This is a genomic window from Mesorhizobium sp. WSM1343 (assembly GCF_055901535.1).
Window position 1 is genome coordinate 6215149 of the sequence record NZ_CM148370.1, and the last position, 57671, is coordinate 6272819.

The window sequence follows — 57671 nt, forward strand, 5'->3', positions numbered from 1 at the left end:
ACACCGCCTGTTCCTCCAGGGCATCGCCACGCCCGAACGCCTGTGCGACAAGGCCGGTGGTGCCCGAGCGCAGGAAATTGAAAGAGGTGAAGACGACGTCGAAGATCAGTGCGCCGGCAGCCAGGCCGCCGAGCAAGGCGGCATCGCCGAACTGGCCGACGACAGCCGTGTCGACCAGGCCGAGCATCGGCGTCGTCAGATAGGCTAGCGTCATCGGCACCGCGATGGCGAGCACGGAGCGGTTGGTGACGACAAATGATCCGGAGTGAAGCGGCGATCCCGAGAGGATCGGGGATCCGGCGTCGGCTGGGGTTGCACCTTTGTCCAAGGATTGCTGCCTTGCTGATTGCGGCTTGATGGAACCGTCGATGTGCCCCATTTTCCGGCCACCGCGCAATCACCTATCCCATGACGGCCAACCGAAATCCCGGTCTGGCGTGAGCCAGCCGGATACGAGTTCATGCCTCTGCAGATCGTCCATCATCCCGACTACGACGCCGGCTTCGCCGTCAACCATCGCTTTCCGATGAGCAAATATCCCCTGCTGATGGAGGCGCTGCGGACACGCGGCCTCGCCGGCCCCGAGGCGCTCAGCACCGCCGAACCGGCGCCGGCTTCATGGCTGGAGCTTGCCCATGCGGCGGACTATGTCGACCAGGTCGTCAACTGCCGCGTGCCCGAAAAGATCGAACGCGAGATCGGTTTTCCGATCGGCCCCCGCGTCTCGCTGCGCGCGCAGCTTGCCACCGGCGGCACGGTGCTGGCGGCGCGGCTGGCCTTGCGCCACGGTATCGCCTGCAACACCGCCGGCGGCAGCCACCATGCGCGGCGCGCGCAAGGCGCGGGCTTCTGCACCTTCAACGATGTCGCCGTCGCCGCGTTGGTGCTGCTGGCCGAAGGCGCGGCACGAAACATCCTGGTCGTCGATCTCGACGTGCACCAGGGCGACGGCACGGCGGATATTCTCGCCGATGACCCGCGCGTGTTCACCTTTTCCATGCATGGCGACCGCAACTACCCAGTGCGCAAGATCGCCTCCGACCTCGATGTCGCGCTGCCCGACGGCACGGGTGACGCTGCCTATCTCGAGAGGCTCGCCGCCATCCTGCCGGAGCTGTCCGCCCAGGCGCATTGGGACATCGTGTTCTACAATGCCGGCGTCGACGTCCATGCAGATGACCGGCTTGGCAGGCTGTCGCTGTCGGATGACGGCCTGCGCGCCCGTGACGACATGGTCATCAGCCATTTTCGCGCGCAGGGCGTTCCGGTCTGCGGCGTCATCGGCGGTGGCTATTCCACCGATGTGCCCGCTCTTGCCGCGCGCCACGCCATCCTGTTCGAGGTCGCCGCGGGCCACGCCCGGTAGTTCTTCAAGCATGATCTCGGGACAAACGGTTTCCGTTTGTCCGAGAAAACCGGTTCCCAAGTTTCGCTGACGCGGACCTGCGGTTCGGGATCATGCTCTACTTCCGGTAGTTGGCAAGCCTGAGCAGGATGAACGCCGGCACGACGATAGCCGCGCCCAGCAGGATATAACCGAGGAAACGGTCGATGGCATGAAAGCCGAGATTCCACAGGTCCATGAAGAACTTCCGGATGCCGTAGAGCACATCCATCGGCGACCAGCCGAAGGCATTCATGACCAGGCCGACGAGGAAAGACACCACCAGCAGTTTCAGGATCACCTTGAGCGGCGAGTCGCCAAGAAAGCGCGTCAGTGCGGACAAGGCTCGTCTCCCGATTGAGGCACCCAGGCTCGAGGGCGTCGGCCAGACATACGCACTTGGCTTGTCCGCTTCAAGCCGGGAGTTTTGCGGGATGCCAACGGCCTGCACCGCGCGATTGCATGGCAGGCTTGTGCTGCCAAACGGACTAAACCCGCGCCAGACTGTTAAATTTGCGTAAACAACATCGCTTTAATTTATTGAAAACAAAGCGAAAAACCTTCATTTTTCGATTTCCCGCAATGTGCGTGCAATTTTCGCCTGCGAGACGGTCGGCGTCTTTCAGGCGATTGGCCGCGCGGGCGCTCTGACCCCCTACCACAACTGGCGAAAGCCAGTCCCAGGACCGCGCAACCATCCCTGAAAGACACCAAATCGGAGCCCGACCGCCTCAACGGTCGAGTTCTTCGGGAAACCTGCGCATCGATTGCCGGATGCGCGCGCGTGTTGGAGTAATGCAGTGTTCTCTCAAGCAAAGATCATCCTGACGGCAAGTGCCCTTGCCATGTGCCTCCTGGGGCCGGCGATGGCCGCCGACCTTTCGCCCGCCTACAATGATCCCCCCGCGTTCCAGTGGAGCGGCGCCTATGTCGGCGTGCATGGCGGCACGGCGTTCACCGGGATGCCGAACCCGTTTGCCGGCAGGAATGGTCTCAGCGGCGGCTTTCAGGCCGGCTACAACCAGCAGATGGGTCCAGCGGTTCTCGGTGCCGAGATCGAGGGCTCCTATCTGGGCGGCGCCGAGCACGACGTCCGGGGCGGCAAGATCAAGGAAAAATGGCGCGGTGCCGCCAAGGCCAAGGCCGGCTTGAGCTTCGACCAGACGCTGCTGTTTGGAACCGGCGGCGTCGCCATGACCAAATTCGACAAGGGCGACAAGGTGAATAATATCGACGGATGGAAACTCGGCTATCTGGTCGGTGGCGGCATCGAGCAGGGTTTTGCCGGCGGCCTCTCGGCCAAGGTCGAATATGACTATGTGCGCACCCCAGGCGTCGAAACGACGTCCGTCCTGGGCAAATCCAAGGCGACGATCGGCAGCCATGAACTGAAGGCCGGCATCAACTACCGGTTCTAGGGCAGGCCATGGGTTCCGTTGAACCTGTTCTGTATTCTGCTTGAACGACCTTGCGCGGCGCCCGGATGCAACGGGGCCGCGCAATTGCTTTGCCTCCATCCGCACCGTCATCGACGCGTGTCGGCAGACCGCATTTGTGTGCCAGGTCCTGCGTAATGCCGATGCAATCTTCACGTCCTAAAGCGCGTCGCATCGAAACGGATCATGCGGCCCGCTTCAGGTTTTGTTTTGTGCATGTCGTTGTCCCAAAACCGAGACCGCTTTTGGGCGACATGCATTCGGTGCCGCGGATGACCTTGATGACGGGAATCGGATATGTCCAAACGCAGCGCAAACCATCTGGTGTGGATCTCCAAGGCGTTCTTCATCGCGATCGTGCTGGTGCTGACGGGATGCGCCTCCGACATCATGAAGAACTACATCGGGCAACCGGTCGAATCGGTCATTCTGGACTACGGGCCGCCGACCGCCGTCGTTGATCTCGGCCGGGGCGAGCGGGCCTATCAATGGCGGAAAATATCCACCAATGCGGTTTCCGGAAGCTCCAGCGGCGAAGTTCGCCATACAAAACACGGAACCGTCTACGAAGAAACCGAAACGCCTGGCTATATCGAGCGCCAGGAATGCTTCTATACGTTCTATGCCCGCGCCTCGGGCGGCCGATGGTTCATCACCAATTTTCGTCAACCGAAGCTGGAATGCGAATGAATTGCCACAGCGTGCCGGCTGCCTGTGACGGAGAGTGCGCATGCGCATCCTGCTGATCGAGGACGAGCCGGAAATGGCCTCGGTGCTGAAGACCGCGCTCGAGCGCCAGGACATCATCGTCGACCATGCCGCGACACTGGCGGATGCCGAAGCCGTGGCGCGGCTCGGCCACCATGACGCGGTGGTGCTGGACCGCCGGCTGCCGGATGGCGATGGCCTCAGCCTGATCCCGCGCCTGCGGGCCTTGCATCTGGACGTGCCGGTGATCGCGTTGACGGCGCTCAGCGGGCTCGACGATCGCGTGGCGGGGCTCGACGCCGGCGCCGACGACTACATGGTCAAGCCGTTCGCCACGGTGGAACTGGTCGCCAGGCTCAATGCCTTGCACCGGCGTTCGTTCACCACGCGTGCCAATCAGGTGATGGTCGGCCGCCTCACCTATGACTTCCGCCATCGCGAGGCGCTTGTCGAGGATCAGGCGCTGGAACTGCCGCGGCGCGAGCGGCTGGTGCTCGAAACGCTCATCCGCAGGCCGGGGCGGACGATCATGCGCGGGGCGCTGGAAGAAGCCGTCTATGCTCTCGACGACGAGATCGGCTCCAACGCATTGGATGCGCACATTTCGCGGCTGCGTCGCAAGCTCGACGACGTCGCTGCCGGCATCGAGATCAGGGCGATCCGCAACCTCGGTTATCTCTTGCGGGCCGCCTCGTGAAGAAGCCGCGCACGCGATCGCTGCAATGGGTGCTGGTGCGCCGGATGATCCTGTTGCAGGCGGCGACGCTTCTTGTCTTCATCGTGCTGTGCGCGGCCGCGCTGTGGATCGCCGATCCACGGCTTCTTGTCGACAACGAGGCTGCCGTCGCCACCCTCAAGGATGCCGTCGATCGTGACGGCAACGGCAAATTGATCGTCCATGAGACCGATGGATTGCGTTCGTTTCGTAAGGGGTTCCCCAATGTCTGGTACATCATCCGCGACAACAACGGCCAGAGCATCCGCTTCGGCAGCGTACCTGACGTCTACACCAGGAATTTTGGCGATCTGCTGGGCCAGGTCGATCACGCCACCGTCGGTTTTTCCGAAGATGATTTGAGGCCGGAGGCCTATCTCGAAAGGGTTTCGACCAAGGCTGGCACGGTTCAGATCATTGCCGCGACGCGATCGTCGCGGGAAGAGACCGACGGCCTCGAAGTCACCATTTCGGCCACCATCGACGTCGCCAAGAACCCGGACGGCAGCAGGAACTGGGAGAAGGCGCTTCCCACTCTCGCGGCCATCATCGTCATCCTGCTGCTGCCGATCGTCCTCGTCATGGGAGCCACGACCCTGGTGACGACGCCAGCCGTCGTGCGCCGGTCGTTTGCCGGCCTCGTCGACACCGTCCAGCAGGCCGCGCGCATCGACATCGGCACCCGTGCGATGCAGCTGCCGGTCAAGAATGTGCCGCAGGAGATCGCGCCGCTGGTGCATGCCTTCAACCAGACGCTGGCCCGCCTCGCCCAGGGCTATGACCGGCACAACCGCTTCCTCACCGACGCCGCGCACGAACTGCGCACGCCGATCGCCATCCTGCGCACGCGCGCCGAATTGCTGAAGCAGGAACCGCAAAGCGCGCGCCTGCTGCATGACATCGAGCGCCTGTCGCATCTTGCGCAACAGCTGCTCGACCACCAGCTGCTCGACCGCCCGGCGGACCAGCGCCAGATCATAGACCTCTGCGATCTTGTCAGCCGGGTCGCCGCCGACTTCGCCCCGCTCGCCATCGAAGCAGGCTACGATCTTGCCTTCGAGCCGCCAGCCAACAAGGTCCATGTCGAGATCAACGTGCTGCAGATCGAGCGGGCGCTGGCAAATCTCGTGCGCAATGCCATCGATCATGGCGGCGGTTCCGGCACGATCACCATAGCGATCGATGAAAACGGCGGCGTCGAAATCCGTGACGAAGGCCCAGGCATTCCAGCCGATGAGCACGAGAACGTTTTCGAGCCCTTCTACCGACTGCGGCCGCAATCGCGCGGCGCGGGCCTGGGATTGAACCTTGCCCGGCAGATCGCACTGCTGCACGATGGCTCCATCCGGATATTGGCCGGCTCCTGGCAAGGCGCCCGCATCCGCATGGAGTTGCCGGTTCGGGCGGTGGCCGCGTGCGGCAGAAATGATGGCCGGCCCACGGTTGCGGCCGATCCCGCTGGCTTATCTGTTTTCTAACCAATTGCCGCTATTCCCAATCGGATAGCGGGAGCAAGGCTTTGGTGGAGACGGAGAGAAACACCGCGCGACGCGGCGTCATGCTGTCGGTGGTCATCCCATGCTACAATGAGCTGGATGGCGTGGCCGAACTGCATCGGCGGGTAACGGCCGCATGCCTTGGGCAAGGCCCTTCCTACGAGATCGTCCTTGTCGTCGATGGCGCGACCGACGGTACGCGCGAGGCCATTCTGCAGCTGGCTGAAAAGGACGACCATATCGTCGCCATCGACCTTGCCCGCAATTACGGCCACCAGATCGCGTTGAGCGCCGGGCTCGAATTCTGTCGCGGCCAGCGCATTCTCATTCTCGATGCCGACCTGCAGGATCCGCCTGAACTGCTCGGCGCGATGATGACGAAGATGAACGAAGGCTTCGATGTGGTCTACGGCCAGAGGCTGACGCGCGATGGCGAAAGCTGGTTCAAGCTCGCCTCCGCATCCATGTTCTATCGCTTGCTGCGCCGGATGGTCGACGTCGACATAGCCCCGAATACCGGTGATTTCCGACTGATGAACCGGCGCGCGCTCGACCATCTGAACGCGATGCCAGAACGTTACAGGTTCATTCGCGGCATGGTGAGCTGGATCGGGCTGAGACAGGTGGCTTTCCCCTATGAGCGGCACCGCCGCTTTGCCGGCACCACCCACTATCCGCTGAAGAAAATGCTTCTTCTGGCGGTCGACGCCATGACCAGCTTCTCCATCGTGCCCTTGCGGTTCGCCTCGCTGCTCGGAATGATGTTCGGGCTTCTGGGGCTGGTCGTGCTCGGCTACACGCTGCTCGAATGGTCGGTCGGAAACGTGTTGCCCGGCTGGACCAGCCTCGCCGCGATCGTGCTGATCCTCGGCAGCGTCCAGCTTATGGTGCTTGGAATCTTCGGCGAGTATCTCGGGCGCATGTACATGGAGACAAAGCGGCGGCCGCTCTACTTCGTCAACGAGATCGTTTCGCGCAGCCAGGCGGTGGAGGACGGCGAATTGCCGGTCCATCGCCTGCAGGAGATGGCAAAGAGGGCCGCACGTGCTTGAGGCGGAATTCGACCAGTTTGCGCGGGAATATCAGGAGCAGCATGCCGCAAGCATAAGGCTGAGCGGCGAAAACCCGGATTTCTTCGCCAGGTACAAGATCGACGACGTCGCCGCGACGCTGCGGCGGGCCGGTGTCAAACCGCGACGAATACTGGATTTCGGCGCCGGCGTCGGCAATTCGCTCGGCCATATGCGCAACGCGTTTCCCGACGCGGAGATCACCTTGCTCGATCCTTCGCGGGAATCGCTCGACATCGCCAGCAAGCGCTTTCCCGGCCAGGCCGCCTTCACGCATTTCGACGGCAAGACAATTCCCTTTGCCGACGGCAGCTTCGACCTGGCCTTCGCGGCCTGCGTCTTCCACCATATCCCCGAGAACCTGCAGATCGGACTGTTCGCCGAGATCGGCAGGGTGCTGGCCTATGGCGGCAGCTTCTTCGTCTTCGAACACAATCCTTGGAACCCGCTGACCACGCACGCGGTGAGGAACTGTGCCTTCGACGAAAACGCGGTTTTGATAAATTCGCGCGAGATGCGCGGGCGCATGGCCGAGGCGGGCCTTGCCAATACGAGGATCGTCTACCGGATTTTCTTTCCTCGGATGCTTGCGAGACTGAGGCCGTTCGAGCGCTTCCTCACCAAGGTACCTGTCGGAGCCCAATATTTTGCGCATGTGGTCAAGCCTGCCGTTTGACTTCCCGAGGATGCTGCGATTTGGCGCCGTCGGTCTGTTGAACACGGCGCTGGGATACGCGGTCATTCTGGCCGGGCTTGCGCTGGGTCTGGGCGACATCCTTGCCAACGCCACGGGCTATGCCGCCGGCCTTGTCCTCGGCTTCTTCCTCAACCGCCAATGGACCTTCAGCAGAGCCGATGGCTTCAAGCCCGGGACCGCGCTGCGCTATGGGGGTGTCTTTCTGGTCGCCTACAGCATCAATCTGGCCGTCGTAATCGCCGCCCGTTCAGCAGGCATCGTCGAAAACCCGCTGGTCCACCTCGCGGGAATCTGCGTCTATTCGGTTGTTTTCTATCTTGGCTCGGCTCGCTTCGTGTTTGTGGGGCGTGGGGACGACAGCACCGACCGCACAGTTCGGGTGGCCGACAAGCCTCGGCGGCAGCCCGCCAATCCAACACCTTGAACACCCAACTGTCACCGGAACCGATTAGAGGCGGCGCAGCATGAACGACGCTCAGGCCAGTGCGGCGGCCGCGACATACAACGAGCGGAGCAGGCTGATCTTCTGCCTGCTCGCGGCCTTGGCGATGGCGGGTGCGTTGGGTGCCCAGGCAGGCGCCACCCTGCAGGATCCCGACAGCTGGTGGCAAGTGAAGGTCGGTCTGGATTTCCTGACTAACCGGACATTTCCGGCCGTCGATCCCTATTCCTACACGTTTGCAGGCCAGCCCTGGATTGCCAAGGAATGGCTGGGGCAGGTCCTGCTGGCTCTTGCCTACCGGGCGGGCGGCTGGAACGGGGTCGTCACCGCGATCATCGCCTCGATCTCCCTGACGGTTTTCCTGATGGGGTGGTTTCTCAGCGCATGGCTGAAACCGATCCTGGCGATTACACTGGCGTTCGCGGCGGTGTTCCTGATCAACCCGATCTTCACGGCGCGTCCGCATGTCTTCACCTTCCCGATCATCGTCATCTGGACAGCGGTCCTCTTCGGTGCGGCAAGGGAAGAACGGGCGCCGCCCTGGTGGCTGCTTGTGCTGGTCGTATTATGGGCGAACCTGCACGCCACCTTCACCTTGAGCTTCGTCATCGCGGCTTTCGCCGGTCTCGATCTGCTGGCGCGCACGGGCCTGTCGAAACCGTCCCTGCTGGCGAAGTGGATCGCGTTCGGCCTGCTTTGCCCGCTGGTAAGCCTGATCCACCCCTACGGCGTCCAGGCCATCCTCGCGACGCTCGCCGTGGCCTACGGCAATGAGGCGGTGTCGCTGATCATGGAATGGAAACCGTTCAGTCAGCCGGACAGTCCTGTCCAGGAAGCGGCGATGCTGCTCGGACTTTTCGGGCTTCTGGTGTCCCGGTTGCGAATTGGCTGGGCCAAGGCGTTGTTCGTCGTCTTCACCTTGCATGTCTATCTCGCCCATGTGCGCTTCATGTATCTGTTCTTCCTGCTGATTCCGCTGGTGATGGCGGCCGAGGTCGCACAGCAATATCCCTCGCTTTCAGCCACCGCATGGCTGGCCGAAAAGCGCGACGGGCTGGAGAGATTCTTCGCCAGGCGGTTCTACGCCATCTGCGGCACGGCAGCCGTTCTGCTGATCGGCGGGGTCGCCGTGCTCGGCAGCGCCTATCAGGTCGCGCCGAGCCCGAAGACATCGGCCAGCGGGGCGCTGGCCTTCGCGCAAAGCCATCATCTGTCCGGCAATGTGTTGAATTCCTACAATTTCGGCGGCACGCTGATTTTCCATGGGTTCAAGACCTATATCGACGGACGGACGGACCAGCTGTTCCTGGGCGGCTTCACAAAGAGCGACAACGACACCGGACGCGGAGACGGCAAGCCGCTCCTCGAAGCCCGCCTGAAGAAATACGCAATAGATTGGGCGCTGCTGTCGGCCGACGACAGCCGGATTCCCTTCTTCGACCAGTTGGGCTGGAAACGGGCCTACTCGGACGATTACGCGGTAATCTATCTGCCCAGCGCCTGATCCTGTGCGTTCCTGGCGGATTTCGCGACAGCCAATATATGCCTTGACACCCATGTTGCAGCGCAGCAAAATTGCTGCCTGAGGGTAAGCCTGTGAGACCGACGAGCCGGGATTTTCAGCACGACCGAAGGCATCGCCGCATGAGCGTGTCGGGTGCGGCCGCACGGATCATGGTGGTCGCGCGCGAGCCGGCCGGATGAACTACCGGCGCGACATCGACGGCCTGCGGGCCGTTGCGGTGCTGCCCGTCGTGCTCTTCCATTTCGGCGTGTCCGCCATTCCTGGCGGCTTCACCGGTGTCGACATCTTCTTCGTCATATCGGGCTATCTGATCAGCGGCAGCCTGCTCGATGATCTTGAGCGGGGCCAGTTCTCGATCGGCCGCTTCTACTGGCGCCGCGCCCGGCGCATCCTGCCGGCGCTGACCTTCGTCATCCTGCTCGCGAGCATTGCCGCCTGGTTCATCCTTCTGCCTTCGGATCTCCACGAATTCAGCCTTAGCGTGATCGCCGCCGCGACCTTCTGGTCGAATATCTATTTCTGGAGAACGATGAACTATTTCTCCATCGACGCAGAACTGCGGCCGCTCCTGCACACATGGTCGCTTTCGGTGGAAGAGCAGTATTATATCTTCGCGCCGATCCTGCTTTATCTGATCCACCGATACGTCTCGAAGCGCTGGCTGACGGTACTTCTGCCGATGGCCGTCGGCAGCTTTGCCCTGGCAGTCATAGCAACCTCGCTGGCACCGACGGCAGGCTTCTATCTCTTGCCGACGCGCATATGGGAGCTGGCGCTGGGCGCCATGCTGATGTTGCGGAAGCCTCCGGTCCCAGCCGGTCGGCTGGCGGTGGAACTGATCGGCCTCGCCGGCTTTGCCCTGATTGCGTTTGGCTTTGTGATGATTTCGGACAGCGATCCGTTTCCCGGCTACAATGCCCTATTCCCCTGCATCGGAACAGCACTGCTGATCTATGCTGGCCAGGATAACGCCGACAGGCCGGCACCTGTCGCCACTCGCGTGCTTCGGTTGGCGCCGCTGGTCTGGGTCGGCCTCATTTCCTATTCGCTTTACCTCGTCCACTGGCCGATCAACTCGTTCGTCCATTATCTCTCGCTGAAGACCGTCGGTGTGCCAACGATTGTCGCGATGACGGTGGCCAGTTTCGCCTTGGCGGCATTCTCCTGGAAATATGTCGAGCAGCCCTTCCGCCAGAAACGAGCCTATACCGCACCGCTGCCTATCTTCGCTTTTTCGGCGACGGCCATCGCGCTGCTGTGCGCCGGTGGTTTGGCCGGTGCACTGGGCAACGGTTTCCCGCAACGGTTCCCGGACTTCTCGACCGAACATATCCGGGTCGGCGACTGGCGCAACGGCATCTGCTTCAACGAAAACGGGACCCGCATCGAAGACTGGAATCTCGCCGACTGCACCCGTACAACGGGCTTTGCCACCGATGTGCTGCTGTGGGGCGATTCTTTCGCTGCCCATTATGTATCGGGACTTGAGCCCAACGCCCAGAAAATCCAGGCCAATGTCATCCAATACACCTATGCCGGCTGTCCGCCCGACCTGACCTATTTTTCCTATGCTCGGCCCGCCTGCACCCGCTTCAACGAACGGGCCTTGTCGATCATTCGCGACGCAAACATCCAGGCGGTGATCCTGAGCGGCCGATGGACCGACTACCAGGCCAGGGGCTTCGACGGCCTGCAGAAGACGATCGACCGGCTTCGCGAGATGGGGGTCAAGGTCTATACCGTCGGCCAGTCTCCGTGAAGCGGGAGCATGCCGGAACCACATCCTGGCCTATGGCTATGGATCCGGGCATCAACGCACGGGTTCTGCCGTTCACCAAAGGGGCCGATTTCATAGATCCGCTGACGTATCTGTGCGACTCGGCCGGTTGTTCATACGCCGACGCCAAGACCAATGAATTTCTCTACTTCGACTATGGCCACTTCTCTTCCGCCGGCGCGACGCTGGCCATCTCGAAATACTGGCCAAGTTTCGCCACCAGCGACAAGGCCGCGAAGGCAAACCGGCAATTCACGGCCGCAGGCGCGCCGTGATCCGCAGCACGACGGCGTCGTGCCGAAACGGACCGCTTTGCGATTGCCCGAAGGCCAACCCTCATGCTAACGAGGGCGCACGCGGGTATGATGTAATGGTAGCTTGTCAGCTTCCCAAGCTGAACGCGCGGGTTCGATTCCCGCTACCCGCTCCAGCCTAAGGCGTCAGAACCATTTCAGCGCCTGCCTGTTCGTCGAACACAACCGAGCAGCCTCTCGCCAGCGCCACCGTTGCGAGGGCGTTTGCCGCCGCGTCATCCGATGAAACGAAATCGCCGGTCAACACCCGCAATTCTTCCACGCCTTCAGCCATGGACACGAAATTGCCGACCGATCGATCGTGCTTGCAGGCCTCGATCACGCAAAGCAGGTCGATGATTTCGAAGCTGCGCATGTTCAGCCTCCAGAAGAAATCGTCCCTTGCAAGATCATGAACGCATCGGCGGGAAATAATGTTCCCAGTTCGCTTTCGCTGGCCTCGGCCTGGCGGCGCTTTCGCCGGAGAAGCTTACCTGATCCAGCCATCATCCCACTTCCCTCAGAATGAAGTCGTGCAGCATCTTGGCGGCCGGCGACAGCGCGCGATTCCTCACCGTGATCAGGCTGTAGGGCCTGACCTCGATGTCGAATTCGGTCTGGACGACGTCGATGGCGCCGGCCAGCCCGTCAGGGTTCTGGATGAATTTCGCCACCTGGACAGAGACCGGTGCGATGGCATCGGATTGCGCGACCATGACCAGGGTCAGGAGCAGCGAACTGGTGTTCAGGATACGGTCCGGCAAAGCGATGTTGCGGTTGAGGAAGTTGCTCTCCATCGCCTGGCGCAAGGGCGAGCCGCCAGACTGGAAGACCCAGTCATAGGCGGCGGTGTCTTCCAGCCGCACCACGCTGCCCCTGGTGAGCGGGTGGCCACGGCGCACGATCAGGCAGGCCTTCTCGACGCCGATGACGCGCGACTCGAACAGCCGCGGATTAAGGTCGTCGGGGATGCGCGCGATGATGAAGTCATGGCGCGTGGCGATCAGCTCGCGTGCCAGCACATTGGAGGTCTCGACCTGCATGGTGATCTCGATGCGCGGATAGATGCGGCGGATTTCACGAATTGCCGGCACCGCCAGCTCGATTGCCGGCGCGGTCACGGCACCCAGGAAAACCGAACCACCCTTGCCCGCCTTGAGCTCGGAAATCTCGCGGTCGACCTCGCGCATCTCCAGCAGGATCGAGCGCGCCCGCCTGGCCAAAGCCTTGCCGTATGGCGTCAAGGTGATGCCGCGCGGCAGCCTCTCGCACAGCTTGACCTCCAGCACCGCCTCCATCTCCGCGATCATGCGCGAGGCCGCCGGCTGCGAAATGTTCAGAACCTGGGCTGCCGCGCTGACCCGGCCATGGTCGTCGAGCGCGACGATCATGCGCATATGACGCAGACTGAGACCGCTGCGCAGCAGGGTTTCGCCATCGCCCGGTGCTTCTCTGTAACCATTTGAAGCTGTTGTCGGATTTCCTGGCCGCGCCATCGATTTCCCTGCCTTCTGCTTGTGTACGACCGACATCGGGGTCAACCCGTCACGTCGCAATACCTATACCAACGATGATATAGCAACCATCAAAGATCGCATTTGACAGTTATGGCAAAGACCCACACCCTCCGCGCGTTCCAAGACGTGACGGTCGCCGACGAGAAAAATCGTATCGATTGAATCAGCGTCTCGGGGCCATGGGAGGATACCGGAGATCGATATGACGGCAGCGGTGCCTTGGCGCTTCTGCACGATTGCGCGGCCCGCGACCCCCGGGGTGCCGCGTCCATCAAACAGGGAGAGTTAAAGTGAAAATCATCAAGACACTGGCCGCCGTCGCGGCCCTTGGCATCGCTGCCATGACCTACTCGGCGCACGCAGCCGACAAGGGTCTCGTCGGCGTGCTGATGCCGACCAAGACCTCGCAGCGCTGGATCAATGACGGCGATGCCGTCAAGTCCCAGCTCGAGGCTCTCGGCTACACCGTCGACCTGCAATACGCGCAGGACGACATCCCCAACCAGCTCAGCCAGCTGGAAAACGAAATCACCAAAGGCCCGAAGGCGCTGATCATCGCTTCGATCGACGGCACCACCCTGTCGGATGCTCTGCAGAAGGCCGCTGACGCGGGCGTCGTCGTCGTCGCCTATGACCGCCTGATCAAGAAGACCGCCAATGTCGACTACTACACCACCTTCGACAATTTCGGCGTCGGCGTGATCCAGGCGAATTCGCTGGTCAAGGGCCTCAAGGAACGCTTCCCGAACACCAAGCCGTGGAACGTCGAACTGTTCGGCGGCTCGCCCGACGACAACAACGCCTTCTTCTTCTACAATGGCGCCATCTCCGTCCTGCAGCCGCTGATCGACGACGGCTCGATCAAGATCAAGTCCGGCCAGACCGGCATGGACAAGGTCGGCACGCTGCGTTGGCTCGCCGCCACCGCCCAGGCGCGCATGGACAATCTGCTGTCGGCCAACTATTCGGACGGCAGCCGCGTCGATGGCGTTCTGTCGCCCTATGACGGCCTGTCGCGCGGCATCACCGCCTCGCTGCGCGCCGTCGGCTACGGCACCGAAGCTCAGCCTTGGCCAATCGTGACCGGTCAGGACGCCGAGACCGCTTCGGTCAAGCTGATCATCTCGGGCGAGCAGTACTCGACCGTGTTCAAGGACACCCGCGAACTGGCCAAGGCCACCGTCCAGCTCGTCGACAAGGTGCTCTCGGGCGGCAAGCCGGACGGCCTCGATGAAAAGACCTACAACAACGACGTCAAGGTCGTTCCCTCGATCCTGTTGACGCCGCATGAAGTCGACAAGTCGAACTACCAGGCGCTGGTCGTCGACTCCGGCTACATCAAGGCCGACGAACTGAAGTAATCCCGGTTACAAAGTCAGGGGGTCCTGCGCAACGCAGGGCCCCTTTTCGTTCACCAGCGAGCCCGGTATTGTCACCGACCTCGCCGGCAATGTTTGCCGAGCTCTCAAGGAGCGGTAGTCCCCATGGCCCCGACGATTTTGGAGATGCGCGACATCACCAAGACGTTTCCCGGCGTGAAGGCGCTGTCGAACGTCAACCTCAGCGTCGAGGAAGGCGAGATCCACGCCGTGGTCGGCGAAAACGGCGCCGGCAAGTCGACGCTGATGAAGGTGCTGTCGGGCGTCTATCCCTCCGGCACCTATGACGGCCAGATCATCTTCCAAGGCCAGGAATGCCAGTTCAAGGGCATCCAGGACAGCGAACACAAGGGTATCGTCATCATCCACCAGGAGCTAGCGCTGGTGCCGATGCTGTCGATCGCCGAAAACATCTTCCTCGGCAACGAGCACGCGAAATTCGGCGTCATCGACTGGGATGCCAACGAGGCGCGCACCGCCGCCCTGTTGAAGAAGGTGGGCCTCAAGGAGGACCCCAAGACACTGATCACCAATATCGGCGTCGGCAAGCAGCAATTGGTCGAAATCGCCAAGGCGCTGAGCAAGGACGTCAAGCTTTTGATCCTCGATGAGCCGACAGCGTCGCTCAGCGAGAAGGACAGCCAGGCGCTGCTCGACCTGCTGCTCGAATTCAAGCGGCAAGGCATGACCTCGATCCTGATCTCGCACAAGCTCAACGAGATCAACCGGGTCGCCGACAAGGTCACCGTCATCCGTGACGGACGCACCATCGAGACGCTGGCCAAGAAAGATATCTCGGAAGACCGCATCATCACCTCGATGGTCGGCCGTTCGCTCGACGACCGCTATCCGCCGCGTGAGCCCAAGATCGGCGAGATCGTGTTCGAGGTGAAGAACTGGTCGGTCTATCACCCGCTCCATGCCGAGCGGCAGGTGATCAAGGGCATCGACATCAATGTGCGCAAGGGCGAGGTGGTCGGCATTGCCGGGCTGATGGGCGCCGGGCGCACCGAATTCGCCATGAGCCTGTTCGGCCGCTCCTACGGCCGCCGCATCACAGGCGAGGTGCTGCTCAAGGGCAAGCCGATCGATGTGTCCTCGGTAAGCAAGGCGGTCCAACACGGCATCGCCTACGTCACCGAGGATCGCAAGACCTACGGGCTCAACCTCATCGACCATATCAAGCACAACATCACGCTGGCCAATCTCGGCGGCGTGGCCCGCCACAGCGTGATCGACGACATGCGCGAGCTCGCCGTCGCCAACGACTATCGCAAGAAGACCAATATCCGTGCGTCCAGCGTCTATCAGATGACCGGCAATCTTTCCGGCGGCAACCAGCAGAAGGTGGTGCTGTCGAAATGGCTGTTTGCCGACCCTGACGTGCTGATCCTGGACGAGCCGACACGCGGCATCGATGTCGGCGCCAAGTATGAAATCTACACGATCATCGCGCGCCTTGCCTCGGAGGGTAAGGCGATCGTGGTCATCTCGTCGGAAATGCCGGAATTGCTCGGCATTACCGACCGCATCTACGTCATGAACGAAGGGCGCATGGTGGGCGAAATGCCGGCGGCGGAAGCAAGCCAGGAAAAAATAATGCGCGCCATCGTCCGGGGAGAAGGAAAAGCAGCATGAGCACCGAAACCGCCCCCGCCCCGCACGGCAATGTCGCCGAGGAACAGCGCCCGCGCATCGCCGTCTCGGCGCTGGCGACGAACCTGCGCGAATACGGTCTGATTATCGCGCTGATCGTCATCATGCTGTTCTTCCAGTTCACCACGTCGGGAACGCTGTTCAAACCGGTCAACCTCAGCAATCTGGTGCAGCAGAACTCCTTCATTATCGTGATGGCGCTGGGCATGCTGCTGGTGATCGTATCGGGCTATATCGACCTCAGCGTCGGGTCGGTCGCCGGCTTCATCGGCGCGCTGGCGGCAAACATGATGGTCATCTGGCAGCTGGGACCGCTCAGCAATCCGCTGGTGGTTTCGATCGTCTGCCTGGTTGCGGGTGGCTTGATCGGCGCCGCGCAAGGCTATTGGATCGCCTATCACCGGATACCGAGCTTCATTGTGACGCTGGCTGGCATGCTGATCTTCCGCGGCATCTGCCAGGCGCTGCTCGGCGGCGGCTCTTCGGTCGGCCCGCTTCCGGACGACTTCAAAATGCTCAGCTCCGGCTTCATCCCTGATGTGATCGGCCCGCTGACGCTCGTCCCGCCGGTGGTGAACGCGGCCGGCAAGACCATCCTGGGCAGCGGCGTGACCCTGCACATGACGACAGTCGTGCTCGGCCTGATCGCCGTGCTGGCCTATGCCTATTTCGGGGTGAGGACGCGTCGCAAGCGCGAACGCCATGGCTATGAGGCCGAGCCCTTTGCCCTGTTCGTCGTCAAGACGCTGGTCGCCAGCGCCCTGGCGCTGTTCCTGGTCTATGAGTTCGCCAGCTACAGAGGCCTGCCGGTCGTGCTGCTCGTCATGGGCGTGCTGATCTCGCTGTTCGTCTTCGTCACCAAGCGCATGACCATCGGCCGCCGTATCTACGCCATGGGCGGCAATGCCAAGGCCGCGCAGCTGTCAGGCATCAACACCGAGCGGCTGACGCTGATGGTGTTCATCAATATGGGCGTGCTGTCGGCGCTCGGCGGCCTGATCATCGCGGCGCGACTGGGACAGGCGGTGCCGGCCGCGGGCCTCGGCAGCGAGCTCGACGTCATCGCCGCCGTCTTCATCGGCGGCGCCTCGGCGATGGGCGGCGTCGGTCAGGTCATCGGCGCGGTGGTCGGCGGCTTCATCATGGGCGTGATGAACAACGGCATGTCGATCATGGGCGTCAATGTCGACTGGCAGCAGGTGGTCAAAGGCCTGGTGCTGCTCGGCGCCGTGATCTTCGACGTCTACAACAAGAACAAGGCTTGAACGGACTTAAGAGCAATTCCAGGAAAAGTGTGAAACGGTTTTCCGCCCGGAATTGCGCCAAGACAATGAGTTAGAGCGGTTCGCCGTTTCCGTGAAACGGTGAACTGCTCTGGTCGAGGAAAGCAGGAGGCATACGATCGCGACGCTGCCGGCAACCCGCCGGTAACAGAAGTCCCTGAGGGACCAGGCCCGCGAGCGCAATCCGAACTGAGAATTTAAACCGTGGCATGGACGAGGTCCCGGCCGCGCTGAGCAAGGTTTGCCGTTTTGGCAGCCCTGCCAAGGCAAATGAGAGAGGATTCATCATGCTGATCTCCCAGATCCTTGACGACGCCGAGACCATCCGCGTCGTCGCCCGCAATGGCAGCAAGACCCGGATCATCAATGGCGCCCGCAGCGTCTATTCGCTGGCGATGGAGGCCGCCCGCACCGGCGTCGGCCTCGTCGCGCTGATCGAACGCAAGGGGCTTGGCGAGACGGTCGATCTCGAGGCCGCTTACAAGAAGGGGCGGCTGCTGTCGCCGATCAATCACCCCGATCCGGCGCATCTGCACCTGACCGGCACCGGACTGACGCATCTCGGCTCCGCCGCGACGCGCGATTCCATGCACAAGAAACTGAGCGCCGACGGCGAGGAGCAGCTCACCGATTCCATGAAGATGTTCCGCATGGGGCTGGAGGGCGGCAAGCCGGCGAAAGGCCAGATCGGCGTGCAGCCGGAATGGTTCTACAAAGGCAACGGCACGATGGCGGTGGCGCCAGGCGCCGCACTCCTGTCACCGGCCTTTGCCAAGGACGCCGGCGAAGAGCCCGAAGTCGCCGGCATCTATGTCATCGGCGATGACGGCGCACCATTCCGCGTCGGCTTCACGCTGTCGAACGAGTTTTCCGACCACGTCACCGAGCGCGTGAACTATCTGTTCCTCGCGCATTCCAAGCTGCGCAACGCCTCGTTCGGGCCGGAGATCCTGATCGGCGACCTGCCGTCCGACATCCGCGGCACCTCGCGCATCGTGCGCGACAGCGAGGTGCTGTGGGAAAAGCCGTTCCTGTCCGGCGAAGCGAACATGTCGCACACCATCGCCAATCTCGAACATCATCATTTCAAATACGCGGCTTTTCGCCAGCCGGGTGACGTGCATGTGCACATGTTCGGCACGGCGACGCTGTCCTTCGCCGACGGCATCACGACCGAGGCCGGCGATGTCTTCGAGATCGAGGCCGGGGATTTCGGCCTGCCGCTGCGCAACCCGCTCGAGATCGAGCAGCCGGTGAAGGTGGCTGTGAAGGCGCTTTGAGAGCGCGCCTTTTCCTTCTCCCCAAGTGGGAGGTGGATCGGCGCGTTAGCGCCGAGACGGATGAGGGGTGTTCCAGCGGAGTGAAACGTTGGCGTTCCCTGGAACACCCCTCATCCGTCGCCTCCGGCGACACCTTCTCCCACAAGGGGAGAAGGAAAAAGGCGCCTCTGCCTCAATAAATATCGAAGTCGAAATACTTGGCCTGGATCTTCTTGTAGGTGCCGTCGGCAACGATCGCGTCGATGGCCGCGTTGAGCTTGTCGCGCAGGGCCGTGTCGTCCAGGCGCACGGCGATGCCGGCCTGGGTCTCGGTACCCTTGACGTCGCCGACCAGCTTGCAGCAGCCGTCGCTTGCCTTCTTCAGCCAGTCCATCAGCACGAACTTGTCCGAGATCACGGCGTCAAGACGACCGTTGGTCAGGTCGGTGATCGCCTCTTCCTGGGTGGGATAGAGTTTGGCCTCCGCGCCCGCCTTGCCATATTCATTCTGGGCATAGTCGGCTTGCGTGGTCGAAGCCTGGGCACCGACCGTCTTGCCGGCAAGGGCCGCCGGTTCGGTCGAGGTGAGATCGGTGTCCTTCGGCGCCACCAGAGCCAGCGGTGTCGTATAATATTTGTTGGTGAAGGCGACCTGCTTCTTGCGCTCCTCGGTGATGCTCATCGAGGCGATGATGGCGTCGAATTTCTTGGCCTGCAAAGCGGGAATGATGCCGTCCCAGTCCTGGGTAACGATCTCGCATTCGACCTTCATCTGCGCGCACAGCGCATTGGCGATGTCGATGTCGAAGCCTTCGACCTTGCCGTCGGCGGTAATGGTGTTGAACGGCGGATAGGCGCCCTCGGTGCCGATCTTGATTTTCTCCGCCGCCTGCACCGACAGAGAGCCGGCCAGTGTTGCCAGCATGGCAGCGCCCGTCGCCGATATGACCCATTTCGAAAATCGCATTTTCTTGGTTCCCCTTGAACGCCGCCAGCTTGACGGGCGGCAAGGCAGCCAAGCATGGCGAGCCGGCACAGGCAAGTATTTTGCCTTGGGGCAATGAGGGTCAGCGCGCGGCGCGGAAATGCTTGGACAGCTTTAGGCCCTGCGCCTGGTAGTTGGAGCCGAGATCGGTGCCGTAGAGCGCCTGCGGCCGCTTCAGCATATGCTCGTAGACCAGCCGGCCGACGATCTGGCCGTGGTCGAGGATGAACGGCACTTCATGGCTGCGCACTTCCAGCACCGCCCGGCTGCCGGTGCCGCCGGATGCGGAATGGCCGAAGCCCGGATCGAAGAAGCCGGCATAATGGACGCGGAATTCGCCGACCAGCGGATCGAAGGGCGTCATCTCGGCGGCGTAGAGCGGCGGCACATGCACCGCCTCCTGGCTGACGAGGATGTAGAATTCATCGGGGTCGAGCACCAGTTCGCCGGCGCCGCTCTTGTGGATCGGTTCCCAGAAGTCGACGACTTCCTGGGCCGCGCGCTTGTCGACATCGACGAGGCCGGTGTGATGCTTGCCGCGATAGCCGACCAAGCCGCTTTGATCGCCGTTGAGGTCGATCGACAGCGCGATGCCGCCGCCGGAAATGTTCGGCGGCTCGGTGGCGACCAGCATCTGCGTGCGATGCAGGTCGTGCAACTCGGCTTCGGAGAGCAGCGCATTGCCGGTGCGGAAACGGATCTGCGACAGGCGCGACCCGGTGCGGACGACGATCGGGAAGGTGCGCGGGCTGACTTCCAGAAAGAGCGGGCCATGATAGCCGGCGGCGATCTTGTCGAACTCGTGGCCGCGATCGGTCATGACGCGGGTGAAGATGTCGAGCCGCCCGGTCGAACTCTTCGGATTGGCCGAGGCTGAAATGTCCGCCGGCAGCGCCAGGCTTTCAAGCAGGGGCACGATGTAGACGCAGCCGGTCTCCAGCACCGCGCCCTCGGCCAGATTGATCTCGTGCAGTTGCAGCCGGTCGAGCTTTTCCGAGACCTTGTGATTGGGGCCGGGCAGGAAGGAGGCGCGCACCCGCCAGGCCTTGTCGCCGAGCCTGAGATCGAGGCTGGCCGGCTGGATCTGGTCGGTGTCGAGCGCACGCGCCGACTTCAGCGCGCCGGACTGGAACAGCGCCGATATGTCCTGGTCGGGAAGAATGCCTGTCTGCCGCAAGGCTCCACTCCTGCTTGGTACAAACCTCTTAATGAAGCCGGCAATTGACGCAAGCGCGGTGCGGGTCTAAAGGGTCGTTATCCCGTGGTGATTTGGCCGGTCGGCTTGCAGCCACGTTAAACAAGTCGCTAAAGGACCGTCGGGCCGCAAGGCCGTATGGACCGGTTGCGACTTTCGCGGCCGGTTTTTTTGTGTCTGGAAGAAAAGCGATGAGCACCAAGAAGCGCAACTGGAAGCCTCAGACGGCACTCGTGCACAGCGGAACGCTGCGTTCCGGTTTCGGCGAAACGTCAGAAGCGATCTATCTCACCCAAGGCTATGTCTACGAAACGGCGCAAGCCGCCGAAGCCCGTTTCAAGGGCGAAGAGCCGGGTTTCATCTATTCGCGCTACGCCAATCCGACCGTCGACATGTTCGAGAAGCGCATGTGCGCGCTGGAAGGTGCGGAAGACGCGCGCGCCACCGCGTCGGGCATGGCCGCGGTGACGGCCGCCCTTCTGTGCAGCGCCAAGGCCGGCGACCATATCGTGGCGGCGCGTGCGCTGTTCGGCTCCTGCCGCTGGGTGGTCGAGACGCTGGCGCCGAGATACGGCATCGAGGCGACGCTGGTCGACGGCACCGACATCGCCAACTGGGAAAAGGCGGTCAAGCCGAACACCAAGCTGTTCTTCCTGGAAAGCCCGACCAATCCGACGCTGGAAGTGGTCGATATCGCCGCTGTCGCTTCGCTTGCCAATTCGATCGGCGCCAGGCTGATCGTCGACAATGTCTTCGCCACGCCCCTGCAGCAGAAGCCCTTGCAGCTCGGCGCCCATATCGTCGTCTATTCGGCGACCAAGCACATAGACGGCCAGGGGCGCTGCCTCGGCGGCGTCATCCTGTCGGACAAGAAGTGGATCGACGAGAGCCTGCACGACTATTTCCGCCATACCGGCCCAAGCCTTTCGCCTTTCAACGCCTGGACGCTGCTGAAGGGCCTGGAAACGCTGCCGCTGCGCGTACGCCAGCAGACGGAAAGTGCCGGCCGGATCGCCGATTTTCTGGCCGAACGGCCGGAAATCGCGCGCGTCATCTATCCCGGCCGCGCCGACCATCCGCAGGCCGACATCGTCAAGAAGCAGATGTCGGGCGGCTCGACGCTGATCTGCCTGGACGTCAAGGGCGGCAAGCAGGCGGCCTTCGCCTTGCAGAACGCGCTCGACATCGTCCTGATCTCCAACAATCTCGGTGACGCCAAGAGCCTGATCACCCACCCGGCGACTACGACGCACAAAAATCTCAGCGACGAGGCGCGCGCCGAGCTCGGCATCGGGCCGGGCACGCTCAGGCTGTCGGTTGGCCTGGAGGATACCGACGATCTGCTCGAGGACATCGCGCAGGCGCTGAAGGCCAGGTAGGAGGCCTTCAGGCGCCGGACGGCGTCTCTTCCAGCTCGGCCGTCTTGGTGCCGATGGTCATCGCATTGCCGCGCCAGTCGACGGCGCCGCCGAGCCAGCCGCGCCCCCACATCGCCGGCAGGATCAGGTCGCGCGCCATGATCGCGGCGACCATGCGTGGCGACAGGTACCAGCCCTTGGACCAGGCCAGGGCGCACTCCGGAAGATAGAAGGCCGCCAGCACGGCAAGGGCGATTGCCCAGAGGCTGAAGCCGGCGCTTGCCGCTGCAATCAGCGCAAGCACCAGCGGCACCACGGCGCCGGTCAGGATTTCGGGTGCGAAGAACAGCGGGAAAGTGACGCGGCGCAGGCGCGCCCAACGGGCCTGACGCGACCAGATCTCGTCAAAGGAGCGCCGGCCAAGCGGCTGCTCGAAGGGGGCGGCGACGAGATTGACGCGCAGGCCGAGACTGTTCACCAGCTTGGTCGCAGCGGCATCCTCGGCGATCTCGGCGGCCAGCGCGCGGATGCCGCCATTGGCATCGAGCATCGGCTTGTTCCAGAGCATGCTCTTGCCCTGGGCAAAGCCGAGGCCGAGCGCCTCGCCGGCATATTGCCAGCGCGCCTGCAGCGTGTTGAGGAAAGCGCATTCGACCTCGGCCCAGAAGCCGGCCGGCCGCGAACCGATCGGCGTCGAGCAGACAAGGCCGGTGCCGGGCCGCCAGGCAGCCATCAGGTGCTGGATGTAGTCCCTCGGCATCAGCACGTTGGAATCGGCCAGGACGACCCAGTCGTGCCGCGCCGCTTCCCAGCCCTTGACGCAATTGTTGAGTTTCGGATTGGCGCTGATGCGGTCGTCGCCGACAAGCAGCCGGGCCGGCACTTTCGGAAACCGGACGATCGTCCTGTTTATCAATTTGACCACCGGATCGTCGGCATGGGCGACGCAGAAAATCAGCTCATAGCGCGGCCAGTCGAGCGAGAAGGCGCGCTCCAGCGTCTCCTGCGTGAACGGCTCGACGCCGCGCGACGGCACGACGATCGACACCGGCCGCGGCTTGCCGGCCGGCGGCGCAATGGTGCGACGCCGTCTCAGACGCGACGCGGCGAGCACGATGCTGGCGAGATTCGAGAGGATGAGGACGGTTGAAAGCGTGGCGGCTATGAGAGTGAGTTGCATCGAGATCCGGTCACTCCAGGAAAACCGGTCCGCAAGATGGCCGGTTTCAACAGTTCAGCAGAGCGCCCGAGTCGCGCGTCACCAGTCCGCGCACACCATCATTGTCATATGTCACTTAAATGACATTCTTTGTCGGCACCTGCCCGCGAGGTCGGCCAGAGGAGGCTTCGATCGGTTGACCTAACCGCACGGAGCGCCGAAAGTTCCGCTGGAACCGTTTTTTGGAGCCGCTTATGTATAGCGCCGTCACGCGCAACATCGAAGTGCAGGTCAGGCCGTTCTATCTGGAGGACCGTTCGGATCCCTCTGAGAACCGCTATGTCTGGGGCTATCAGATAACGATCGACAATCAGTCGGACGATTTCGTGCAGCTTCTGTCGCGCTATTGGCACATCACCGACGGCACCGGCCGGGTCGAGGAAGTGCGCGGCCCCGGCGTGGTCGGCGACCAGCCCGAACTCAATCCCGGCGACAGTTACCAGTACACGTCCGGTTGCCCGCTCTCGACACCGTCCGGCATCATGGTCGGGCATTACACGATGCGCAACAAGCGGGGCGAGACGTTCGACATCGCCATTCCGGCGTTTTCGCTGGACTTGCCGGGGACGCGGCGGACGGTGAATTGATTTCGCCTCACCGGCCGCGGAGGGACCGGTGAGGCGTGGTTTCTACTCTACTGGGCCGCGAATTCCGCCGGGTCGAAATCATATTGCTTCGAACAGAATTCGCAGGCGACGTGGATGCCGCCGTCTTCGGTGCTGTCCTTGATCTCCTGGGCGGAAAAACCCTCGAGGATGCCGCGGATCTTGTCCCTGGAGCACGAGCACTGGTCGGCGACCGGAACGCCGCCGAAGACGCGCACGCCATGCTCGTGGAACAGCCTGTAGAGCAGCCGCTCGGCGCCGATCGTCGGGTCGATCAGTTCGGTCGGCTCGATGGTGCCGAGCAGCGCCAGCAACTCCTGCCAGGAATTGTCGACCGGATCGTGGATCTCCTCACGCGGATCGCCATCGCCGCCCGGCAGGTCCGGGACGCGCATGCGCTCGGGCGACTGCGGCAGGAACTGCGCCAGGATACCGCCGGCGCGCCATTGCTCGCGGGCGCCGCCGGGACCGGGCGTCAAAAGCTTGGCCACCGACAGCCTGATATCCGTCGGGATCTGCTCCGACTGACGGAAATAGGTGCGTGCCGCGTCTTCCAGGGTCTCGCCATCGAGCTGGACGATACCCTGATAGCGCTGCGTATGTGCGCCCTGGTCGATGGTCAGCGCCAGCACGCCACTGCCGAGCAGCGTCTGCTGGGAGGTTTCGCCCGCCGCGACCAGCGCTTCCAGCCGGTCGGCATCGAAACGCGCATAGGCGCGCAGCGCCGAGGGCGTGGAAAAATCCGCAACCAGCATGTCGACGGGTCCGTCGGTGCGGGTCTGCAGGATGAACTTGCCCTCGAACTTCAGCGAAGTGCCGAGCAGCACGGTCAGCACACAGGCCTCCGCCAGCAGGCGGGCGACCGGCTCGGGATAATCGTGGCGGCTGAGGATGGCGTCCAGCATCGGCCCGAGTTGGACCGTGCGGCCGCGCACGTCGAGAGGGCCGACCTCGAACGGCACGACGTGATCGTCGCCGGCATAGCCGAATTCGCCGAGTTTGGGGTGATGTTCAGTCACTTGATAGGTTTCCAACATGACAAAGCTCCAGGGCGCGGCCATGCCGCCCTCCGGGGCGCATGCGTCGAAACGCGCTTGATTTGCGTGATGCGGCGCAAATAGGCATCACACGCCCGCAGATCAAGCTCCCAGGGATCAAGCGCCCAGACACTTCAAGCGCCTAGACACCAGGCAAGCACGGCCTTCTGGGCATGGAGCCGGTTCTCGGCTTCGTCGAAGACCACCGAATGCGGTCCGTCGATAACCTCGTCTGTCACTTCCTCGCCGCGATGCGCCGGCAGGCAGTGCATGAACAGCGCGTCCGGCTTGGCTCTCGCCATCAGCTTGGCATTGACCTGGTAGGGCGAGAACACATTGTGGCCGCGGGCGCGATGCTCCTGGCCCATCGACACCCAGCAATCGGTGACGATGCAGTCGGCCTGGTCGACGGCTTCCTCGGGCGAGCGGGTGAAGTGCAGCTTGCCGCCATGCGCCTGCGACCAGTCGATATGCTTCTGCGCCGGCTCGCTGCCTTCGGGAACGGCGACGTTGAGGTTGAAGCGGAACCGGGCCGAGGCCTCGAGCAGGGAATGCAGCACATTGTTGCCGTCGCCGGTCCAGGCGATGGTCTTGCCGGCTACCGGACCGCGATGTTCCTCGAAGGTCATGATATCGGCCATCAGCTGGCAGGGATGGGTATCGTCGGTCAGTCCGTTGATCACCGGCACGGTGGCGTTCTCGGTCAATTCCAGCAGCCGCTCATGCGAGGTGGTGCGGATCATGATCGCATCGACATAGCGCGACAGCACCTTGGCGGTGTCGGCGATGGTCTCGGAACGGCCGAGCTGCATCTCGGTGCCGGTCAGCATGATGGTCTCGCCGCCGAGCTGCCGCATGCCGACGTCGAAGGAGACGCGCGTGCGCGTCGACGGCTTGTCGAAGATCATCGCCAGCACCTTGCCTTCGAGCGGTTTGGTGCGCTCGCCGGCCTTGAGCCGCGCCTTTCGCACCACCGCGTCGTCCAGCATCAAGCGCAGGTCGCCTTCGGAAACGGTGGAAAGATCGGTGAAATGGCGAACTGACATCAGCAATGATTCCGGGATTACTTCGCCGCGGCGGAAGCGATCGCCTCCGCCAGGCCCTTGGCGCCGGCGCGGATGCGGTTGAGCGCGTCATGGATCTCGGCGTCGGTGACGGTGAGCGGCGGCAACAGGCGAATGACGTTGTCGCCGGCCGGAACCGTCAACAGGTGCTGGTCGCGCAAGGCCATGTTCACCTTGGTGTTGGGCATGGCGCATTTGAGGCCGAGCATCAGCCCGGCACCCCTGATGTCCTCGATGATTTCGGGAAACTCGTCGGCGACCGACGCCAGACCCTGCTTCATCAGCAGCGCCTTGCGCTGGACATCTTCGAGGAAGCCGTCTTCCAGCACGACATCGAGCACGGCGTTGCCGACCGCCATGGCAAGCGGGTTGCCGCCGAACGTGGTGCCATGCACGCCGGCGGTCATGCCGACCGCCGCTTCATCCGTGGCAAGGCAGGCGCCCATCGGGAAGCCGCCGCCGATACCCTTGGCAATCGCCATGATGTCGGGCGTTACACCCGACCATTCATGTGCGAACAGCTTGCCGGTGCGGCCGATGCCGCACTGGACCTCGTCGTAGATCAACAGCAGGCCGTGCTGCTCGCACAATTGCCTGAGCCGCTTCAGCGACTGCGTCGGCACCGGGCGGATACCGCCCTCGCCCTGCACCGGCTCGATCAGGATCGCGGCCGTCTCCGGCGTGATCGCCTTTTCGGCGGCGTCAATGTCGTCGAAGCCAACCTGGTCGAAACCTTCGACCTTGGGGCCGAAGCCCTCGAGATACTTGTACTGGCCGCCAGCCGCGATGGTCGCCAGCGTGCGGCCATGGAAGGCGCCTTCGAAGGTGATGATGCGGAAGCGCTCGGGATGGCCTTTGACGAAATGGTAGCGCCGCGCCGTCTTGATCGCGCATTCCAGCGCCTCGGCGCCGGAATTGGTGAAGAACACCTTGTCGGCGAAGGTGGCGTCGGCCAGCCGTTCGCCAAGCCGGCTCTGCCCGGGGATCTCGTAGAGGTTGGAGACATGCCACAGCCTGGCTGCCTGCTCGGTGAGTGCGGCGACCAGGTGCGGATGGCTGTGGCCCAGCGAATTGACGGCGATGCCGCCGGCGAAATCGAGATATCGCTCGCCCTTGTCGGTAATCAGCCATGTGCCTTCCCCGTGGTCGAAGGCCAGGGGTGCGCGAGCAAAGGTCTCGTAAAGCGCCGAACCGCTCATTATATGCGTCTCCGGTACCGGAAAATCAAAAAAGCCGCCAAAGCGGCGGCCTGTGCGGCTTATCCTGTTTTTCGGCCATGAAGTCAACGAAAACGTCGCGTAGTGGCGCGCGGCAAGCCCCCCGACGGGACGCCGGCTCATAAGCGACCGGGCAAGTTGGGGAAAACCGAAAAAACCGATTCGTGTTGCACTTGGGACTCTTGTCACCGAGTCAGCGCATAGAGTAGTTGTAGTCGAGAAATAACTAGATTTCGTGCGGCGGACCTAATCACCAGATATATGTGGTGTCTGCCCTGGCAAATGTTGCCGGGTCGGGAGAAGGATTCCGATTGCCGCACGCTTAGAGGAGCGCGGTCTCATGAACTGGACTGACGAGCGGGTAGAACTCTTGAGAAAACTGTGGTCGGAGGGTCTGAGCGCAAGCCAGATTGCTGCGCAGCTTGGAGGGGTCAGCCGCAATGCGGTCATCGGGAAGGTGCATCGGCTGAAACTGTCGGGCCGCGGTCGCTCGACCGCCACGCCGGCACGCCAGAAGAAGGCAGCGCAAGGATCGACCGTCCAGAAATCGGTATCACGCGCCGCAACCACGGCACGCCATGTCACGACATCGGTCGGCGCCACTGCTTTGCAGACGCAGTTCGACGCCGAACCCGTGGCACGCCATTACATCCGCCCGGTCGAAAATGTCGTGCTGCCGATCTCGCGGCATCTGCAGCTGGTCGAGCTGACCGAGCGGACCTGCAAATGGCCGAACGGCGATCCGCTTTCAGAGGACTTCCATTTCTGCGGCAACGATGCCGCCGAAACCGGTCCCTACTGCAAGTACCACGCCCGCGTGGCATTCCAGCCGGCATCGGAGCGGCGGCGGAGCAGGTAGATAAGGGAATAGGGGAGTAAGGCAGTAGGGCAGTATGTGCGCGGAAAGTCGCGCTCACGAAATGCCACCCTACTGCCCTACTGCCCTACTGCCCTACTGCCCTACTTCACAACCAGCCATTCTTCCTGAACCGCCAATACAGAAACGCGCAGATCAGCGCGATCGTGGCCAGTACCACCGGGTAGCCGTATTCCATCTTCAGTTCCGGCATGTCGCTGAAGTTCATGCCGTAAATGCCGGCGAGCGCCGTCGGCACCGCCAGGATTGCGGCCCAGGAGGCGAGCTTCTTGGTGTTGGCCGTTTCCTGACTCTGGCCGACCAGCAAGCTCGCCTCGAAAGCAAATGCCAGCACCTCGCGCAGGCTGTCGATCTTCTCCTGAACGGTGCGGATGTGATCGGTGACGTCGCGGAACAGCGGATGCATGGCGGTGTGGATCTGCGGCAGCTCGGCGCTGGTCAGCCTTCGGCAGACTTCGACCAGCGGAAGCGCGGCATTGCGCAGGCGCAGGAGATCGCGGCGCAGCATATAGAGCCGCTCTATGTCGGGAGCGGTCATCGGCTTCAGCAGAACCTTGTCCTCGATCGCCTCGACCTCGTCCTCGATCTGCTCGAGCACCGGCATGTAATTGTCGACGATGAAATCGAGGATGGCATAGAGGACGAAATCCTCGCCCTTGGCCAGCGAGTGCGGGCAGCTTTCCCAGTGCTGACGAACGGCGGCATAGGACGTCGAGGGACCGTGCCTGACGCTGACTATGTAGCCTGAGCCGACGAACAAATGGGTCTCGCCGAAGGTGACCCGGCCCTCGATCAGCTGCGCGGTGCGGGCGACGATGAACAAGGCGTCGCCATATTGCTCGATCTTCGGCCGCTGGTGCGGGTGCTCGGCATCCTCGATCGCCAGCTCATGCAGGTGAAACTGCGCCTGGACGCGCAGCAACAGGTTACGGTCGGGCTCCAACAGGCCGATCCAGACGACGTGACCGGATTTTTTTGCCCATTCGCCGGCTTCCTCGATGGGAATGTCGGCGATGCGGCGCCCCGCCGTGTAAACGCCGCAAGCGATAATGCCGGATATCGGCGCAGGCGCCGGGGTCAGGTTCCGAACATTTTCCATCACGACCTCCCGGAGCAAATCCACGGACGAGGATAGAGGCAAAGCCCGGAAAGCTTATCGTAAATCGGGTGACGGTTCGAGAGGCGGCGTTCACTTCACCGGCTGCGTCTCGGAAAGGCTGATTTTGTCGGTCTTGTCGCCCTTGGGCCGCTCAGCCGGCAACTGATCGCCGGTGACGATGTAATAGATGGTCTCGGCTATGTTGGTGGCGTGATCACCGATACGCTCGATGTTCTTGGCGCAAAACAGCAGATGCGTGCAGGGGGTGATGTTACGCGGGTCTTCCATCATGTAGGTCAGCAATTCGCGAAACAGCGATGTGTACATGGCGTCGATCTGGTCGTCACGATCGCGCACGAAGCCGATTTTCTCCACCGAACGGGACGCGTAGACGTCGAGCACTTCCTTGAGCTGGGTCAACGCCAGGTTGGAGAGGGCCTCAAGGCCGCGGAACAGGCTGGTCGGCTGGCGTCCGTCGGTGACGGCGACCACCCGCTTGGCAACATTCTTGGCGAGATCGCCAACCCGTTCGAGGTCGGCGGAGATGCGGATGGTCCCGACGATCTCGCGCAAATCCGCCGCCATCGGCTGACGCTTTGCAATGATGATGATCGCCTTGTCGTCGATTTCGCGCTGGCCCTCGTCCAGTACGGTATCGTCGCGGATGACCTTCTGGGCAAGGCCCGGGTCGGCATTGACGAGAGCGGTGACCGCCTGTTCGACCATGCGCTCGGCATGGCCACCCATCGCGGCGATGCGCTTCGACAGATATTTCAACTCCTCGTCATAAGCGCTGACGATGTGCACGGACTGCATGGCAAAATGCCTTCCCACGGGGTGTTTTGATTTTGAGTCGTTTCCTCGAATCCCCGCTGATACGCTAGCCGGATGACAGAAAAAAGAAACAGTCCCCTTGAATTAGGGCGGTATCAGTGCGCCGGCAAATGAACCGAGAATGCCGCGCCGTTGCCGACTTCGGACTTGATCGAAAGCCGGGCGTTGTGGCGCGTCAGGATATGCTTGACGATCGACAGGCCGAGGCCGGTGCCTTTCTGGGTCCGGCTGGTCTCGACATCGACGCGGTAGAAGCGCTCGGTAATGCGCGGAATGTGCTCCTCGGGAATGCCAGGGCCAAAGTCCCTGATCGTGACGTCGATGCCCGGCTCTGGTCCGGCATCGCTATGCGCTATGGATACAACCACGCGCCCACCCGACTGCCCGTATTTGCAGGCGTTTTCCAGGAGGTTCTCGAAAACCTGGAAAAGCTCATCGCGATCGCCAGGCACATGAAGCGGTCCATCGGCGTAGCGCCGCTCGATGGCAACGGCGTTTTCGCTGGCCAGCGGTCCGAGCGAATCGATGACGCTGTCGACGGTCTGGCGCAGGTCCACCTCGGTTCCCGGCTTCAGATAGGGTTTCATCTCGAGCCGCGACAGCGACAACAAATCGTCGATCAGACGCGCCATGCGGCCGGTCTGGCTCTGCATGATCTGCAGAAACTGGTCGCGCGCCGCCGCGTCGTTGCGGGCTGGCCCGCGCAGCGTTTCGATAAAGCCGGCGATGGAGGCAAGCGGGGTGCGCAGTTCATGGCTGGCATTGGCGATGAAGTCGGCGCGCATGCGGTCGATCCTGCGTGCTTCGCTCTGGTCCTTGAACACCAGCACATAGAGATCGGTGGCATGACCGACCGAGGACACGCTCACCCGGTAAGCCCGTTCGACCGGCAGCTTCTCCATGTAGTCGACGACATCGGAGGCGACGTCGCCCGATAGCACGCCATCCAGCAGAGCCTGCATTTCCGGCGCCCGGAATTTCAGCGACAGCGACATGCCTGGCGCGATGCCGCCGAAAGCGGCGAAGGCGGCGGCGTTGGCATGGACGATGGTGGCAGCCCGGTCGAAGATGATCAGCGGATCGGCGACGGCGGCGGCCAGATATTCACCCGAGAGCCGCTGCAGGCCGATGGCCTCGATGGCAGCGCCGCTGCCGGTGGATTGGCGCGCGCCGGCGGCCGGCAGTATTGCCGCTGCAAATAGCAACAGCAGCGCCGCGAGGACGACATAGGCTGAAATCCCGGCCAAGGCATAAACGGCGACGACCGCGACAACGCCGGCCGCAAGCAGCCAGCGGCTGTTCCACAGCCGTGCGGCCATGGTTTGCGCGATGCCTCTCTGCTCTGTGTCCAGGTCAGCCATCTGCCCGCGGGCCCGCACCCCATGCCTTCGCACCCGGTCCACGGTGGCGGAAAAACTTCCACTAGACCGTTCCGGAGGCTCCCCATAGCATGAGTCCCGAAGCTGGAAAGGGTTCGTCTCGATGAAAAAAGCCAAGGAAAGTCCCGCCGCGCCAACTTCGGGGCCGCTGAAGATCAGGATCGGCGGCAAGGAGCGGGAGTTCGATATCGAAAACCCCGTGCTTCCCGACTGGGTCGAGGACAACAAGCTGACTGCCGGCGGCTATCCCTACGACAAGAAGATGAAAAGCGATGAGTATGACGAAACGCTCGAGAAGCTGCAGATCGAGTTGGTCAAGGCGCAGGCCTGGCTGCAGTCGACCGGCAAACGGGTGATGGCGCTGTTCGAGGGCCGCGACGCCGCCGGCAAGGGCGGCACGATCTTCGTGGTGCGCCAGTACCTCAATCCGCGCACCGCACGCAACGTGGCGCTGACCAAACCGACCCCGACCGAACTGGGGCAATGGTACTACCAGCGCTATGTCGACCATTTCCCGACTTCAGGCGAATTCGTCACCTTCGACCGCTCCTGGTACAATCGCGCCGGCGTCGAGCCGGTGATGGGTTTCTGCACGCCGCAGCAGCACGAGCAGTTTCTCGACGAGACGCCGCATTTCGAGCGGATGATCTCCAACGAGGGGATCCACTTCTTCAAATTCTGGCTGAACATCGGCCGGGAAACGCAGCTCGAGCGCTTCCACGACCGCCGCTACAGCCCGCTGAAGAGCTGGAAGTTTTCGCCCATCGACGTTGCGGGCATCACCAAGTGGGACGACTACACCAAGGTGCGCGACACAATGTTCGAGCGCACCCACAAGGAATTCGCGCCGTGGATCATCGTACGGGCCAATGACAAACGGCGCGCGCGGCTGGCGGTCATGCGGCGCATCCTGTTGTCTCTGCCCTATGAGGGGCGCGATCTCGAAATCATCGGCAAGGAAGACAAGAAGATCGTCGGCGAAGGGCCGTCATTCCTGGGAAAACAGGATTGACGCTTTTTTGCGTCGCGCGGCAGGAACCGCGCGACGCAATCATGATGCTTAAGCCGCCAGCCTGGCGATACGCTGCAATCGCCGCAGCGTCGTATCATCCTGCAGCGCCTGCTGGAAAAGCGAGATCTCCTGATCGATGCGGTCGCAGAGGGCCTCCGTGTTCCCCTTCAGCAGGCCGCGCGTCTGCAGCAGGGCGGCGACCGGCTTCTTGACGAGCTGTCTTGCCCGACCAAGGGCCGCCTCCTCGACGGTGCCTCCCGGCACGATCTCCGCGACCAGGCCGAGCGCCCTGGCATCCTCGGCGCGAAGCGTGTCGCCGAGGCAGAAGAAGCGGAAGGCACCGGCGTAGCCGAGCTTCTGCGGCGCCAGGATGCTGGTCGCCGCATCCGGCACCAGGCCGAAATCGACGAACGGTACCCTGAACGTGCTCTCATCGGACGCGATCACCATGTCGCAATGGAACAGGATGGTGCAGCCGACACCGACGGCATCGCCATCGACGCAGGCAAGGATGGGCTTTGGAAACGTCGCCAGCGTGCGGAACAGGTCGGTGACGGCGGCGATCAGTTTCTGGTGCTTGGTGGCGTCGAGGAATTCGGAGAAGTCGCCGCCCAGACAGAAACAGCCTGCCAGGCCGCGCAAGACGACGACGCGAACCTCCTCATTGTCGGCTGCTTCATGGAAGGTCCTTGCCAGGCTTTCATAGGCCCTCCTGTCCAGCACCGGCCGGCCGTCACTCGACGACACGGTGACCACCAGCGTGTGGTTGCGAAGTTCAGGTTGCGGATGTGTGCTCATGACTGTCTCCGATCTCATGACGCACGCCTTTGCCCGAGCATGTCGGGATATCCCCTGGCCAGCACGGGAGCAAAATGATTGCGGCGCGACCGCACCACATCGAGTGTGTGCTCGTTGAAGGTCAGTAAGGTGGCGACCACCTGCTGGTTGCCATAGGTGCGCTGATAGCCAAGCGGGGTCGCCAGGAAATGCAGTTGCAAGGCGCGCAGCACCCACATCGGCTCGAACTCGATGATCACCTTGTCGACGCCGCGCTTCAGCCCCCACTCGACGAAACCGGCAATCAGTTCGGTGCCGACGGTCGAAACGCCGCGACGGCCATCGCGAAAACCGGGAGCCACCGCGTAGCGGGTCAATTCCCAGATGTTTGGACCCGATGGCGGCGTTCCTTCGGAAAGATCGGTCAAGACCTCGGTCAGCAGATGTGGCCGCGTCGTCGGCAACATCCTCTGATAACCCGCCACTTCACCGCCCCTGATGACGATCTGATGGACCGCCTCGTCGTGATCGAACTGGTCGAGTTCGAGCCCGTCGGGGCGTCTGAGGTCATCCCACCCCATCTCCTCGACGAATATCTTGTAGCGCAAACGATGGACGGCCTCCCAAAGGTCGGGACGTTCCATCAATTCCTGGGTTGTAAGGGAAAAAAGCATTCCGCCGTCTCCTGCGTTCAGAGGAAGATACGGCCGTGCTTTGATGAGAAAATTGCGTGATCGCGTAGGCAAGGATTTCAGGTCGGCACGGCCGACCTAACTAATGTAGCCGCGCCGTATCGCTTCCGCGACGGCCTGCACCCTGTTGACGGCACCTAGTTTGCTTTTGGCGTTAAGAAGATGTTTCTCCGAGGTGTGTTCGGAAATGCCGAGGATTTGCGAAATCTCCCATTCGGACTTGCCGACGGCGGCCCATTGCAGGCATTCGCGCTCGCGCGGCGTCAGCACGATATGATCGATGGTCCTGTTCGCCATGGTGTGGAGTTGCATGGCGCGGCCAACCGCGTAGGTCGAGACCAGCGACACCTGGCCGAATTCGGCGGCGGACAATTCCACGGCCTCGCCGCCCAGCGACACCATGACGATCTGGCCGTCGAGCGTGATCAGCGGAAAGGCCAACCCATCGCGCAGTTTGAAGGCGCCGGCATCGCCCATCACCTCGCCGCTGCTCTTGTCTATGCGGATGCCTTGGGACGCTTCGTGCCACTGGAAGGGCGCCTGCAACTGTTTCATATGGCTGACGACCGGGTCATGATCGACATAGTTGCGCGCGACATAGCGCTCCAGCCACTCGCCAGGCCAATCGCAGAGAAGCACATGCTGCTTTTGCTGGCCGGCCGGCGTGCCTGGCTGCGGGACGGTTCCCGCCATCAGTGCGGTGAGACCGAAATCCGATGTTATGCCCAGCAGCCTTTCGCAGACCGCCGCCGCCGTTGCGGCGTGCTGCAGTTGGTCTATGTATTCCAGCGTGCGATCGAACTGACCCATCGCAACATCAACCCCATGTTGCCTTGTGCATTGCGGCCAATGATGCGTGCCTGATTTACACTTCGCCACCGACCACGGATTGCAAATCGCATACTTATTTTGTGGCTCCCTCTCATCGAGGCGACCGAAGCTGATTTGCAAACCGGCTAAATCATATCCTGAAATCGGCGGGTTGAAATCAAAAACCATTGTGCCTGTACCATTTTCGTACCAAAACCGGTGCGAGCACGACTGTGGCGGAGTTTTATCTTGGCGTTCCGGTGGAGGTCCTTCGCCTTTGCGATGCTGATCGGGTTGCTGTCGTTCGCCGACGGTGCGCGCGCCGCGGCGCCTCAGGTTCCGGTGCTGTGGGATGCCAAGGAGCGGCTGCCCAAGCCGGACCTTTCGACGCTGCCCCGGCTGAGGTTCCTCACCACCACGGACTTCCCGCCTTTCAACTTCCTCGACGGTGCGGGAAAGCTGTCCGGCTTCCACATCGATCTGGCACGCGCCATCTGCGCCGAGCTTGGCATTGTCGAAAAATGCCAGATCCAGGCCCTGCCCTGGGCCGAGCTGGAAGGCGCACTGCAGAAAGGTGAAGGCGAGGCGATCATCGCCGGCATCGCCGCCACACCGGAATCGCGCGCGACCTACGCCTTCTCACGCTCCTATCTGCAGTTTCCGGCGCGCTTCGTCATGCCGAAGGGCAAGGCGCTGACCGAGCCCGTCTTTGACAAATTGCACGGCAAGCGTGTCGGCGTGATATCAGGCTCGGCGCATGAGCGCATGCTGCGCGACTATTTCAACACGGTCCAGGTCGTCCCTTTCGACAGGCCGGAAGAACTGTATGCCGATCTCAAGGCCGGCAAGGTCGACGCCGCCTTCGGCGACGGCATGCGCCTGGCTTTCTGGCTGGGCGGCTCGGACGCGGCGGGCTGCTGCCGCTTTGCCGGCGGGCCCTATCTGGCGCCCGAATATCTGGGCACTGGCATGGCCATCGCCACCAAGGCGGACAATCCGGCGCTGGCTGCAGCGATCGACTACGCGCTGCAGGAAATTTCGATGAAAGGCACGTTCGCCGAATTTTATCTGCGCTATTTCCCCGTCAGTTTTTTCTAAAGCCAAGGACTTTCAGGTCAGGGTACGCAGCCGCGCCTTGGCCGCGCGGCCGATGGCAGCAACCGTCAGCGTGTCGAGATCGAGCTGACGCCGGATCAGCTGCAGCACCCGCACCTCTTCCATGCGCATTTCGAGGTCGATGGCGGCAACCTCGAAGGCGGCGGCATAGGCGGTGTCGCGCAGCCGCTCGGGCAAGACCTCGGCGACTTCAGCCAGCACGCCCTCCAGCCCATCCTTTTCGTGCAGGCGCTTCTGGCAGTCCTGGGCAACGCCGACCAGCCTGTCGTGGTTGAAGTCCTCGAACACCGGCCAGGAGCGGACGACCTCGCCGATCCGCGCCAGTTCAACATCGGTCATGTCGCGGTCGGAGGCCGAGGTGATGACCATCAGATAGATCAGGGCTTCATGAGGTGTCGGCAATTTTTTCTCCTTGAACCGGGCCTCGAAGTTAGGAACGCCCATTCTGCACCGCAAGGAAAAAGCGCCGCACGCGTTGACGCTCCGACGCTGCACGCCTAGAGACCGGTTGAAAAACCCTTGCTGCGGCCCGCCTTCGGGCCGGCAGATGATTTGGAAAACTGTGACATGGCGGGATCAAACATCATCGATCTCAACCCCGAGCTGCTGGCGGCCGCGACCGAAAGCAAGGCGTGGCCGTTCGAGGAAGCCAAAAAGATCATCGAGCGCTACAAAGGCGCCGACTTTCCGCAAACAGTCCTGTTCGAGACCGGCTACGGGCCGTCCGGCCTGCCGCATATCGGCACGTTCGGCGAGGTGGCGCGCACCTCGATGGTGCGCCATGCCTTCCGTGTCCTGACGCAGGACAAGGTCGCGACCAAGCTGCTGTGCTTTTCCGACGATATGGACGGCATGCGCAAGATACCCGACAGCGTGCCGGACCGCGCCGCACTCGAGCCGCATCTGCACAAGCCGCTATCGTCGGTCCCCAACCCCTTCGGCGGCGACTATGCGAGCTTCGCCGACCACAACAATGCGATGCTCTGCCGCTTCCTCGACACGTTCGGCTTCGACTACGAGTTCGCCAGCGCGACGCAATACTACAAGGCCGGCCGTTTCGACGCGATGCTCAAGCGCGCCGCCGAGCGCTATGAGCAGATCATGGCGGTGATGCTGCCGACGCTCGGGCCCGAGCGGCAGGCGACCTACAGCCCGTTCCTGCCGATCTCGCCGAAGAGCGGCCGCGTGCTTTACGTGCCGATGAAGCATGTCGACGCCAAAGCCGGCACCATCACCTTCGACGACGAGGGCACCGAGACCACGCTTTCGATCACCGGCGGCCGCGTGAAGCTGCAGTGGAAGCCGGATTTCGGCATGCGCTGGGCAGCGCTTGGCGTCGATTTCGAAATGTTCGGCAAGGACCACCAGACCAATGCAGTGGTCTACGACCGTATCTGCAACATTCTGGGCGGACGGGCGCCGGAGCATTTCGTCTACGAACTGTTCCTCGACGAGAACGGCCAGAAGATCTCGAAGTCGAAGGGCAACGGGCTGACCATCGACGAGTGGCTGACCTATGCGCCGACCGAAAGCCTCGGGCTCTACATGTACCAACGGCCGCGGCAGGCCAAGAAGCTGTATTTCGACGTCATCCCGCGGGCCGTGGATGAATACTACACGTTCCTCGCCGCCTATCCCCGCCAGGACTGGAAGGAGCGGCTGGGCAACCCGGTCTGGCATATGCATGACGGCAACCCGCCCGCGATCGACATGCCGGTGCCGTTCTCTCTGCTGCTCAATCTGGTCAGCGCTTCCAACGCGCAGAACAAGGATGTGCTGTGGGGGTTCATTTCACGTCATACGCAAGGCGTGACGCCGGCGACGCATCCAGAGCTCGACCGGCTGGTCGGCCATGCGATCCGCTATTTCGACGATTTCGTGAAGCCGACGAAAACCTTCCGGCCCGCCGACGAGGTCGAGCGCGAAGCGCTGGCAGCCCTCGACGAAGCACTTGGCGCGCTGCCCGCCGACGCCAGCGGCGAAGCGATCCAGAACGCCTCGCTCAACGTCGCACGCAGGATCGAGCGCTATCAGGATCATTCCAAGCAGAGCCCGGAAGGCGGCCCCGGCGTATCGGGCGCCTTCTTCCAGATGATCTACCAGGTGCTGATCGGCCAGGAGCGCGGCCCGCGCTTCGGCTCGTTCGCAGCACTCTATGGCGTTGCCGAGACGCGTGCGCTCATTGAGCGGGCGCTGGCTGGTCAGCTGGCTTGAGCACGCCGTCGACCTCTTCCAGGATCGAACCCGGCGCCTGAGGTGCCGGGCCTGGCGCGGCCGGCATCGCCGGCATGCCCGACAGATCGGGCGCCGATCCGAAAATGCCCTTCCTGCCCGTGCGCGCCTTGTCGCCGGCCTCGACATAGGGGCCGCCCTTGGCGGCGCGCGCCCAGCCATTTTCGACCAGCCACTGACCGACATCCTGCTTGCCGATCCGGCACTCGGCTGCGATCAGGTCGCGGCCGCCCTGCGGCGGCACCGTGCAGACCACCGCGCGGCCGCGCAGGAAGGCGCGGAACGCTGTCCTCGCCCGGACGCCGCACGGCCAGGACTTGCCGTCCTCGCTGCAAATCTCGTCCTGCCTGACGATGTCGATGCCGGAAACCGCGACCGAGTAGCCCTTCGCCTCGATCAAGCCGGCGGCCGGCGCAACCGGCTGGAACAGCTTTGTGCCGTTCCAGTCGTCAGGCATTTTCGGCTTGGGCGGCACGGCCAGCGCGAGTTTGCTCAACGGCTCGCGCGGCTCGATCCGTTCAAGCCCGTCGGCGGGCAGTTCCGGCGGCGCGACGATTTCGGGATCGATCGCCCTCGAATGCGTCGCCGGCTTCGGCGGCTGCGGAGCTGCAATGGCCGATGTAGCCGGCTCCTCGGGCAGCGTCCCGGCAGCCTGCTGCGCCATCGCATCGGCGCCCGGCTCAAGCTGGTCCACGGTGATGACGCTTTCACTACCTTTCAGAGTGCGACCGCCAGTGACGACGATGGCTGCCATCACAGGGACCATCAGAACCGCCAGCGCGTGATGGAGAAGCCGCACCAGCTTAACCTATTGGCTTGCCCAGACAATCCGCGCCACCCATTCGACATCGCGCATGGGAATATCGCGGTCGGGATGATCGGGATTGAGCGAGACCAGCGCAATCGACCTGACGGTCTGGCGCTCGAGCACCTTGGCCATCACTTCGCCTGATGTGGTCTTGACGACGACGCGATCGCCCTTGCGGGTAACGGCGCCCGGTTCGACGATGAGGACGTCGCCATTGCGGTAGAGCGGCAGCATGGAATCGCCCTGCACCTGCAAAGCATAGGAACTCTCGGTCGATTGCGTCGGCAGTTCGATCAGATCCCAGCCCTGCCCGGCTGGAAAGCCGGCATCGTCGAAGAAGCCGCCGGCGCCGGCCTGGGCAAAGCCGAGCAGCGGCACGGAGTTTCGGCGGGCGACCGAAGCCGCATGGCTGGCCCCGGCCCGACCTTCAATCAAACCGGTGAATTCGTCGAGGGAAGCGCCCGTTGCCTCCATGATCTTTGCCAGTGATTCGGTCGAGGGCCAGCGCGGCCGGCCGTCCGACGACAGGCGCTTCGACTTGTTGAAGGCGGTGGAATCGAGCCCCGCACGCTTGGCCAGCCCCGAGGCCGAAAGCGAATAGCGCTCGGCAAGAGCATCAATGGCAGCCCAGACACGGTCATGCGAGAGCATGTGTCGCTCTCCTTTGAACAGGAAAAAATACCTTCCCTGTTCTAACCCCGGACCGCCATCTTGTCCACAGTGCAAGGCTTACTCACGCCGCTTTCCTGGTCTCGCCTTTCGCATAGGGATCGAAGCGCTGATAGAAGCTCTCACCCTTCTCGGCCATGTCGAGCAGCAGCTTGGGCGCCTTGAACTCGGCGCCGTATTTCTTCTGCAGGTTTCTGGCGATCTTGACGAACGCCTTGGCGCCGATGCCGTCGATGTAGGACAGCGCACCGCCGGTATAGGGAGCGAAGCCGAAGGCGAGGATCGAGCCGACATCGGCCTCGCGCGGGTCGGTGACGATGCCTTCTTCCATCACCCGGGCCGCTTCGAGCGCGATGGTGACCAGCAGCCGCTGCTGCAGTTCCTCATAATCGACCTTCTCGGGTGCAAGCTGCGGATAGAGATCCCTGAGGCCCGGCCACAGCTTCTTCTTGGCGGGCTTGGCCGGATAATCGTAAAAACCCTTGCCGTTCTTGCGGCCGAAGCGGCCGTGATCGTCGACCATGGTGTTGATCAGCGCCATCTGCTTGGGATCGACCGCCTTGTCGCCCAAATCCCTGATGGTCTGCTTCATGATCTTCTGGGCAAGGTCGATGGCCGTTTCGTCGGTCAGTGCCAGGGGGCCGACCGGCATGCCGGCTGCCTTCGCCGCGTTCTCGATCATCGGCGCGGGCACACCTTCGATCAGCATCTTGTAGGCTTCCGACATGTAGCGCAGCACGCAGCGGTTGACGTAGAAGCCGCGCGTGTCGTTGACGACGATCGGCGTCTTCTTGATGGCGCGAACGAAGTCGATCGCGGTGGCCTGCGCCTTGTCGCCGGTCTTCTTGCCCAAAATGATCTCCACCAGCATCATCTTGTCGACCGGCGAGAAGAAATGGATGCCGATGAAATTCTTCGGCCGCGCCGAATTCTTGGCCAGCGACGAGATCGGGATGGTGGAGGTGTTCGACGCGAAGATCGCCGATGGCTTCAACACGGCTTCCGCCTGTTCGGTGGCGCTCTTCTTGACGCCCGAATCCTCGAACACCGCCTCGACCACCAGATCGCAGCCGGCAAGGTCGGCGTAGTCCGCCGTCGGCGTGATCAGCGACAGCAGTTTGTCCTTGTCCTCCGGCTTGGCGCGGCCCTTCTTGACCTGATCCGAGACCAGGCTGTCGGAATGCGCCTTGCCCTTGGCGGCCGACTCCAGATCACGGTCGAGCAGCACCACCGGGATGCCGGCCTTGGCGGTGACATAGGCGATGCCGGCGCCCATGAAGCCAGCGCCGAGAATGCCGATCTTCTTGAACTTGGTTTCGGGCACGCCGGCCGGGCGGCGGGCGCCCTTGTTCAGTTCCTGCAGCGACACAAACAACGAGCGGATCATCGCCGCCGCTTCCCTGGTCTGCATGATCTCGGTGAAATAGCGCTGCTCGATGCGCAAGGCGGTGTCGAACGGCACCAGCAGGCCTTCATAGACGCATTTGAGGATCGCGGCGGCGGCCGGATAGTTGCCATAGGTCTCGCGACGCAGGATGGCGATCGCCGGCGGCCACAGATTGAAACCGGCCGGCGAATAGATCTGGCCGCCTGGCAGCTTGAAACCTTTCTCGTCCCATGGCGCCACCGGCTTCAGCCCATTCCTGATCATCGCCTTGGCGGTCTCGACCAACCTGGCCGGCTCGGCGATCTCATGGATCAGGCCCATCGACTTGGCTTTCTGCCGCGACAGCGTCTGGCCGGAGGTCAGCATCTGCAACGCCTGCTGCTGATCGGTCAGCCGCGGCACGCGCTGGGTGCCGCCGGCGCCCGGGAAGATGCCGATCTTCACCTCGGGAAGCGCCATCTTCACCTTGTCGCTATCGGCGGCGACACGGCCGTGGCAGGCGAGCGACAATTCGAAGGCGCCGCCCATGCAGGTGCCGTTGATCGCCGACACCCACGGCTTTCCGCAAGTTTCCAGCTTGCGGAACAGGCCGGTCATCATGCCGGCATTGTCGAACAGCGCCTTGGTCGCCTTTTCGGCGTCCTTGCCCTTTTCCGCGGCGAAGGTCGTCAGCATCTTCTGCAGCAAAGAGATATCGGCACCGCCGGAGAAGGTATCCTTGCCGGAGGTGATCACGGCGCCCTTGATGGCGGCGTCACCAGCCACCTTGTCGACAATGGCGTTCAATTCCCGCATCGCCTCTTCGGTGAAGACGTTCATCGAACGGCCGGGCATGTCCCAGGTGACCAGCGCAATGCCGTCGGCGTCGGTGTCGAGGGTGAAATTGGTGTAGCTCATCGTTTCTCTCCCCGTCAGACGCGTTCGATGATGGTTGCGGTGCCCATGCCGGCGCCGATGCACAGTGTCACCAGAGCGGTGTTGAGATCGCGCCGCTCGAGTTCGTCCAGCACCGTGCCGAAGATCATCGCGCCGGTGGCGCCGAGCGGATGACCCATGGCGATGGCACCGCCATTGACGTTGATCTTGTCATGCGGAATGTCGAAAGCCTGCATGTAGCGCAGCACCACCGAAGCGAAGGCTTCGTTGAGCTCGAACAGGTCGATGTCCGAGAGCTTCATCTTGGCGCGCTTCAACAGCTTCTCGGTGACGTCGACCGGACCGGTCAGCATCAGCACCGGCTCGGAGCCGATGTTGGCGAAGGTGCGGATACGCGCGCGGGGCTTCAGCCCCATCGCCTTGCCGGCCTTCTTCGAACCGAGCAGCACGGCCGCCGCACCATCGACGATGCCGGACGAATTGCCGGCATGATGGACGTGGTTGACCTCTTCCACTTCGGGATGCTTCTGCACCGCGACCGCATCGAAGCCGCCCATTTCGCCGGGCATGACGAAGGACGGGTTGAGCGAGGCCAGCGACTGCATGTCGGTCGACGGGCGCATATGCTCGTCATGGTCGAGGATGGTCAGGCCGTTCTGGTCCTTGATCGGGATGACGGATTTCTTGAAGCGGCCATCCGCCCAGGATTTGGCGGCGCGCTTCTGGCTCTCGACCGCATAGGCGTCGACGTCGTCTCTGCTGAAGCCGTATTTGGTGGCGATCAGGTCGGCCGAGATGCCTTGCGGCACGAACCAGCCGGGCAGGCCGACCGAAGGATCCATGAACCAGGCACCGCCCGAGGCGCCCATGCCGACGCGCGACATCGATTCGACACCGCCGGCAATGACGATCTCGTCCGCTCCCTGCGCGATCTTGGCGGCACCGAAATTGATGGCGTCGAGCCCGGAAGCGCAGAAGCGTGAGATCTGCATGCCGGGCGCCTTGGTGTCGTAGCCGGCCTCGAAGGCGGCGGCGCGCGGAATGACCGAACCCGCCTCGCCGACCGGATCGACGCAGCCGAAGATGATGTCGTCGACGTTTGCAGTGTCCATCCCATTGCGGTCGCGCAGCGCCTCGAGCGTCTTGGCGGCAAGCCGCACCGCCGGCACCTCGTGCAGCGATCCGTCTTTCTTGCCCTTGCCGCGCGGTGTGCGCACGGCGTCATAGACATAAGCTTCAGCCATTTGCTTGCTCCTTGGGTTTGCCTGATGTCGCCTTCAGAGAGAGCGTCCGATCAGCAATTTCATGATCTCGTTGGTGCCGCCGTAGATGCGCTGGACGCGGGCGTCGCGGAACATGCGGGCGATCGGGTATTCATTCATGTAGCCATAGCCGCCATGCAGTTGAAGGCATTCGTCGACGACTTTTCCCTGCAGGTCGCTGAGCCAGTACTTGGCCATCGACGCTGTCACGGGATCGAGGCCACCCGCGATGTGGCGGGTGACGCAATCATTGTAGAAGACGCGGCCGATGGTGGCCTCGGTCTTGAGTTCGGCCAGCTTGAACTGGGTGTTCTGGAAATCGATGATCGCCTTGCCGAACGCCTTGCGCTCCTTGACGTAGTCGATGGTCAGCGCCAGCGCCCGCTCGATCATGGCGATGGCGCCCGTGCCGATCTGCAGCCGCTCCTGCGGCAGTTGCTGCATCAACTGGACGAAGCCCTGCCCTTCCTCGTGGCCGAGCAAATTGGAGGTCGGCACGCGCATGTCGTTGAAGAACAGCTCCGACGTGTCGTTGGCCTTGAGCCCGATCTTGTCGAGGTTACGGCCGCGCTGGAAACCTTCGACCTCGTCGGTCTCGACGACGATCAGCGAGGTGCCCTTGGCGCCCTTCTCCGGATCGGTCTTGGTGACGACGATGATGAAGTTCGCAAGCTGGCCGTTGGTGATGAAGGTCTTGGAGCCATTGATCTTGTAGTGGTTGCCATCCTTCTGCGCTCGCGTCTTGACGCCCTGCAGATCGGAGCCGGCGCCGGGCTCGGTCATGGCGATGGCGCCGATCAGCTCGCCGGTCGCCAGCTTCGGCAGCCATTTCTTTTTCTGCTCCTCGGAGCCGTAGTGGAGGATATAAGGCGCGACGATCGAATTGTGCAGGCCGATGCCGAACCCGTCGACACCGACATGGCCAATGGCCTCGATGATGGCGCTCTCATGCGCGAAGGTGCCGCCGGAGCCGCCATATTCCTCCGGCATAGAAGCGCAGAGCAGGCCGGCGGAACCTGCCTTCAGCCAGCTTTCGCGATCGACCATCTCGTTCTTCTCGAACTCGTCGTAGCGCGGCGCGATCTCCTCCGACATGAAGCGATGCGCCATGTCGTAGAGCATGCCGACTTCGTCCGCCGCCCAGGCGGGCTTCGGCAAAGAGAGCACTTCGGCGGGATTTGTCGCCACGATTTCCTCCGCGTATCGACAGACAGAAAGGCCAGTGAGGTCGAGCTTAGAACGCTTCCGCCGGCAGTGCCATCAATGTGTCGGCGCCGCTCGAAATGCGGGCGAGATGAGCCGATGTCTCCGGCATGATCCGCTCCATGAAGAAGCGCCCCGTCACGATCTTGTTGTCGTAGAAAGATTGCGCGCCATTGGCGTCCGTCTTGCCAAGTGCCACCTTGGCCATCTGCGCCCACATATAGCCCAGAGCGACCAGGCCGAAGAGATGCATGTAGTCGGTCGAGGCGGCACCCGCATTGTCGGGCTTGGCCATGCCGTTCTGCACCAGCCACATGGTCGCCGCCTGCAAATCGTTGAGACCTTTCTTCAACGCCTTGGTGAACGGCGCCATCTTCTCGTTAGCGCGGTTCTCCTCGCAGAATTCGCCGACCTCCTTGAAGAAGGCCTGCACGGCGCGGCCGCCATGCAAACCAAGCTTGCGGCCGACGAGGTCGAGCGCCTGGATGCCATTGGCGCCTTCATAGATCATGGCGATGCGGGCATCGCGCACGAACTGGCTCATGCCGTGCTCTTCGATATAACCGTGACCGCCGAACACCTGCTGCGCCATGACGGCGTGGTCGAACCCTTTGTCGGTGAGCACGCCCTTGACCACCGGCGTCATCAGGCCGGTGTAGTCGTCGGCGGCCTGGCGATCCTTGTCGTCGCCGGAGCGGTGGGCGATGTCGGACTTGATCGCCGTCCACAGCGCCAGCGCGCGGCCGGCCTCGTTGAAGGCTTTCATGGTCATCAGGCTGCGGCGGATGTCGGGATGGACGATGATCGGATCGGCCTTCTTGTCCGGCGCCTTCGGCCCAGACAATGAGCGGCCCTGCAAACGGTCCTTGGCGTAGCCGACAGCGTTCTGATAGGCGATCTCCGACAGCGACAACCCCTGCAGGCCGACACCGAGGCGCGCCTCGTTCATCATCGTGAACATCGCCTTCAGGCCGCCATTGGGCTCGCCGAGCAGCGTGCCCTCAGCCTCGTCATAGTTCATGACGCAGGTCGAATTGCCGTGGATGCCCATCTTCTCCTCGATCGAGCCGCAGGAGACGGTGTTCCTGTTGCCCGGATTGCCCGACGGGTCGAGCTTGAGCTTCGGCACGATGAACAGCGAGATGCCCTTGACGCCTTCCGGCGCACCCTCGATGCGGGCCAGCACCAGATGGACGATGTTGTCCGACATGTCGTGTTCGCCGGCCGAGATGAAGATCTTCTGGCCTGAAATCTTATAGGTGCCATCGCCGTTCGGCACCGCTTTGGTCCGCAACAGGCCGAGATCCGTGCCGCAATGCGGCTCGGTCAGGTTCATGGTGCCGGTCCAGGCACCCTCGATCATCCTCGGCAACCATGTCGCCTTCTGCTCGTCGGTGCCGTGGGTGATGATTGCCGCGATCGCGCCCTGCGTCAGGCCCGGATACATCATCAAGGACATATTGGCCGAGACCATGTATTCGGCGACGGCGGTGTGCACGGCATAGGGCAGGCCCTGGCCGCCGAACTCGACGGGTGCGGCCAATCCCATCCAGCCGCCCTCGCGGTACTGGTCGAAGGCCTCCCTGAAGCCTTTCGGCGTGGTCACCGAGCCATCGTCGTGACGCACACAGCCTTCCATGTCGCCGACACGGTTCAGCGGATGCATGACGTTTTCGGCGAGCTTGGCGCCTTCGGCGAGGATCGCCTCGAGCACATCGGGCGTGGCGTCGGCAAATCCGGGAAGGTTCGAATAACGCTGATAACCCAGAACCTCGTTGAGCACGAACAGCGTATCCTGGACCGGAGCCCTGTATGTCGGCATGCTTTTTCTCCACCCTGCAAACCCGGTCCGAATGCCCCGAAGACAAGCCAGGGCGGCATGCGGACCCATATTGGGAGCGGGATAGCAAAAATTGACGTTTGCGTAAACGTCAATTTTCTCGATGCGACAAGATTCCCCGCCCCCTGGAGCAATGAGCGTAGCGGCGCGACGTTGCGCAAGCCAGCGCCGAAAGGCCATAAGAGTGGGCCAGGACAACGAAAAGCCGCGTGGCAGGCCATGCGGCTAGACAGAACTCGGACAATCAGCAGACGACTTGGTGTCTGGCGCAATTCCTGACGGAATTGCTTCAGCTGGCGGCGCTCGCCTGCGGCGCCGAACGCTCGCTCAGCATCTGGCGCACCGCCGACATCGAGCCGCTGAGTTCGTTGATGGCGTCGTCGATCAGCGCCCGTTGCTTCTGCAGGCGGGCAAGCTGCTTTTCCGACTTATCCAGCGCAAGCTTGAGCTGCTTGGTGTTTGAACCGGTCGGATCGTAGAGATCCATCATCTGCTTGACGTCGCGCAGCGAGAATCCGACCTTGCGGCCAAGCAGGATCAGCTTGAGGCGGGCCTTGTCGCGGCGCGTGTAGAGACGGGTCGAACCGTCGCGCTGCGGGTTGAGCAGGCCCTTGTCTTCGTAGAAACGCAGCGTGCGCAGCGTCACTCCATATTTCTTCGCCATCTCGCCGATGCGGACGAGGTCCTCGCCAGCTTCGGCAGACATATTGGTATTGGCCGCGGTCTCGCCGGCCGAGATAAGCTTCATGGTCACTGGCTTTCCCCGTCTGGTGGCGTCGCGGTCCTGGACCATGCGTCGCCTGACTGGAAGCGGGGGCCTGCTTCCAGTCGTGGTTTCAACAAACAAATCGCAAACATGCGCTCAATGCGCCTTTTACGTTTACGTCAATTCTATACCGATTGCCGCAGGATGACGCAAGGGCGTTCTGCGCCCCGCCCTTTATGCCGCACCGTCAGGCCGGCAGCCAACATCCTTTCGATTTCTTAAGTTTGGTTAACGCGTTGTTTACCACGTTGGGGGAAATGTGGGCGCGTCGGCTACCCGTGTTTATCCTGTATCGAATTTTTCACGGTTTTTCGGAGCGCGGGCGAGAGCCCGGGAAGCTCGTCTTCCGCCGCGGCATCGCCGCCGGTCGCCTTCGTTCCGATAGGGACCTGGGGGAACTGGCCGCGAGCCAGCCATTCTGAAAGACGGACGCACCGATGAACAGCAAGCGGTCCTATCTCGATACACTCAATGCCGGCAGGCAGCGCAGGCCGCAGACCACGCTCGATCAGTTGAACCAGTCGCTGGAGACACTGGAGCAGCGGCTGGAGCGGACGCGCGAGGATCCGATGGCACGTCCCGAACTCCGCCAACCCGATCCCCGCCAATATGGTGCCGATGCGCGCTACCCCGCCGCCCGGCCCTCTGGCCAGCAGCGCTGGTATGAGGACCCGCAGCCCGCGTCGCGTCCGAAGAGCCCGATGCAGGGAGCCGCCGCTTTCGAGCAGAATTACCAGGCCATTGCCCGCGATATCGATCGCGTGCGCGGCCAGGAGGATGGCGTTGCCATGGTCGGCAAGATCGCCGGCGAATTGCGCGGCATGCGCGAGGAATTGCGCCACCAGATGACCGCAGGCCTGCAGCGGGAATTCGAAGCGCTGCGCAAGGACATCGAGCGGGCCTTCCAGTCAGGCGCAAGGCCCGGTGCTTCGGCCAAGGGCAGTGCTGAACTCGGCCTTGAGTTCGAGCGTCTTTCGGGCGCCATCCAGACCCTGGCCGAGAAGAGCGACGACAGAAGCGTCAACATGCTGCGCCTCGAGCTCGAACAGGTCAAAGCCGCACTCGAAACGCTGGCACGCGAAGAGAGCGTGCAGAAGGTCGACCGCCGCTGGGACGATTTCGATCGCCGCTGGACGGCGTTCGAAGACCGCGTCGACGCCGACCAGCGCAAGCGCTCGGACGACCCGGGCCTGTCTGCTCTCACCGCCCGGCTCGAGCAGATCAGCAATGCCGTCAACAATTTGCCGGAATCGTTGTCGCTGCGCTCGCTGGAGGAGAAGGTGCGCACGCTTGCCGGCGCTGTCGACCATTTCGCCAGCCAGCAAGACAATCGCGGCAGCGACACGCTTGGCATGATCGACGAGCGGCTGGACGAGATTTCCCGCGCCATCGTGGCATCGACGGTCGCCGCGCAAGCCAATTCATTCGACCACGAGGCTTTCGAGCGCATAGAGAGACGGATCGACTCGCTTGCCGGCCAGATCGAGGAAGTGGCGCAGGATCGTCCCGGCAACGCGGTCATGGACCGGTTGAGCACGCTGTCGGGCCGGGTCGACGAACTCGCCGGCCGCGCCAATCTGCCGGAGCAGGCGATGGAGCGCCTGGCCAAGCAGATCGCATTCATCGCCGACAAGATCGACCAGGCACCCGCCATGCCTGACGCCGACTACATCTTCCATGGGCTGGAGCAACGCTTCGACGTGCTGTCGAGCATGATGGAACGCCGCCAGGGTGACGCCATCGAGCAGGGCAACATGCTGTTCCGCGATCTCGAGCGCAGGCTGGACGAGGTTGCTGACAGGCTCGACCAGCGCATGCCGCAGGTCGACAGCGTCGGCATCATGGAAGCCATCGATGCCCGCTTTACGGCGCTCGCCAAGCGCCTTGAAACGCGTGTGCCCGATCCCGCGGGCGAAGCGGCGATCCGCGGACTGGAGAGCCGGCTCGAAGACATTTCAAGCCGGCTGGACGCGTCGGCCGCACAGGTCGCCGGCATCGATCCGGCGCTGATCCGCAGCCTGGAAGCACAGGTTGCCGGCCTGTCGGCTCATCTTTCCAAGCCCAGCACCCCGCTGCCGGAATTCGAGGACATCAGCCCGCGTCTCAACGAAATTGAAAAGTCGCTCGCAGGAACCCGCGATTCCATCCTTGGCGCGGCGCGCGAAGCGGCCGAGAACGCAGTGCAATCGCTGGCCGGTTCGAGCGCCAATGCGACCGCGGTTTCCGGCCTCGCCCAGGATTTGAAGACGCTTGAAACACTGACGCGGCGCTCCGACGAACGCAATTCGAGAACGTTCGAGGCCATCCACGATACGTTGCTCAAGATCGTCGACCGGCTGGGTTCGCTCGAACCCGGCGAGCCGGTCGAGGCGATGAGCGAATTGCTGGATGCGGCACCGGCCGAGCCGAGCAACTGGCGCGGCGTGCGCCGACCCAAAATGGCCGTCGACGCGCCGTCGATGGATATCGATCAGCCCCTGCCATTGACTGGGGACATGGCAGATCTCGATGGCCGTGCCGCCGCCATCCTGCGCAATGAGCCGGGTGCACGCGGCGACCTGGGTATGCGTAGCGACCTGGGTATTGGCATTGGCACGCGCACGCCGGCCGAGGCTGCCGCGGCGGCGGCCATGGCCGCGCTCGGTTCGGACACGATCGCCGAGAAAGGCGGACAGGCCGGCGGCCGCAAATCGTTGTTCGGCGGGCTGGCCCGCGCCTTCAAGGGCAAGAAGGAGGCGGATATCCCGCCACTGGCCGGCTCAGCGCCGAGTGCCCCAATACCGAGCGTCGATCTCGACGAGCCGCTCGATCCGAAAATGGCCAACCGGCCGCTGGAGCCCGGCTCCGGCGCACCTGACCTCAATGCCATCATGAAGCGCGTGCGTGACGAGCGCGGCCAGCCGGCCAAGCCCAGCGACACCGATGCCGCGAAATCGGATTTCATCGCCGCTGCCCGGCGCGCGGCGCAGGCCGCGGCCGCCGAGGCCGATGCGCTGAAGCGCCAGTCGACGGTGACCGGACCGGTGAAGGCACTGCGGATCGGCGACCTGCTCAAGGCACGGCGCAAGCCGATCCTGATGGGGACAACCGCGATCCTGCTGGCGCTGGGCGCCCTGCAACTGGGCAAGGCCTTCTTCGCCGATCCGGCCCAGGTGGCGAGCAACGATGTCGTGCCGATCGTCGCCTCGCAGCCGATGCAAACCGCCTCGCTCGATGCCGCGAGCCGGCCAAAGACGGACGCGCAGCCCGCGGCAGTGGAAAGCGCGCCGGACCATGCCGTCAGACAGGCCGAGCCATCCGCACCGGCAACCAAGGACGACATGGTCGCGCAAAGCATGATTGCCACGCCGCCAGGCGCCGAGCCGTCGATGGGTGCCGCGCCGATCGCAGAACCGGTTCCCGCCCCCGTCGCCTTGGCTACATCGGCCGATGCGAACCCAGCGGTGTCCGAGACGACGACAGCCTCGCCTGCGCCGGCCTCGACCGTTCCGGTCGCCGCCGAACCTGCCGATACCGATACCGACACCGGCATCCACCCTGTGGCGACAGAGCCGACCACCGCCAAGGACACCACGGGCGCGGTTCCGCCGGTGGACGCTTCGCCGGCGACGACGGCAAAATTCGACATTCCCGCTGACGCCGGCCCGGCCGCCTTGCGTGACGCCGCTGCCAGCGGCGACGCCAAGGCGCTGTTCGAAATCGGTTCGCGCTATGCCGAGTCGCGCGGCGTCAAGGAAGACATGGCGGCAGCGGCCAAATGGTACGAGAAATCGGCGGAACTCGGCTTCGCGCCGGCCGAATACCGTATCGGAAATTTCTACGAAAAGGGCATCGGCGTCGCGCGCGACATCAAGAAGGCGAAGACCTGGTACCAGCTTTCCGCGGCACAGGGCAACGCCAGCGGCATGCACAATCTGGCCGTGCTGTTTGCCATGGCGGCTGACGGCGTGACCGACAATGAATCGGCCGCGCACTGGTTCCAGGCGGCGGCCGACGTCGGCGTCAAGGACAGCCAGTTCAATCTCGGCATCCTCGCCGCCAAGGGCGTCGGCATGAAGCAGAACCTCGAGGAGTCCTACAAATGGTTCGCGCTCGTCGCCAAGACCGGCGACAAGGATGCGGCGGCCAAGCGTGACGAGATCGCCAATGCGCTGCGGCCCGAGCAGCTCGAGCGCGCCCGCGCCGCGACCGAGCTGTGGAAGGCCAAGCCGCTGGATGCGGCAGCCAACTCGGCCGACATTCCCGAGTCCTGGCAGGACGGCGCGCCGCAGACGACCGCCAGCATCGACATGAAGAAGGCCGTCCAGAACATCCAGCGCATTCTCAACAAGAACGGCTACGACGCCGGCGGCGCCGACGGCAAGATGGGCCAGAAAACGAAGACCGCGATCATGGCTTTCCAGACCGACAACAAGATGGCGGCGACCGGCGAAGTCGACGAAAACCTGGTGAAGGCACTGCTGGCGCGCAAATAACGGCAGAGGCGTCGCTTCCACGACGCCCTTGCCACACATTCGCCTGTTAACAGATTGAGATGTTTTTTGTTTCGGCGGCGTAGCGCGGTTTGACTTCGCAGCACCTCCGGCGCAAGAACGAATTGGCTTGTCGGTCCAAGATGCCCGCAACGGTTGCATTCGCCGACAGGCAGAACTGATCGAGACTGACGGGTGGGCATCTATCTCCCGATCGCGGAAATTTCCGTCAATATCTTCGTCCTGCTGGCGATGGGCGCGGCGGTGGGTTTCCTGTCGGGCATGTTCGGCGTCGGCGGCGGCTTCCTCATCACGCCGCTGTTGATCTTCTACAACATCCCTCCGGCGATCGCTGTCGCCACTGGCGCCAACCAGGTCATCGCCTCCTCCGTCTCCGGCGTCCTTTCGCACATGAAGCGCGGTACGCTCGACCTCAAGCTCGGCGGGGTGTTGCTGGCCGGCGGCATTGTCGGTTCCACCGGCGGCATCTACGTCTTCGCCTTCCTGCGCAGGCTCGGCCAGCTCGACCTGTTCATCTCGCTGCTCTACGTCGTGCTGCTCGGCACCGTCGGCGGGCTGATGCTGGTCGAAAGCGTCAATGCGCTGCGCGCGACGCGCAGCGGTGCGGCGCCGGTGCTGAAGAAATCCGGCCAGCACAACTGGATCCACCGCTTGCCGCTGAAGATGCGCTTCAGGGCGTCAAAACTGTTCGTCAGCGTCATCCCCGTCCTTGGGCTTGGCGCCGGCATCGGCTTCCTGTCGTCGATCATGGGCGTCGGCGGCGGCTTCATCATGGTGCCGGCACTGATCTATCTGCTGAAAGTGCCGACCAATGTCGTCATCGGCACCTCGCTGTTCCAGATCATCTTCACCTCCGCCTATACGACGCTGGTCCACGCCACCACCAACCAGACAGTCGATGTCGTGCTGGCCTTCCTGCTGATGGCGGGCGGCGTCGCCGGCGCGCAGTACGGCGCCAAGGCCGGCCAGAGGCTGCGCGGCGAGCAGCTCAGGGCCTTGCTGGCACTGCTGGTGCTGGCGGTGGCGATACGATTGGCGATCGATCTTTTCGTCACCCCGCCCAACCTCTATTCGCTGTCTGCCGCGGGCCTCAACTGATGAAGGCTCGCAGCACATTCGCAACCGCCATTGTCCTGTCGCTGGTTGCGGCCGCCGTGCCGGCGAAGGCACAGGTCCCGCTGACCGAAGGCATCCAGATCGGTCTCTCCACCGACAACGTCTCGATCACCGCCGGTTTTTCCGGGGCCGATCTGACCATCTTCGGTTCGCTGGAGAACCCGGATCCACTCGTCGCGCGCCAGGGCCGCTACGACGTCATCGTCGTGCTCGAAGGTCCGCCCAAACCGGTGGTGGTGCGCCGCAAGGACAGGGTGCTCGGCGTCTGGGTCAATCTGGACTCTGAGACCTTCGAAAACGTGCCGGTCTCCTATTCGGTGGCGACGACGCGGCCGCTGCAGGACATCACCGAACCCAACAGCTACAAGCAGCTGTCGCTCGGCGCCTCCAACCTCTACATGCAGCCCGCCGATGCCGGCGACAGCCCGGCGACGATCGAGGAGTTTACGGCGGCACTGCGGGAGCGCAAGTCGGCGACCGGGCTCTACAGCGAGAATGTCGGCGGCGTGCAATTCCTGTCGCAGAACCTTTTCCGCGCCACAGTGAGGCTGGCGCCAAATGTGCCGGTTGGAACCCACAAAGCCCGCGCGTTCCTGTTCAAGAGCGGTCTGTTCATCAAGGAAAGCTCGGCCCAGCTCGAAATCCGCAAATCCGGTTTCGAGCAGTCGATCTTCCGTGTCGCGCACAATTATTCCTTCCTCTACGGCGTCTTCGCGATATCGCTGGCCATGCTGACCGGCTGGCTCGGAAGGCTGATCTTCCGGCGAGATTAGCATTTTCCCCGAAAAGTGGTTTCCCTTTGCCGAGGCATGCGGTAGACCGCGCTCCCCAGCCAAATGGCAGACACAAACAATTCGGTTCGGCAGAGCAGCCCGTCCCCGGACAGCGCGCGATTTCTCATGGCGCCTGTCGGCTCGCCGACGACAAATGCAGGAACTTGTCATGCGACCAGCCTTCGGCGGCATCGACTTCGGCACTTCGAACTCCACCGTGGGCGTGGTCCGCAATGGGCAGCCGCGCCTCGTCGCGCTGGAGAACGGCCAGGTCACGCTGCCCAGTGCCGTGTTCTTCAACTTCGAGGACAACCGCACCTGCTTTGGCCGCCAGGCCATCGCCAATTACACCGACAGCATCGAAGGCCGGCTGATGCGTTCGCTGAAGAGCGTGCTCGGCAGTTCGCTGGCTCAGGAAAAGACCCGCATCAAATCGCGGTCGATCGGCTTCATGGAGATCGTCGGCATGTTCCTTGGCCATCTCAAGAAGAGGCTGGAAGCCGATGCCGGCGATACGGTCGAGACCGTCGTTCTTGGCCGGCCGGTGCAATTCGTCGATGACGATGCCGAGGCCGACGCGAAGGCGCAAAGCGAACTCGAGAACGCCGCGCGTGCCCAGGGCTTCAAGCACATCGCTTTCCAGTTCGAGCCGATCGCGGCGGCGCTCGACTACGAGCAGAAGGTGACACGCGAGGAACTGGCGCTGATCATCGATATGGGCGGCGGCACGTCGGACTTCTCGATCGTGCGGGTCTCGCCGCAGCGCTCCCGTTCGCCGGACCGCAAGGACGACATCCTGGCCAGCCGGGGCGTCCATATCGGCGGCACGGATTTCGATCGGCTGCTGAGCATCGCCCATGTCATGCCGCGGCTCGGCTATTTGACGCCGACCAAAGACGGCAAGCGCAACCTGCCGGCAAGCTATTTCATCGACCTCGCCACATGGCAGCGCATCAACCTGGTCTACACCGCCAAGGCGATGACGCATCTGCGCCAGATCCGCTACGAGGCCGAGCGCGCCGACCTGGTCGACCGTTTCATCCACGTCGTCGAACACCGCTACGGACACGCGCTGGCCGCACGTGTCGAGAAGGCCAAGATAGAGCTGACCGACAGGTCATCCGCAGAGGTCGCTGTGAAGCTGCCGGGTGCGGAGTTCACCGCCGAAATCACGCGCAGCGGGCTCGACGCGACGATTGCCAGGGACATCGAGCGGGTCACCGCAACGGTCGGGCAGACTATCAGGGACGCTGAGGTGAAGCCGTCCGACATCACCGCGGTGTTCCTGACCGGCGGATCGACCGCGATCCCGCTGGCCAAACGAGAGATCCTGTCGCTGGTGCCGCAGGCATCCGTCATCGAAGGCGACACGTTCGGCTCGGTCGGACTTGGCCTGGCGCTGGATGCGCAACGCAAGTTCGGCTGAGGCTTTCTTCGAGCGGTCCAGCTTTTCAGAGATTACTGATCCGCCTTAGGCCAGGTCGTGTACCCATAACCTTCGGCGTGATGCGATGAAGATCACGTCCGCTTTGCGCCGATAGCGACCAAGCTCGTGCGCCAGCGCGATATGTCGCAATTGGCCAGAAGCTGCCGTGGGGCCGCCGTGACAGATGCCTACCCGCGTGTCGTCAAAGTCGAGAGCTGGTCAGTATCGTAGCGGTTCCGCAGCTCAGCGAGGGCTTTTGGGTCCGGCGCACCCTGCGCCGCGAGTCTGGCAAGTTCTTCGAAGTAGCGTTCGTGGCCAGGCGGAGAGACGGTCATCAGCACGCGGGCGGGTCTCTCACTGACATTCGTGATGTCGTGCGGCACTCCCGGTGGAATGAACAGATAGGTTCCGGGCGTTGCGCGAACCGTCTTGTCGCCGACATGCCACGCACACTCGCCTTCGAGCAGGTAGAACGTCTCTTCCTGCACACGGTGAACATGCCGTCCGGTGGCGAATCCCGCTGGGATCGTCCAGTCGAACATGCTCGTGTGCTTGGTGTTTTCGCCGGTGACGAGGAAGACCATAGGTTGACCACGCAGCATGATCCCCTTCTTCTCGTCGGGCATGCGAATAATGGCATTGGCGCTCATAGGATCCTCCTTTGACTGGGCGCTTACTTCCGGCAAGCACCTGTGCGACATTGGCCGTCGATGCCGGGAAAGTCGTGAATTCGTTCCCAAAAATTTGCTAAAAGCGTTGGATGACAATCGGAGGCGACCTTTATCAGTTTGGCCCGTTCCGTCTCGATCAGGTGGCGGGCATTTTGTACCACGGCGCCGAGCCGACCATGCTTGGGCAACGCGCCGTTTCGCTTCTGCGTTTGCTGCTCCAAAACGCGGGCGTACCGGTATCCAAAGACGCGCTGGTCGAAGCCGGCTGGGGCAAATTGGCGGTTGCCGACAACAACCTGACGGTCCAGATCGCGGCCTTGCGCCGGGTATTGGCCGACGCAGCGGATGCTGAGAGCTGGATCGAAACACTGCCGCGCCGAGGCTATCGCTATGTAGGACCGGCTGTTGCGACGAATGTCCCCGATCGTTTTGCAGCCGCCCGCACCGCGTCGGCGCCGACCTTGCCTGAGAAGCCTTCCGTCGCGGTCCTGCCGTTCTCGAATTTGAGCGGAGATCCGCAACAGGAGTACTTCGCCGATGGAATGGTCGATGACATCATCACCGGCCTGGCACGCATAAAATGGCTTTTCGTTATCGCGCGAAACTCGACCTTCGCTTACAAAGGCCGCGCCGTGGACGTGAAGCAGGTCGGCAGCGAGCTTGGCGTACGATATGTCCTCGAAGGCAGCGTGCGCAAAGCTGGCGGTAGTGTGCGCGTAACCGCTCAGATGATCGATGCATCGACCGGCGCGCACGTGTGGGCCGAGCGCTACGACCGGAGTTCGGAGGACATTTTCGCGCTTCAGGACGAAATCGCGCTATCAGCGGTGGGCGCGATTGCTCCAAGCTTGCGAAAAGCGGAAATTGAACGTGTCAGGCGGAAGCGCCCAGAGAGTCTCGACGCATACGATCTCGTGCTTCAAGCCCAGCCTGATGTCGATACAGGTATGCCGGAACAAGTTACGAGAGCACTGGCGCTTCTTGAGCGTGCCATCGCACTCGAGCCTGCCTATGCCCTTGCGCATGGCAATGCAGCAATGTGTCATCATTGTTTGTTCCTTCGTGCCGGGCTGCAGGAATTCAACCGTGCGGCTTCGATCCGGCACGCCCGATTGGCCATTGTCCATGGACAAGACGATGCACTCGCTCTGACATGGGCAGGGTTTTCGATCGGCATGGACGCGCATGATCGCGCCGCTGCATTCACGGCGTTAGACGCAGCCCTCGCCATTAGCCCGTCATCGGCGCTGACTTACATTCTTGGCAGCGTCGTTCTCGGATGGGCCGGCGAAGCAGAGCGCGCGATAGAATGGAGCGAGAAGGGTATCCGGCTAAGCCCGTTCGATTCGTGGGCTTGGGCCGCGTTTGACGCCCAAGCAATGAGCCATTTGCTGCGCGGGCGTTACGAAGAAGCTTGTCGCGCAGCCTACAAGTCCGTTCAAGCCAATCCGGCACACAGCATCACCTACGTGCAACTGACCGCTGCGCTCGCCAAACTCGGCCGGCTGGACGAAGCGAGGGCCGCCGCCGCGCGCGTGCGCGAGCTTCAGCCGGGCTTCCGCTACAGCCGCCAATTTGCTGGCGTGCGCTGTGCGCCAGCGCTCGCGGAGACTCTGGGAAGCGCGCTGCGGGACGCCGGATTGCCAGAGTGACGGCTGGGCGTCGAGGCGGACAGCGCTAGCGCGCCCATCTGGGGAGGAAGGTCGTGGTGAGGCGTTTCAATCAGCCACTCGATACAAAGTACCAAGACCTCCGAGCCAACGGCAAAGCCGCAAACTCTGATACTCTAGCCCGCCGACGGGGCATCCGCCTTGCCGTCGAGATGCGCCTTAAGCGCCATCTGGGCCAGGCTTGCCTGGCGATCGCGATGGGTGATCATGGCGAAGTCGCGTTTCGGCAGTTCGAGCGGCACCGATCTCAGACTGCCTTCGGCCACGGCGCGAGCCGCGACAAGCTCGGAGATGATGGTGGCGCCGGCCCCCGCCTCGACCGCCTGGCGAATGGCTTCATTGCTCGGCAGCACCAGGAATATCTGGAGGTCGGCGAGCGAAATGCCTTCGTGGCGTGCCAGATCCTCCAGCACCTCGCGCGTACCCGAACCACCCTCGCGGATGATCCAGCGCAGGCCCTTGATGTCAGGGCGGCCGGGCGCGACTTCGGGGATCTCCGGATGCGCGCTGGCAACCACCAGCATCAGCTTGTCGACGTCGACCTTGGTGCGGCGCAGGATATCGGA

At 62.9% G+C, this 57671-nt stretch carries 52 protein-coding genes, 1 tRNA gene and 1 riboswitch (2 of these 54 only partly in view); of the genes, 27 read left to right on the forward strand and 26 right to left on the reverse strand.

Going from position 1 to position 57671, the window contains the following annotated elements; genetic code table 11:
- A protein-coding gene (locus tag AC0NIL_RS30145; RefSeq protein ID WP_084652617.1) for an MATE family efflux transporter crosses the window boundary here: on the reverse strand, positions 1-328 show its beginning. 1046 nt of this gene lie to the left of the window's left edge; only the first 328 of its 1374 coding nucleotides appear in the window; it begins with the start codon at positions 326-328; its stop codon lies beyond the left edge, outside the window.
- 132 nt (positions 329-460) lie between these two features.
- On the opposite strand from AC0NIL_RS30145, the gene AC0NIL_RS30150 reads away from it, so the two are divergent.
- The gene (locus AC0NIL_RS30150) at positions 461-1366 is read left to right on the forward strand and encodes a histone deacetylase family protein (RefSeq protein WP_064995690.1); all 906 of its coding nucleotides are present in this window, start codon (positions 461-463) and stop codon (positions 1364-1366) included.
- A 97-nt stretch (positions 1367-1463) separates the two neighbouring features.
- On the opposite strand, the gene AC0NIL_RS30155 is transcribed toward AC0NIL_RS30150, so the two are convergent.
- A complete protein-coding gene (locus AC0NIL_RS30155) occupies positions 1464-1727 on the reverse strand; it encodes a DUF6460 domain-containing protein (protein ID WP_013533620.1) in 264 nt (87 codons plus the stop codon).
- Between the two features lie 457 nt (positions 1728-2184).
- Here AC0NIL_RS30155 and AC0NIL_RS30160 point away from each other — a divergent pair, with 457 nt between their 5' ends.
- The 11 genes from AC0NIL_RS30160 (at position 2185) to AC0NIL_RS30210 (ending at position 11680) form a co-directional block, all read left to right on the forward strand.
- Positions 2185-2802: an outer membrane protein gene (locus tag AC0NIL_RS30160; RefSeq protein ID WP_473573215.1), complete on the forward strand. Its 618-nt coding sequence runs from the start codon at positions 2185-2187 to the stop codon at positions 2800-2802.
- Between the two features lie 315 nt (positions 2803-3117).
- Positions 3118-3510, forward strand: a complete 393-nt coding sequence (locus tag AC0NIL_RS30165; protein ID WP_013533622.1) for a hypothetical protein — start codon at positions 3118-3120, stop codon at positions 3508-3510.
- 40 nt (positions 3511-3550) lie between these two features.
- Positions 3551-4225, forward strand: a complete 675-nt coding sequence (locus AC0NIL_RS30170; RefSeq protein WP_013533623.1) for a response regulator — start codon at positions 3551-3553, stop codon at positions 4223-4225.
- Complete coding sequence (locus AC0NIL_RS30175) at positions 4222-5721, forward strand: sensor histidine kinase (protein WP_473573217.1); 1500 nt, start codon at positions 4222-4224, stop codon at positions 5719-5721. The genes AC0NIL_RS30170 and AC0NIL_RS30175 overlap by 4 nt, the downstream gene beginning before the upstream one ends.
- 80 nt (positions 5722-5801) lie before the next feature.
- A complete protein-coding gene (locus tag AC0NIL_RS30180; protein WP_181172679.1) occupies positions 5802-6791 on the forward strand; it encodes a glycosyltransferase family 2 protein in 990 nt (329 codons plus the stop codon).
- Entirely contained in the window at positions 6784-7485 is a 702-nt protein-coding gene (locus AC0NIL_RS30185) for a class I SAM-dependent methyltransferase (protein ID WP_063170022.1), read from the forward strand. The genes AC0NIL_RS30180 and AC0NIL_RS30185 overlap by 8 nt, the downstream gene beginning before the upstream one ends.
- A gap of 37 nt (positions 7486-7522) precedes the next feature.
- The gene (locus tag AC0NIL_RS30190) at positions 7523-7930 is read left to right on the forward strand and encodes a GtrA family protein (protein WP_245268579.1); all 408 of its coding nucleotides are present in this window, start codon (positions 7523-7525) and stop codon (positions 7928-7930) included.
- A gap of 40 nt (positions 7931-7970) precedes the next feature.
- Positions 7971-9452 (forward strand): hypothetical protein, encoded by a 1482-nt coding sequence (locus AC0NIL_RS30195; protein WP_064995694.1) that lies wholly within the window; start codon positions 7971-7973, stop codon positions 9450-9452.
- A gap of 196 nt (positions 9453-9648) precedes the next feature.
- Positions 9649-11232: an acyltransferase family protein gene (locus tag AC0NIL_RS30200; RefSeq protein ID WP_473573219.1), complete on the forward strand. Its 1584-nt coding sequence runs from the start codon at positions 9649-9651 to the stop codon at positions 11230-11232.
- A 38-nt stretch (positions 11233-11270) separates the two neighbouring features.
- A complete protein-coding gene (locus AC0NIL_RS30205) occupies positions 11271-11525 on the forward strand; it encodes an SGNH hydrolase domain-containing protein (RefSeq protein ID WP_473573221.1) in 255 nt (84 codons plus the stop codon).
- Between the two features lie 81 nt (positions 11526-11606).
- Positions 11607-11680: transfer RNA gene (locus AC0NIL_RS30210), tRNA-Gly, on the forward strand.
- A gap of 2 nt (positions 11681-11682) precedes the next feature.
- Here the strand turns inward: AC0NIL_RS30210 and AC0NIL_RS30215 are convergent.
- Positions 11683-11919 (reverse strand): hypothetical protein, encoded by a 237-nt coding sequence (locus tag AC0NIL_RS30215; RefSeq protein WP_024503153.1) that lies wholly within the window; start codon positions 11917-11919, stop codon positions 11683-11685.
- Between the two features lie 130 nt (positions 11920-12049).
- Positions 12050-13039 (reverse strand): LysR family transcriptional regulator, encoded by a 990-nt coding sequence (locus tag AC0NIL_RS30220; RefSeq protein WP_473573292.1) that lies wholly within the window; start codon positions 13037-13039, stop codon positions 12050-12052.
- 311 nt (positions 13040-13350) lie between these two features.
- Here AC0NIL_RS30220 and chvE point away from each other — a divergent pair, with 311 nt between their 5' ends.
- The 4 genes from chvE (at position 13351) to araD1 (ending at position 18658) form a co-directional block, all read left to right on the forward strand.
- Positions 13351-14421, forward strand: a complete 1071-nt coding sequence (gene chvE, locus AC0NIL_RS30225; RefSeq protein WP_024503154.1) for a multiple monosaccharide ABC transporter substrate-binding protein — start codon at positions 13351-13353, stop codon at positions 14419-14421.
- Positions 14422-14544: 123 nt separating this feature from the next.
- Positions 14545-16077: a multiple monosaccharide ABC transporter ATP-binding protein gene (mmsA, locus tag AC0NIL_RS30230; protein ID WP_027161716.1), complete on the forward strand. Its 1533-nt coding sequence runs from the start codon at positions 14545-14547 to the stop codon at positions 16075-16077.
- A complete protein-coding gene (mmsB, locus tag AC0NIL_RS30235; RefSeq protein WP_473573223.1) occupies positions 16074-17360 on the forward strand; it encodes a multiple monosaccharide ABC transporter permease in 1287 nt (428 codons plus the stop codon). The genes mmsA and mmsB overlap by 4 nt, the downstream gene beginning before the upstream one ends.
- Before the next feature lie 305 nt (positions 17361-17665).
- Positions 17666-18658: an AraD1 family protein gene (gene araD1 / locus AC0NIL_RS30240; protein ID WP_473573225.1), complete on the forward strand. Its 993-nt coding sequence runs from the start codon at positions 17666-17668 to the stop codon at positions 18656-18658.
- A gap of 172 nt (positions 18659-18830) precedes the next feature.
- Here the strand turns inward: araD1 and AC0NIL_RS30245 are convergent, their stop codons facing one another.
- Positions 18831-19604 carry an ABC transporter substrate-binding protein gene (locus AC0NIL_RS30245; protein ID WP_013533636.1) on the reverse strand — a complete coding sequence of 258 codons (774 nt, stop codon included), beginning with the start codon at positions 19602-19604 and terminating at the stop codon, positions 18831-18833.
- A gap of 100 nt (positions 19605-19704) precedes the next feature.
- Positions 19705-20799 carry a 2'-deoxycytidine 5'-triphosphate deaminase gene (locus tag AC0NIL_RS30250; protein ID WP_013533637.1) on the reverse strand — a complete coding sequence of 365 codons (1095 nt, stop codon included), beginning with the start codon at positions 20797-20799 and terminating at the stop codon, positions 19705-19707.
- 74 nt (positions 20800-20873) lie between these two features.
- A riboswitch (SAM riboswitch) is annotated at positions 20874-20951 on the forward strand.
- A 57-nt stretch (positions 20952-21008) separates the two neighbouring features.
- Here AC0NIL_RS30250 and AC0NIL_RS30255 point away from each other — a divergent pair.
- Complete coding sequence (locus AC0NIL_RS30255) at positions 21009-22196, forward strand: O-succinylhomoserine sulfhydrylase (protein WP_473573226.1); 1188 nt, start codon at positions 21009-21011, stop codon at positions 22194-22196.
- A 7-nt stretch (positions 22197-22203) separates the two neighbouring features.
- Here the strand turns inward: AC0NIL_RS30255 and AC0NIL_RS30260 are convergent, their stop codons facing one another.
- Complete coding sequence (locus AC0NIL_RS30260; RefSeq protein WP_473573227.1) at positions 22204-23355, reverse strand: ceramide glucosyltransferase; 1152 nt, start codon at positions 23353-23355, stop codon at positions 22204-22206.
- Positions 23356-23588: 233 nt separating this feature from the next.
- Here AC0NIL_RS30260 and apaG point away from each other — a divergent pair, with 233 nt between their 5' ends.
- Positions 23589-23981, forward strand: coding sequence for a Co2+/Mg2+ efflux protein ApaG (gene apaG, locus AC0NIL_RS30265; RefSeq protein WP_013533640.1), 393 nt, complete (start codon positions 23589-23591; stop codon positions 23979-23981).
- Positions 23982-24028: 47 nt separating this feature from the next.
- Here the strand turns inward: apaG and AC0NIL_RS30270 are convergent, their stop codons facing one another.
- The 3 genes from AC0NIL_RS30270 to AC0NIL_RS30280 form a co-directional block, all read right to left on the reverse strand.
- Positions 24029-25060, reverse strand: a complete 1032-nt coding sequence (locus AC0NIL_RS30270) for an Hsp33 family molecular chaperone (protein ID WP_013533641.1) — start codon at positions 25058-25060, stop codon at positions 24029-24031.
- A 110-nt stretch (positions 25061-25170) separates the two neighbouring features.
- The gene (argF, locus tag AC0NIL_RS30275; RefSeq protein WP_013533642.1) at positions 25171-26082 is read right to left on the reverse strand and encodes an ornithine carbamoyltransferase; all 912 of its coding nucleotides are present in this window, start codon (positions 26080-26082) and stop codon (positions 25171-25173) included.
- A gap of 17 nt (positions 26083-26099) precedes the next feature.
- Positions 26100-27299 (reverse strand): acetylornithine transaminase, encoded by a 1200-nt coding sequence (locus AC0NIL_RS30280; protein ID WP_473573229.1) that lies wholly within the window; start codon positions 27297-27299, stop codon positions 26100-26102.
- A 358-nt stretch (positions 27300-27657) separates the two neighbouring features.
- Here AC0NIL_RS30280 and AC0NIL_RS30285 point away from each other — a divergent pair, with 358 nt between their 5' ends.
- Positions 27658-28176, forward strand: coding sequence for a GcrA family cell cycle regulator (locus AC0NIL_RS30285; RefSeq protein ID WP_013533644.1), 519 nt, complete (start codon positions 27658-27660; stop codon positions 28174-28176).
- A gap of 106 nt (positions 28177-28282) precedes the next feature.
- Here the strand turns inward: AC0NIL_RS30285 and AC0NIL_RS30290 are convergent, their stop codons facing one another.
- The 3 genes from AC0NIL_RS30290 to AC0NIL_RS30300 form a co-directional block, all read right to left on the reverse strand.
- Positions 28283-29293, reverse strand: a complete 1011-nt coding sequence (locus tag AC0NIL_RS30290) for a magnesium and cobalt transport protein CorA (protein ID WP_013533645.1) — start codon at positions 29291-29293, stop codon at positions 28283-28285.
- Between the two features lie 90 nt (positions 29294-29383).
- Positions 29384-30109 carry a phosphate signaling complex protein PhoU gene (phoU, locus tag AC0NIL_RS30295; protein ID WP_013533646.1) on the reverse strand — a complete coding sequence of 242 codons (726 nt, stop codon included), beginning with the start codon at positions 30107-30109 and terminating at the stop codon, positions 29384-29386.
- A gap of 113 nt (positions 30110-30222) precedes the next feature.
- Positions 30223-31488, reverse strand: coding sequence for a sensor histidine kinase (locus tag AC0NIL_RS30300; protein ID WP_473573231.1), 1266 nt, complete (start codon positions 31486-31488; stop codon positions 30223-30225).
- 121 nt (positions 31489-31609) lie between these two features.
- On the opposite strand from AC0NIL_RS30300, the gene ppk2 reads away from it, so the two are divergent.
- Complete coding sequence (ppk2, locus tag AC0NIL_RS30305) at positions 31610-32518, forward strand: polyphosphate kinase 2 (RefSeq protein ID WP_224618593.1); 909 nt, start codon at positions 31610-31612, stop codon at positions 32516-32518.
- A 48-nt stretch (positions 32519-32566) separates the two neighbouring features.
- On the opposite strand, the gene AC0NIL_RS30310 is transcribed toward ppk2, so the two are convergent.
- From AC0NIL_RS30310 to AC0NIL_RS30320, 3 genes are all read right to left on the reverse strand, one after another.
- Complete coding sequence (locus AC0NIL_RS30310; protein ID WP_013533649.1) at positions 32567-33316, reverse strand: enoyl-CoA hydratase-related protein; 750 nt, start codon at positions 33314-33316, stop codon at positions 32567-32569.
- Positions 33317-33330: 14 nt separating this feature from the next.
- On the reverse strand, positions 33331-33969 hold the full coding sequence (locus AC0NIL_RS30315) for an acyl-homoserine-lactone synthase (protein WP_013533650.1): 639 nt from the start codon (positions 33967-33969) through the stop codon (positions 33331-33333).
- Between the two features lie 96 nt (positions 33970-34065).
- Entirely contained in the window at positions 34066-34797 is a 732-nt protein-coding gene (locus tag AC0NIL_RS30320) for a helix-turn-helix transcriptional regulator (RefSeq protein ID WP_013533651.1), read from the reverse strand.
- A 249-nt stretch (positions 34798-35046) separates the two neighbouring features.
- Between AC0NIL_RS30320 and AC0NIL_RS30325 the strand changes: the two genes are divergently transcribed.
- Complete coding sequence (locus AC0NIL_RS30325) at positions 35047-35895, forward strand: transporter substrate-binding domain-containing protein (RefSeq protein ID WP_013533652.1); 849 nt, start codon at positions 35047-35049, stop codon at positions 35893-35895.
- A gap of 12 nt (positions 35896-35907) precedes the next feature.
- On the opposite strand, the gene AC0NIL_RS30330 is transcribed toward AC0NIL_RS30325, so the two are convergent.
- Entirely contained in the window at positions 35908-36357 is a 450-nt protein-coding gene (locus AC0NIL_RS30330; protein ID WP_473573233.1) for a tellurite resistance TerB family protein, read from the reverse strand.
- Positions 36358-36480: 123 nt separating this feature from the next.
- Between AC0NIL_RS30330 and AC0NIL_RS30335 the strand changes: the two genes are divergently transcribed.
- Complete coding sequence (locus AC0NIL_RS30335) at positions 36481-38127, forward strand: lysine--tRNA ligase (RefSeq protein WP_063170009.1); 1647 nt, start codon at positions 36481-36483, stop codon at positions 38125-38127.
- Here AC0NIL_RS30335 and AC0NIL_RS30340 read toward each other — a convergent pair.
- The 7 genes from AC0NIL_RS30340 to AC0NIL_RS30370 form a co-directional block, all read right to left on the reverse strand.
- Complete coding sequence (locus AC0NIL_RS30340) at positions 38093-38944, reverse strand: hypothetical protein (RefSeq protein ID WP_024503168.1); 852 nt, start codon at positions 38942-38944, stop codon at positions 38093-38095. The two genes, AC0NIL_RS30335 and AC0NIL_RS30340, sit on opposite strands and share 35 nt — an antisense overlap.
- A 9-nt stretch (positions 38945-38953) precedes the next feature.
- Positions 38954-39604, reverse strand: coding sequence for a S24 family peptidase (locus tag AC0NIL_RS30345; protein ID WP_064995700.1), 651 nt, complete (start codon positions 39602-39604; stop codon positions 38954-38956).
- An 82-nt stretch (positions 39605-39686) separates the two neighbouring features.
- Positions 39687-41906, reverse strand: a complete 2220-nt coding sequence (locus AC0NIL_RS30350; RefSeq protein ID WP_473573234.1) for a 3-hydroxyacyl-CoA dehydrogenase NAD-binding domain-containing protein — start codon at positions 41904-41906, stop codon at positions 39687-39689.
- A 14-nt stretch (positions 41907-41920) separates the two neighbouring features.
- On the reverse strand, positions 41921-43129 hold the full coding sequence (locus AC0NIL_RS30355; RefSeq protein WP_024503170.1) for an acetyl-CoA C-acetyltransferase: 1209 nt from the start codon (positions 43127-43129) through the stop codon (positions 41921-41923).
- Between the two features lie 33 nt (positions 43130-43162).
- Positions 43163-44335 (reverse strand): acyl-CoA dehydrogenase family protein, encoded by a 1173-nt coding sequence (locus AC0NIL_RS30360; RefSeq protein WP_024503171.1) that lies wholly within the window; start codon positions 44333-44335, stop codon positions 43163-43165.
- A gap of 46 nt (positions 44336-44381) precedes the next feature.
- Positions 44382-46172, reverse strand: coding sequence for an acyl-CoA dehydrogenase (locus tag AC0NIL_RS30365; protein WP_013533660.1), 1791 nt, complete (start codon positions 46170-46172; stop codon positions 44382-44384).
- A 307-nt stretch (positions 46173-46479) separates the two neighbouring features.
- A complete protein-coding gene (locus AC0NIL_RS30370; protein ID WP_013533661.1) occupies positions 46480-46938 on the reverse strand; it encodes a MerR family transcriptional regulator in 459 nt (152 codons plus the stop codon).
- Between the two features lie 455 nt (positions 46939-47393).
- Here AC0NIL_RS30370 and AC0NIL_RS30375 point away from each other — a divergent pair, with 455 nt between their 5' ends.
- From AC0NIL_RS30375 to AC0NIL_RS30390, 4 genes are all read left to right on the forward strand, one after another.
- The gene (locus AC0NIL_RS30375) at positions 47394-51431 is read left to right on the forward strand and encodes a peptidoglycan-binding protein (protein ID WP_127365979.1); all 4038 of its coding nucleotides are present in this window, start codon (positions 47394-47396) and stop codon (positions 51429-51431) included.
- Positions 51432-51623: 192 nt separating this feature from the next.
- Positions 51624-52547 carry a sulfite exporter TauE/SafE family protein gene (locus AC0NIL_RS30380; RefSeq protein ID WP_013533663.1) on the forward strand — a complete coding sequence of 308 codons (924 nt, stop codon included), beginning with the start codon at positions 51624-51626 and terminating at the stop codon, positions 52545-52547.
- Positions 52547-53338 (forward strand): TIGR02186 family protein, encoded by a 792-nt coding sequence (locus tag AC0NIL_RS30385; RefSeq protein ID WP_127370731.1) that lies wholly within the window; start codon positions 52547-52549, stop codon positions 53336-53338. Before AC0NIL_RS30380 ends, AC0NIL_RS30385 begins: the two co-directional genes overlap by 1 nt.
- Positions 53339-53507: 169 nt before the next feature.
- Complete coding sequence (locus tag AC0NIL_RS30390) at positions 53508-54764, forward strand: Hsp70 family protein (protein WP_275954053.1); 1257 nt, start codon at positions 53508-53510, stop codon at positions 54762-54764.
- Positions 54765-54952: 188 nt separating this feature from the next.
- Here the strand turns inward: AC0NIL_RS30390 and AC0NIL_RS30395 are convergent, their stop codons facing one another.
- A complete protein-coding gene (locus AC0NIL_RS30395; RefSeq protein ID WP_063173546.1) occupies positions 54953-55414 on the reverse strand; it encodes a cupin domain-containing protein in 462 nt (153 codons plus the stop codon).
- Between the two features lie 110 nt (positions 55415-55524).
- Here AC0NIL_RS30395 and AC0NIL_RS30400 point away from each other — a divergent pair, with 110 nt between their 5' ends.
- Complete coding sequence (locus AC0NIL_RS30400; protein ID WP_063171194.1) at positions 55525-57087, forward strand: winged helix-turn-helix domain-containing tetratricopeptide repeat protein; 1563 nt, start codon at positions 55525-55527, stop codon at positions 57085-57087.
- A 134-nt stretch (positions 57088-57221) separates the two neighbouring features.
- Here AC0NIL_RS30400 and AC0NIL_RS30405 read toward each other — a convergent pair whose 3' ends face one another.
- Positions 57222-57671: the 3' portion of a LysR substrate-binding domain-containing protein gene (locus tag AC0NIL_RS30405; protein WP_224673808.1), read on the reverse strand. It continues 453 nt past the right edge of the window; only the last 450 of its 903 coding nucleotides appear in the window; its start codon lies off the right edge, out of view; it ends in the stop codon at positions 57222-57224.

Excerpts from the sequence above, each read along its gene's own strand:
- AC0NIL_RS30150 (WP_064995690.1), top strand. The coding sequence starts at position 461 with ATGCCTCTGCAGATCGTCCATCATCCCGACTACGACGCCGGCTTCGCC.
- AC0NIL_RS30165 (WP_013533622.1), top strand. The coding sequence starts at position 3,118 with ATGTCCAAACGCAGCGCAAACCATCTGGTGTGGATCTCCAAGGCGTTC.
- AC0NIL_RS30170 (WP_013533623.1), top strand. The coding sequence starts at position 3,551 with ATGCGCATCCTGCTGATCGAGGACGAGCCGGAAATGGCCTCGGTGCTG.
- AC0NIL_RS30180 (WP_181172679.1), top strand. The coding sequence starts at position 5,802 with ATGCTGTCGGTGGTCATCCCATGCTACAATGAGCTGGATGGCGTGGCC.
- AC0NIL_RS30195 (WP_064995694.1), top strand. The coding sequence starts at position 7,971 with ATGAACGACGCTCAGGCCAGTGCGGCGGCCGCGACATACAACGAGCGG.
- AC0NIL_RS30200 (WP_473573219.1), top strand. The coding sequence starts at position 9,649 with ATGAACTACCGGCGCGACATCGACGGCCTGCGGGCCGTTGCGGTGCTG.
- AC0NIL_RS30205 (WP_473573221.1), top strand. The coding sequence starts at position 11,271 with ATGGATCCGGGCATCAACGCACGGGTTCTGCCGTTCACCAAAGGGGCC.
- AC0NIL_RS30215 (WP_024503153.1), bottom strand. The coding sequence starts at position 11,919 with ATGCGCAGCTTCGAAATCATCGACCTGCTTTGCGTGATCGAGGCCTGC.
- AC0NIL_RS30220 (WP_473573292.1), bottom strand. The coding sequence starts at position 13,039 with ATGGCGCGGCCAGGAAATCCGACAACAGCTTCAAATGGTTACAGAGAA.
- mmsA (WP_027161716.1), top strand. The coding sequence starts at position 14,545 with ATGGCCCCGACGATTTTGGAGATGCGCGACATCACCAAGACGTTTCCC.
- mmsB (WP_473573223.1), top strand. The coding sequence starts at position 16,074 with ATGAGCACCGAAACCGCCCCCGCCCCGCACGGCAATGTCGCCGAGGAA.
- araD1 (WP_473573225.1), top strand. The coding sequence starts at position 17,666 with ATGCTGATCTCCCAGATCCTTGACGACGCCGAGACCATCCGCGTCGTC.
- AC0NIL_RS30245 (WP_013533636.1), bottom strand. The coding sequence starts at position 19,604 with ATGCGATTTTCGAAATGGGTCATATCGGCGACGGGCGCTGCCATGCTG.
- AC0NIL_RS30255 (WP_473573226.1), top strand. The coding sequence starts at position 21,009 with ATGAGCACCAAGAAGCGCAACTGGAAGCCTCAGACGGCACTCGTGCAC.
- AC0NIL_RS30260 (WP_473573227.1), bottom strand. The coding sequence starts at position 23,355 with ATGCAACTCACTCTCATAGCCGCCACGCTTTCAACCGTCCTCATCCTC.
- apaG (WP_013533640.1), top strand. The coding sequence starts at position 23,589 with ATGTATAGCGCCGTCACGCGCAACATCGAAGTGCAGGTCAGGCCGTTC.
- AC0NIL_RS30270 (WP_013533641.1), bottom strand. The coding sequence starts at position 25,060 with ATGGCCGCGCCCTGGAGCTTTGTCATGTTGGAAACCTATCAAGTGACT.
- argF (WP_013533642.1), bottom strand. The coding sequence starts at position 26,082 with ATGTCAGTTCGCCATTTCACCGATCTTTCCACCGTTTCCGAAGGCGAC.
- AC0NIL_RS30280 (WP_473573229.1), bottom strand. The coding sequence starts at position 27,299 with ATGAGCGGTTCGGCGCTTTACGAGACCTTTGCTCGCGCACCCCTGGCC.
- AC0NIL_RS30285 (WP_013533644.1), top strand. The coding sequence starts at position 27,658 with ATGAACTGGACTGACGAGCGGGTAGAACTCTTGAGAAAACTGTGGTCG.
- AC0NIL_RS30290 (WP_013533645.1), bottom strand. The coding sequence starts at position 29,293 with ATGGAAAATGTTCGGAACCTGACCCCGGCGCCTGCGCCGATATCCGGC.
- phoU (WP_013533646.1), bottom strand. The coding sequence starts at position 30,109 with ATGCAGTCCGTGCACATCGTCAGCGCTTATGACGAGGAGTTGAAATAT.
- AC0NIL_RS30300 (WP_473573231.1), bottom strand. The coding sequence starts at position 31,488 with ATGGCTGACCTGGACACAGAGCAGAGAGGCATCGCGCAAACCATGGCC.
- ppk2 (WP_224618593.1), top strand. The coding sequence starts at position 31,610 with ATGAAAAAAGCCAAGGAAAGTCCCGCCGCGCCAACTTCGGGGCCGCTG.
- AC0NIL_RS30310 (WP_013533649.1), bottom strand. The coding sequence starts at position 33,316 with ATGAGCACACATCCGCAACCTGAACTTCGCAACCACACGCTGGTGGTC.
- AC0NIL_RS30315 (WP_013533650.1), bottom strand. The coding sequence starts at position 33,969 with ATGCTTTTTTCCCTTACAACCCAGGAATTGATGGAACGTCCCGACCTT.
- AC0NIL_RS30320 (WP_013533651.1), bottom strand. The coding sequence starts at position 34,797 with ATGGGTCAGTTCGATCGCACGCTGGAATACATAGACCAACTGCAGCAC.
- AC0NIL_RS30330 (WP_473573233.1), bottom strand. The coding sequence starts at position 36,357 with ATGGGCGTTCCTAACTTCGAGGCCCGGTTCAAGGAGAAAAAATTGCCG.
- AC0NIL_RS30335 (WP_063170009.1), top strand. The coding sequence starts at position 36,481 with ATGGCGGGATCAAACATCATCGATCTCAACCCCGAGCTGCTGGCGGCC.
- AC0NIL_RS30345 (WP_064995700.1), bottom strand. The coding sequence starts at position 39,604 with ATGCTCTCGCATGACCGTGTCTGGGCTGCCATTGATGCTCTTGCCGAG.
- AC0NIL_RS30350 (WP_473573234.1), bottom strand. The coding sequence starts at position 41,906 with ATGAGCTACACCAATTTCACCCTCGACACCGACGCCGACGGCATTGCG.
- AC0NIL_RS30355 (WP_024503170.1), bottom strand. The coding sequence starts at position 43,129 with ATGGCTGAAGCTTATGTCTATGACGCCGTGCGCACACCGCGCGGCAAG.
- AC0NIL_RS30365 (WP_013533660.1), bottom strand. The coding sequence starts at position 46,172 with ATGCCGACATACAGGGCTCCGGTCCAGGATACGCTGTTCGTGCTCAAC.
- AC0NIL_RS30370 (WP_013533661.1), bottom strand. The coding sequence starts at position 46,938 with ATGAAGCTTATCTCGGCCGGCGAGACCGCGGCCAATACCAATATGTCT.
- AC0NIL_RS30375 (WP_127365979.1), top strand. The coding sequence starts at position 47,394 with ATGAACAGCAAGCGGTCCTATCTCGATACACTCAATGCCGGCAGGCAG.
- AC0NIL_RS30385 (WP_127370731.1), top strand. The coding sequence starts at position 52,547 with ATGAAGGCTCGCAGCACATTCGCAACCGCCATTGTCCTGTCGCTGGTT.
- AC0NIL_RS30390 (WP_275954053.1), top strand. The coding sequence starts at position 53,508 with ATGCGACCAGCCTTCGGCGGCATCGACTTCGGCACTTCGAACTCCACC.
- AC0NIL_RS30395 (WP_063173546.1), bottom strand. The coding sequence starts at position 55,414 with ATGAGCGCCAATGCCATTATTCGCATGCCCGACGAGAAGAAGGGGATC.
- AC0NIL_RS30400 (WP_063171194.1), top strand. The coding sequence starts at position 55,525 with ATGACAATCGGAGGCGACCTTTATCAGTTTGGCCCGTTCCGTCTCGAT.